This window comes from Streptomyces sp. S3(2020), from assembly GCF_013044505.1.
Taxonomy (GTDB): domain Bacteria; phylum Actinomycetota; class Actinomycetes; order Streptomycetales; family Streptomycetaceae; genus Streptomyces.
Genome location: NZ_JABERD010000022.1, coordinates 1 through 57,671, shown reverse-complemented (window position 1 = coordinate 57,671; position 57,671 = coordinate 1). Strand labels below are relative to the sequence as shown.

Below are 57,671 nucleotides of genomic sequence, written 5' to 3'. Positions count from 1 at the left end.
CAGTCCTGGACCTTGCCGCCGGTGATGCGCGAGATGATCAGGGCGACCAGGATGATCAGGCCGTTCAGCGCGCCGATCCACTGGGCGGGGACGCCGCCCAGGGTGAGGACGTTCTGGATCATGTAGAGCAGGAGGATGCCGGTGAAGGCCCCGAACATGGTGCCCTTGCCGCCGTTGAGGCTGATGCCGCCGATGACGGCCGCGGCGAAGACGGTGAAGATGTAGCCGTTGCCCTGTGCGGAGGCGACGGAGGCCAGCCGTCCGGACAGCAGCAGCCCGGCGAGGGCGGCGAGCAGGCTGCCGGTGACGATGACGATCCACAGCACCCGGTCGGTGCGGATGCCGCCGGCCCTGGCCGCGTCGACGTTGCCGCCGATGGCGTAGAGCGCGCGGCCGAAGCTGGTCCAGCCGAGGACGACGATGCCGATGGCGAAGAGGATCAGGCAGATCCAGATGGAGGCGGGCACCCCGAACCACTGGGCGGTGCCGAGGTAGAGCATCGACGGGGGGAGCTGGAAGAAGGTCTGGCCGCCGGAGACGCCCGTGAGGATGCCGCGCAGCACGATCAGCATGCCGAGGGTCACGATGAAGCCGTTCAGGCCGAACCGGATGATCAGCAGCGCGTTGACGACCCCGACGAGCACGCCCACGGCGAGGGTGACGGGGACCGCCCAGCCCCCGGGCAGCAGGCCGAGTCCGTGCCCCGCGCCGGCCGGGACGACCAGCCAGGCCGCGATGCCCGGCGCGAGGCCCATGGTGGACTCCAGGGACAGGTCCATCTTCTTGACGATCAGGATCATCGTCTGGGCCAGCACGAGCAGGGCCATCTCGGACATGGTCTGCAGGACGTTGATGAGGTTGTCCGTCTGCAGGAACACCGGGTTGACGATCTGGCCGACGATCGCGATGACCACGACGGCCGGGACGAGCGCGAGGTCGCGCAGCCGGGCCAGGGGTATCCGGCCGCCGAGCAGTGCGGTCCGCTTGCGTCCGGCCGTGGCGGCGTCCGGCGTCGGGGTGTCGGCGAGGGCGGTCTCAGGCATTCAGGTCCACTCCTTCCATCGCGGCCACGAGGTCGTGGTCGTGCCAGCCGCGGTTGATCTCGGTCGTGACGCGGCCCTGGAACATCACCAGGACCCGGTCGCACATGCGCAGGTCGTCGAGTTCGTCGGAGGCGATGAGCACTCCGGTGCCGGACCCGGCGGTCTCCTCGACCTTGCCGAGGAGGAACTCCTTGGACCGCACATCCACGCCCGCGGTCGGGTTGATGAGGACGAGCAGTCGGGGGTGGTCGGCGAGGGCGCGTGCCATGACCACCTTCTGCTGGTTGCCGCCGGACAGTCCGGAGACCGGCAGCTCCGGGCCCGGGGTCTTGATCGCCAGGTTCGCGATCATCTCCCGCGCGAGACGGTCACGGCGGCCGGCGCTGATGAACCCGTGCCGGCCGAGCCTGCCCGGCACCGACAGGGTGCCGTTGTCCGCGATGGACATGTCCGGTACGAAGCCCTCGTGGTGCCGGTCCTGCGGCACGAAACCGGCACCGGCCGCCAGTGCGGCGGGCACACTGCCCGGCCGGGGCCGCCGCCCGGCGATCTCCACGCCCCCGGTCGCGGCGGCCCGCAGTCCTACGACGGTCTCGGCGATCTCCGTACGTCCGCTGCCGGCGGCCCCGGCCAGGCCGACGATCTCCCCGGCGCGCACCCGGAAGGTGACGTCGGCATAGGTCTCACCGGCCAGACCGGTCACGCTCAGCGCGGGCGCGCCGGAGGTGTCGACGCTGCTCGCGCGTTCCCCGGCGCGGTCGGCCGCCGCCTCGCCGGTCATCGCGGCGACCAGTTCGGTGCGCGGGAGGTCGGCGACCGGGGCGGTCAGGATGTGCCGGGCGTCCCGGAAGACCGTCACCGTGTCGCAGATCTCGTAGACCTCCTGGAGGTGGTGGCTGATGAACAGGAAGGTGACGCCCTGCCGTTGCAGGTCCCGGATCCGGTCGAAGAGGCGGCTGATGGCCGCCGCGTCGAGCTGTGCGGTGGGCTCGTCGAGGACGATGAAGCGTGCCCCGAAGGACAGCGCCCGCGCGATCTCCACGAACTGCCGCTGCTCGACGGAGAGTTCGGCGGCGGGTGTCTGCGGGTCCACGTCGACCGACCAGGTCGTGAGCAGTTCCGTCGCCCGGCGGCGCAGGGCCGACCAGCCGATCAGCCCCGCGCGGCCGCGGCCGTGGCGGTTGAGGAAGAGGTTCTCCGCCACGGTCAGCGTGGGGATGATCGTCGACTTCTGGTAGACGCACGCCACGCGTTCGCGCCAGGCGTCGCGGTCCGCTACCCGCGGTGCGGGCATGCCGCCGAACGTCACCGTTCCGGCGTCCGGTGTCTGCAGCCCGGTGAGGACGGACACCAGGGTCGACTTGCCCGCCCCGTTGCGCCCGACGAGCGCGTGCGTCTCGCCCGGCCGGACGGTGAGCCGCGCGTCGTCGAGGGCCACCGTCGGGCCGTACCGTTTCGTGATGCCCGTCGCCTCGACGACGGGCGGGTCCGCCGGGACCCGTCCGCACGCCGCCGGGGTGGGCACGGGGGTGACTGCTCGCTCCCCGTCGCTCATCTCAACCACCTTGTGTTCGTGAGCCGTTGCATGGGTGGCGGCCGTCAGCCGAGGTTGTTGCCCCACAGGGACTTGTCGTCGCTCTTCAGGCTGGCCACGCCGCCGTAGGTGCCGCCGTCGGCGGTGACGAGCGGGGCGGAGAGCTGGTCCTCCAGCAGTCCGTCGCGGACCTGGATGATGGTGCTGTCGTGGTCGGTCTTGCCGGGCTTGAACGTCTTGCCCGCGATGGCGGCCTTCAGGTAGTAGAGGGCGTACTTGGCGTAGAGGTCGGCCGGCTGCGAGACGGTGGCGTCGATCTTGCCCTCGGCGATCGACTTGAGTTCCTCGGGTATGCCGTCGTTGGAGACGACGAAGACGTGCTTCTTGTCGGACGGGTCGACCAGCAGACCCTTCTGCTTGAGGACCTGGAGGGTGCCGGCCAGGGCGAAGCTGGACTGCATGTAGACGCCCTTGATGTCCGGGTTGGCGGTCAGGTCCGTCTGGAGCTTCTGCGCGGCGACGGCACCGTCCCAGTTGGTGGCCTCGCCGAACACCTTGATGTCCGGGTAGTTCGCCTTCATGCACTCGTTGAACGCCTCGGTGCGGTCCCGGCCGTTGATGGAGTCGAGGCCGCCCTGGAGCATGACGACCTTGCCCTTGCCGCCCAACTTGGTGCCGAGGTACTGGCACGCCTTCTCGCCGTACGCCCGGTTGTCGGCCCGCACCACCATGAACACCTTGCCGCTGTCGGGGCGGGTGTCCACGGTGACGACCGGGATCTTCTTCGCCTCCAGCTGCGCCAGGGTGGGCGCGATCGCGGCGGTGTCCTGCGGGGCCATCGCGACACCCTTGACGCCCTGGCTGATGAACGTCTGCACGTTGGCCGTCAGCTTGGCGACGTCGTTCTGCGAGTTGGTCGTCTTGAGGGACAGCCCGAGCTGCTTGGCGTAGTCCGGCGTGTACTTGATGTACGAGTTCCAGAAGTCGGTGTCGGAACGCGGGTAGTCGACGCCCACCAGGGGCTTGCCGTCGGACGTGGTGGCGGAGTCGCCGCCGCTGCCGCAGGCGCTGAGCAGCGCCAGGGCCGACAGGACGGAGACGGTGGTGGAGAGAGCGGATCTGAGCCTCATTGCTACTTCCTCGCGCTGGTCCGATGGACGACGATCCCTTGTAGAGATGGGATGTTTGTATAGGGGCGGGTTCGGTTCTGTCCAGGGGTCGGAAGCCGATACATGCTATGTCTTGGTAGGTGCACATCCTCAAATAAGGGATAGAAAGCACATAACGGCCGCCAGTTGGTGGACATTCATCCCTGCGCGAAGGTTGACACTGGCTGGTCATGTGCACGAACTTCGTGCGTAACATCCGGCACTTGCGGCCCAAGAGCAGTGCGCCCGAGCCCCCACCGAATCCGGGAGTAGCCCATGTCGTCAGAGAGACTGTCCCGTCGTACGTTGCTGGGCGCGGCGGGTGCGGCCGTGGCCGCGACCGCGCTGCCCGTAGTGCCCGCGTTCTCGGGCCTGTTGGGGGAGGCGATGGCCGCCGACGCGCAGACCAACCTGAGCAATCTGGTGGACCTGCGGTTCGGCATGTTCAACCACTTCAACCTGGGGACGTTCACGAACGAGGAGTGGGCCGCGCCGAACCAGAGCCCGACCCTGTTCGCCCCGACGGCGGTGGACTGCGCGCAGTGGGCGGCGGCTGCCAAGGCCGCGGGGATGAGCTACGGGGTCCTGACGACCAAGCACCACGACGGGTTCGCACTGTGGCCCAGCGCCTACGGCACCCAGAACGTCGCCAACAGCTCCTACCCGCATGACGTGGTCCGCCAGTACGTGGACGCGTTCCGCGCGCAAGGACTGAAGATCGGCCTGTACTTCTCGATCTGGGATCGTACCTACGACGTGCAGGCGTACGACACCCGCCACGGGGTGGCCGCCGACCAGACGATCGTGCCCGGCGACCTCACGTTCATCCTGAACCAGATCACCGAGCTGCTGACGAACTACGGGACGATCGACATGTTCGTCACCGACGGCTACGCCTGGCAGATGGGCCAGCAGGCGGTGTCGTACCAGCGCATCCGGGAGCATGTGAAGTCCCTCCAGCCCGACACCGTCATGATCGACCACGGTGGGCTCTCCGTGCCGTTCCTCGGCGACGCGATCTACTTCGAGGAGCCGCTGGGCATCACGGCGCCGACGGGGAACACGTACGCGGCGCTCCAGGGGCAGACGATCAGCAACGGCTGGTTCTGGCACCCCTCCACGCCCACCACCGACCCGTTGAGCAAGGCGTCGATCCTGTCGCATCTGGCGGACCTGGAGCCGAAGTACACCTCGTTCATCCTGAACTGCCCGCCCAACCGCAACGGCGTGCTGGACACCAACATCGTGACCCGGCTGGCCGAGGTCGGCGCAGCCTGGAGCCCGAACACCTCGCGGGCGCCGCTGCCGACGCAGATGCTCCGCGCCGAGCATCCCGTGACGCCGGTCAGCGCGTACGCGACCGGGTTCCACACCGGTGAGGGCCCGATGAACGCGATCGACGGCCTCAGCGACAAGGGCTACGAGACGTGCTGGTCGACCTGGAGCACCACGCCGACCAGCGGCACGCTGGCGCTGCCGCAGTCGATCACCGTCGACCTGGGCGGGGTGTGGAGCAACGTCTCCACCCTGGAATACCTGCCCAAGCAGTGGAGCCGCAGCGAGTCCACCGACGGTGACATCACCTCGTACACGATCTCCACCAGCACCGACGGGGTCACCTTCACCCAGGTCGCGAGCGGGACGTGGGCGGGCACCCGGGCCACCAAGGTGGCGGAGTGGACGGCGCGCAACGTGGGCTACGTCCGCCTCCAGGTCAACGCGGCCACCGGGAACTACGCCAACGTCGGCGGACTGCACATCGGAGGCCGCACCGCCAAGCCCGCCCTGGTCTCCACGGTCCTGCCCGGCAACAGCACCGTCTACCGCATAGTGAACCGGGGCAGCGGCGAGGTGGCCGACGTGTACAACTTCGGCACCGCCAACGGCACCAACATCCAGCAGTGGCCCTGGCTGAACAACACCGCCCAGAAGTGGACCTTCACCTCCACCGGCGACGGCTACTACAAGATCAAGAACGTCAACAGCGGCAAGCTGATGGAAGTGGCCGGTCTCTCCCGGGCGGACAGCGGCGACGTCAGCATCTGGTCCGACGCCAACGTGCCCCAGCAGCACTGGGCCGTCACCCCGACCGGCGACGGCTACTACTACCTCACCAACCGGCTCAGCGGACTCGCCCTCAACGTCGCCGGCGGCTCCACCGCCGACGGAGCCAACGTCGACCAGTACACCTACACCCGCGCCGTCCAGCAGCAGTGGCAGATCATCGCCCTCTGACCGCCCTGGGCGGTGCCCCGGATGCGCCGAACGTGGCATCCGGGGCACCGTCCGGTCGACACCGTCAGAACGCAGAATCGAGAATCCCGAGCACGTCCGCTTCCGTGGGCTGGAGCGGCGCGTTGCGGGTGACGGCGTCCGCGAGAGCGCCCCGCGCGATGGAGCCCAACATCCCTCGGTCCACGCCCAGTTCACGCAGCGGCTGCTTGACATTGAGTTCGCCGGAGATCTCCCGCACTGCGGCGATGGCGGCTCCCGTCCAGTCGCCGTCCGCCGGTTCGGGGAGCCGGAGAGCGCGGGCCGTCTGCTCGTAGGCCTCCCGCGCGGCCGGGGCACTGAACTCCAGGACCTCGTCCAGTACGGCGGCCAGGGCGACGCCGTGCGGTGTGCCGGTGTGGGCCGTGAGCGCGTGGCCGATGCCGTGGACGAGTCCGAGACCGGAGACGGTGAGGGCCTGACCGGCCAGATGCGCGCCGAGCATCAGCTGAGACCTGGCCTCCAGATCGGCTCCGTCACGGTGGGCGGCGGGCAGCCAGCGGCCGACCATGGCGACGGCCTGGGTCGCGAAGGCCACGGACACCGGGTTGGCGCCCCGGGAGGCCAGCGACTCGATGCCGTGCACCAGGGCGTCGATACCGGTGGCCGCGGTGATCCGGGGCGGCAGCCCGAGCGTCAGCTCCGGGTCCAGGAGGGCGATACGGGGCTTGACCGACGGATGCCCCAGATAGACCTTGCGGCAGGCGGCGGTGTCCTCGATGACCCCGAAACCGTTGGTCTCGGCACCCGTGCCCGAGGTGGTGGGGACGGCGATCAACGGCAGACCGTCGAGGGCCTCCCACAGACTGTCCGCGTCAGCGGCCGCCGCGTCCGCGTTGCCGACCAGCAGCGAGATGCCCTTGGCGGCGTCGAGCACGGAGCCACCACCGAGCGCGACGACGACGGCGCGTCCGAAGGCCCGGGCCCGGGCCGCGCCCTCGTCGACGTTGCCGGTGGAGGGGTTGGCGCCGACACCGTCGTACACCCCGTACTCCAGGCCCGCGGCGTCGAGGACCTTCAGTACCTGGTCGACGACCCCGGCCGCGCGCAGCCCGCGGTCCGTGACCAGGAAGGCCCGGCTCATGCCGAGCGACGCGATCAGCTCGGGCAGGTGCGCGATGCGGCCGGGTCCGAACTCGATGCGGCAGGTGGGGTCGATGGTCAGTTGGCCGGTGGTGAACTCGCCCATGGTGTACGGCTCCTGGATCGCGGCGGGTCGTGCGGGGGTGGCGGGCCGGGACGGCCGGATCAGACGGCGGTGAGGGCCGCGCCGTCCGGCGCCTCGGCGGGATGCGGCAGCCGGAACTCCCGTCCGGCCAGGGCCTCGTACAGCCGTACGGGGCTCATCTCGCCCGCCAGATCGCCGTGTTGTGCCTTGGAGCGGCGGTAGATCTGCTCGACGAGCGCGGACAGTTCCGTGGACACGCCCAGGTCACGGCCCAGGTCGACGGCCAGCCCCAGGTCCTTGCAGGCCAGGGCCATGGCGAAGGAGTCGTCGTAGTCGCCGTCGGCGAGCACGCAGAGGATGTCGTTCTCCAGGAAGTGGGAGGCCGCCGGACTGGCGAGCAGCGCACCGCGCATGACCCCGAGGTCCACGCCCGCCTTGACACCCATGGCGAGCACCTCGGAGGTGGCGACGAGGTGGCTGAACCACAGCAGGTTGATCATCAGCTTCACGGTGTAGCCGGTGCCGAGCGGGCCGACGTGCAGCACCTTGTCGGGGTCGCCCATGACCTCGAACACGGGCAGACACATCCGGAAGTCGTCCGCCGCCCCGCCGACGAATATCTGCAGCGCGCCCGCCTCGGCGCCGCGTGCCATACCGCTGACCGGTGCGTCCAGCCGGCGCACACCGCGCCGGTCCAGCACCTCGGCGGCGATCCGGTCGGCGGCGGCCGGTGTGGAGGTGGACATGTCGATCCACAGGGAGCCCTCGGGGAGCGCCTCGGCGGCCCCGCCGCGCAGGAGCACGTCCTCGACGACGCGCGGATTGGGCAGCATCGTGATCAGCAGTTCGGCGTCGGTGGCGCACTGCGCGGGGGTGTCGGCCCAGCGGGCGCCGAGCGCCAGGTGCTCGGCGGCGGCCTCGGGGCGGGTGTCGTACACGGTGACCAGGTGTCCCGCGTGGATCAGGTGGCGGGCCATGTGGCGTCCCATGTTGCCCAGGCCGATGAATCCGATCCTCATCGTTGTCCTCGCTACGGCTCTGTAGAAGTAAGGCGGGGGTGAAGTGGTGGCCGTTCAGGCCAGGTTGATCCAGGTGGTCTTGAGCGCCGTGTAGGCGTCGAGCGCGTGCAGCGACTTGTCGCGTCCGGCGCCGGTGGCCTTGAAGCCGCCGAAGGGGGTGATGACGTCACTGGCGTCGAAGGTGTTGATCCAGACCGTGCCGGCCCGCAGTCGGCGTGCGGTGCGGTGGGCGACCGACACGTCCTGTGTCCACACCGAGGCGACGAGGCCGAATTCGCTCTCGTTGGCGAGGCGTACGCCCTCGTCGACGTCCCCGTCGTACGAGATCACGGCGAGGACCGGTCCGAAGATCTCCTCCTGGCCGACGACGGACGTGTTCCGCACGCCGTCGAGCACTGTCGGCTCCACGAAACTGCCGCCGGACCCGGCGAGAGCGCGGCCGCCGCCGAACAGCACCGTCGCGCCGTCGTCCTTGCCCCGCTCGATGTAGCCGAGGATCCTGCCGAGTTGCCGCCTGTCGACGACGGGACCCAGCACCGTGGCCGGGTCGAGCGGATCGCCGACACGGAAGGTGTCGGCGGTGATCCGGCGTACCGTGTCCAGGAGTCGGTCCTTGACCGACGCGTGGACGACGACGCGTGAACCGGCGTTGCAGGTCTGGCCCGCGTTGTAGAAGACGCCCCAGGCCACGGCGGACGCGGCGGCCTCGATGTCGGCGTCGGCCAGCACCAGTTGGGGCGACTTGCCGCCCGCCTCGACGGCGACCTGCTTGCCGTTGGACTCGCCCGCGTACACCTGGAAAAGCCGGGCGACCTCCGCCGAGCCCGTGAAGGCGATCTTGTCGACCTCGGAATGACGGCCCAGGGCCTGCCCCGCGACCTCGCCACGCCCGGGTACGACGTTGAGCACACCGTCGGGCAGTCCGGCCTCGGTGGCGAGCGCGGCCAGGCGCAGGGTGGCCAGCGAGGTCTGCTCGGCGGGCTTGAGCACCACGCTGTTGCCGGTGGCCAGGGCGGGTCCCAGCTTCCAACTGGCGATCAGCAGCGCGTAGTTCCAGGGCACGACCGCGGCGACGACACCCAGCGGCTCCCGGGTGATCAGGGCGAGGGCGTCGCCCGGTGTGGGGGCGACCTCGCCGTAGGTCTTGTCGATGGCCTCGGCGTACCAGGCGATGGTCTCGGCGGTCTTGGCCACGTCGACGCGCACCGATTCGGTGATGGGCTTGCCCATCTCCAGGGTGTCCAGGAGGGCCAGTTCCTCGGCGTTCGCGAGGATGAGGTCGGCCCAGCGCAGCAGGACGCGCTTGCGTTCCCTGGGGGCGAGGTCACGCCAGCGCCCGTCCTCGAAGGCGGTGCGCGCGGAACGTACCGCCCGGTCGACGTCCTCGGCGCTCGCGGCCTGTACGTCGGCGAGTACGGCGCCGTCGCGCGGGGAGACGGTCGGGAAGGTGTCGCCCGAGGTGGCGTCGGTGAAGGACCCGTCGAGGAACAGCCGGGTCTCGAAGGTGAGTTTGCCCGCGGCGGCCAGCCACTCGTCGTGGGACCGGTGCAGCAACTCGTCAATGGAGTAGGTCACTTGATCCTCCAGCGGTCGATCGCGTCCTCGTCCAGCTCGATCCCGAGTCCGGGCTTGTCCGGCACCTCCAGCTCGCCCTCCGGGTTGACGCGGATCGGCTCGGCGAGCATGAAGTCGCGGCGTTCGGGGGTCCATCCGGGCGGGTCGTAGGGGAACTCGAAGTAGGGGCCGCCGCCGACGCCCGCGGACACGTGCAGGTTGGCGAGCACCCCGATGCCGTTGGTCCAGCTGTGCGGGGTGAACTGACGGTGCTTGAGGTGGGCGAGTTCGGCCAGCGTGCGGGCGCGCTGCATACCGACCGCGAGGACCACGTCCATCTGGTAGATGTCGAGGGCGTCCTCTTCGAGGTAGCGCAGGAGTTCGGTGGGGGAGTGGTGCATCTCGCCCGCGGCGATGCGGACGCCGGGGTTCTCGGCGCGCAGCCGCTTGAATCCGTACAGGTCCGCGTAGGGCAGCGGCTCCTCGACCCAGAACACGTCGAGTTCGGCGAGGCGCGCGATGATCTTGCGGGTCCTGGCCAGGTCGGAGGCGTTCGCCGTGTCACCGGCCATCCGCCAGGACTGGTTCAGGTCCACCATGATCTCGAAGTCGTCGCCCAGTTCCTCGCGCACGGCGCGCACGGCGGCGATGCCCTCGTCGACGTGGCCCCGGTCGATCCGGATCTTCAACGCGCGAAAGCCCGCCTCGCGCACCATGAGTGCCGTCTCGACCCGCTCCCGCGGAGACTTGAGTTCGCCGGAGGACGCGTACGCGGGCAGCTTCTTCGCCGTGTTGCCGAACAGCTCGGACACGGGCCGGCCGTGCACCTTGCCGACGATGTCCCACAGCGCCGCTTCCAGCGGCCAGTAGTGGGCGCCGTGGAAGTTCGCCGTCTCGATCGCCCTGACGTGCCGGGTGATGTCCAGCGGGTCCTCGCCGACGAACAGGTGCTTGTACGTCTCGAAGCCGTCCATCAGGTCGCCGGAGCCGATGCCGGTGATGCCCTCGTCGGTGTGGACGCGGACGATGGTGGCGTCGAAGTGGCGCCGCGGCTCGGGGTCCCAGGCCGCGTGGAAGGGCGGGTCCAGCTCCAGCCGCAGGCGGTCCAGCGTGATGTCGGTGATCTTCATCGGGCGACCGCCTCCGCACTCGGTGTGTAGAACGGATTGGCCGGGCCTTCCTTCGCGGCGGCCAACACGTCGTCGATGGTCGGGGTCCCGCCGACCGCGGCCCGCACCGCGCCGTACGCGGCGGCGCGCTGGTTGCGGAAGGAGAGGTCCAGGTCGTCGACCTCGGGGTTCACCCACACCGCCGCGACGATGAGCAGGTCGTCGGCCTCCGCGGCCGGGATCAGGCCCTCGTCGACCGCGTCCACGATCCCCTGGGCCAGGCCCGCCTGCGCCGACCCCCAGGTCGCCCGCTGGTGCAACTCGCCCTCGGCGGCGGCCTTGTTGACGAACAGGGTCAGCGGTTTGACCGGGAGCGACGGCCGGACGACCGTCATGAACGGGACGTGCCCGGTGCTCGGCGTGGCCAGCGCCGTCGTCCACGCCGTTTCGACCGGGCCGCCCTTGCGGCCGATCACGATGTTGGTGTGCGCGGCATTGGCGCCGTCACCGACGAAGGACTCGCCGATCAGAGCGGCCGGGGCAAAACGGGAGGGCATCGGAGCTCCTGAACCTCTGGAAGCGGGGATCCATCGAGAGAGCGGGACGAACCTCGCATTCGGCGCAGTTCATCCGGCCCGATGCGGCGAATCTAGGTCTGTCGCCACGCCGTCGCAAGGCGATGACGTGAATCGAAACGTCGGTTGCTCTGCTGACAACTCCCACGCTGACCTGGGGTTCCTTCGTTGGGGACGGGCCTAGGATGACGCCTGTGACGGACACCCCCAACCCTTCCGCCGCTCCGCGCGGCCACGGTCTGCGGCGTGACATCGATCTGCTGGAGGCCCTCGCCTCGGACGAGGCGCAGAACGCCGGCGGACTGGGCGTCGTACGCCTCGCGCAGCTCGTCGGACGGGAGAAGACCCAGATCTCGCGGGCGCTGAAGGCCCTGGCCGCCGAGGGCATCGTCGAACGCGATCCGGACACGCTGGAGTACCGGCTGGGCTGGCGCCTCTTCTCCCTGGTGGCCCGCACCTCGGAGAACCGCCTCGTGCGCATGGCCGAGCCGGTCATGCACGCCCTGTCGGCGGAACTGGAGGAGACCAGCCACCTGTGCGTGCTCAGCGACCGTGAGGTACTGACGCTGCTGTCGGTGTCCGGACACTCCTTCCGTGTGCACGGCTGGGAGGGACGAGGCGTGCCCGCCTGGCAGACCTCGGCCGGCCGGGTACTGCTGTCCGACGCCACACCCGACGAGCTGTACGTCCGCTTCGGCACCACCGGCGAGATGCCGGTCCCCGAACTCTGGGCGCTGATCCAGACGGCAGGGAAGGCCGGCTACGCGCGCGTGACCGAGGAGTTCGAACCCGACCTGGTCGGTGTGTCGGCGCCGATCCGCGACTTCCGCGGCCGGGTGGTCGCCGCGATCAACATCTCGGCGCCGAAGGAGCGGCTCGGCGAGCGCCTCGACCGGGCGGGCCGCACCACAGCCGTCGCCGCGGCACGGGTCTCGGCGCTCCTCGGCTGGGAGCCACGGCGCACGGCCTGGCCCAGAACACGCCTCACCTGACGACCGGGGCAGTCGCCGACACCTCCGCGCATGATCGCCGAGTTGCCCTGACAGCAACCACCATTGCGATCCGCCGGAGTGCTCTTGTCGACGGTGTGAGCCGCTCGTAAATTCACCGCGCATCGGACGAGTCCCCGTCCGGAACGGAGAAAAGAGCAGCCCATGACCTTCGTCGGCATCGACACGCTCGCCAAGGCCCCGCTCGCCGACGGTGATGTGTTCGTGGGTGGCCGCTGGCAGGCGGCCACGGACCGCCGGACGTACCCGGTGCACGACCCGGCCACCGGCGAACTGGTCCGCGAGGTGTCCGCGGCCGGCCCGCGCGACGCGCTCGCCGCGATCGAGGCCGCCCGGGCGGCGGCCGAGGAGTGGCGTGCGACGCCGACCCGGCGCCGCTCGGAGATCCTGCACGGCGCCTTCACCCTGATGCGGGAGCACACCGACACCCTTGCCCGCCTCATCGTCCTGGAGAACGGCAAGGCCTACCGGGACGCGGCGGCCGAGGTCGGCTACGCCGCCGAGTTCTTCCGCTGGTTCGCCGAGGAGGCCGTACGCGTCGGCTCCTCCTTCGGCGACGCCCCGGCCGGCGGCTATCGCCATGTCGTACGCAAGCACCCGGTCGGCGTCACCGCCTTCGTCACGCCGTGGAACTTCCCGGCCGCCATGGCCGCGCGGAAGATCGCGCCGGCACTCGCCGCCGGGTGCCCCGTCCTTCTCAAGCCCGCGCCGGAAACCCCGCTCACCGCCCTCGCGGTCGCCGCGCTGCTCACCAGGGCGGGCCTGCCGGACGGACTGCTGAACGTCCTGCCGACCGACCGCGCCCCGGAGGTCGTCGGCGTCTGGCTCGGCGACGAGCGGGTCCGCAAGTTCTCCTTCACCGGCTCCACCGCCACCGGCAGGATCCTGCTCGCCCAGGCCGCCGCCAACGTCGTCAACGTGACCATGGAACTCGGCGGCAACGCCCCCTTCGTCGTGTGCGAGGACGCCGACGTCGACGCCGCCGTGCACGGCGCGATGGACGCCAAGATGCGCGGCGGCGGCGAGGTGTGCATCGCCGCCAACCGCTTCTACGTCCACACCTCCGTCGCCGCGGAGTTCACCGCGAAACTGGGCGCCGCGATGGCCGCCGTACGTACCGGCCCGGGCCTGGAGGAGGGCGTCACCCTCGGGCCGATGATCAACCGGGCCGCCGTCGACAAGATCCGCTCCCTCGTCGACGACGCCGTGGCACGCGGTGCGAGCATCGCGGCTCGCGGCACGGTGCCCGACGGACCGGGGTACTACCACCCCGCGACCGTCCTCACCGGCGTACCCGACGACGCCCGCATCCTGCACGAGGAGGTCTTCGGCCCGGTGGCGCCGCTGACCACCTTCACCGACGAGGACGAGATGCTGACCCGCGCCAACGCGACCAGCCACGGCCTCGCCTCGTACGTCTACTCCCGCGACGTGGCCCGTGCCCTGCGCATCGCCGAACGGCTGGAGGCGGGCATGGTCGGCCTCAACCGCGGCCTGCTGTCCGACCCGGCCGCGCCGTTCGGCGGCGTCAAGCAGTCCGGCCTCGGCCGGGAGGGCGGTCGCGAAGGCATCGAGGCCTTCCTGGAGACGCAGTACATCGCCCTGGACTGGCCGACGGCGCTCTGAGCACGACCCGTCCCCGTCCCCATCACCCCGTCCCCTCCTCTCCCCTTGAGCTCTTTCCCCGCTCTGTTCCGACGCGGGCCGGGGCACCGCCCCGCCCTGTCCGGACACCGAAAGACAAGGACCGCACATGGCAACGACGCCTGCGACCCAGGATCCGACCGGCACTTCACCCACCGCCGACGCGGCCCGCGAGCGTGATCGCCGCCGACTGCACACCAAACTGAAGCTGGCCACTCAGATAGGCCAGGGCATCGACGGCTACATCATCGGCGGCATCGGCATGGCCATGGCCGCGCTCACCACCGACCTGCACCTCTCCACCCTCATGGAGGGACTCGTCGGCGCCTCACCGTTGATCGGCATCTTCTTCGGAGGCCCGATCTTCGGACGCCTCGCCGACCGCTACGGGCGGCGCCCGGTCTTCCTCCTCGACATGCTGATCTTCCTGATCGGCTCGGTGCTCCAGTTCTTCGTCGCGGACGGCCTGCAACTCTTCCTCATCCGCCTGGTGATGGGCGTGGCCATCGGCGGCGAGTACGCGATCGGCGCCCCGCTGCTGTCCGAGTACGCGCCCCGCAAGGGCCGTGGCCGTCTGCTGGCCAGCCTGGAGATCAGCTGGTACGTCGGCTACGCGGTCGCCACCGTGGTCGGCGCCCTGTTCGCGGACGTCGACGGCGGCTGGCGCTGGTCGCTGGCCAGCAGTGCCGTGATCGCCGTGGTCTGTGTGGCCCTGCGCGGCGGGGTTCCGGAGTCGGCGCGCTGGCTGCTGAGCCGTGGCCGCCGGGAGGAGGCGGAGGCGCTGATCGCCAAGTACGGCATCGAGGTCGACATCGACGCCGAGCTGGACGAGCGCCGGGAGAGCCACCGTGAGGGCTTCCGTGCCCTGTTCAGCCGTAAGCATCTGCGCAGCACTGTGTTCGCCAGTGTCTTCTGGGCCGCGCTGGTGCTGCCGTACTTCGCGATCGGCACCTTCTGGACCCAGGTGTTCGAGGCGCTGAACATGGGCGACAACGCGGTCGCGGCCCTCCTCGTCTACTCCTTCACCGCGGTGGCGGGCGTGACCGTGGGCTGCCTGGTCGTGGACCGCATCGGACGCCGCAAACTGCTGATCCCGCCCTTCTGGATCACGGCGGGCTGTCTCGCCCTGGTCGCGGCGTGGCCGTCCTCCACGCCCGTCATCGTGGGCGGCTTCCTGTTCTTCATCTTCCTGAACGCGGCCTCCAGCGCCCTGACCGCGATCTACCCGCTGGAGGTCTTCCCCACCTCCCTGCGCACCACCGGCGTCGGCTTCGCGACGGCGATGAGCCGGATCGGAGCGGCGATCGGCACCTTCCTGCTGCCGATGGGCCTGGACCGTTTCGGCGCGGAGTTCGTGCTCCTGATCGGTGCCGGTGTGCTAGCCCTGGGCGGCCTGGTGTCGCAGTGGCTCGCACCGGAGACGACGGACATGGACCTGGCGAGGGCGGCGCGCGCCTCACGAGGGTGATCCTGTGAGGCTTCCCCGCGCCTCGGCGGAGAGGCGCGAGAGCGCTCAGCTTTGCGGGGAGCCTGGATATGCCAAGGTGCCGACGGGACTGAAAGGGGTGCCGCGGCACCGTTTGGCGCGTGGATTGCGGCACCTACTGCTCTGAAATGCGGGTGTCAATCGCCGCTAACGTGAGCCGAGTTCACGTTTGAAGTCGTTGTGGAATCCTTGTCTCGAGAACCAGGAATCCGGGTTGTCAGTTTCCCTGATACGTCGTCAATCTCCGTGGTGATAACGGAACGAGCAAGATGCCAATACTGCTTGTTCGGGTTCGATGGCACGTGTAAAGGTGTGCCTGTTGGCCTGCAATCAAACTCCTGTCCCTCTACTGTGCGTGCCGGCGAGCCGGTCGGCCGCCGCGTTCCGAAAGAGCGGTCGAGGGATCCGCAGCTCGCGGCCACCTCGGCGAGCCTGCGGGAGTTGCATGCCGCTTGGTGTGGACCAATTACTGCGTTGTCGTGAGAGGAATTCGAACGTGGATGACGCGGCCCTGTCACCCCCCACTCTCGTGCACTTGTTCGGTGTCGCAGATGAGCAACTCGCAGCCGAACTGAAGAAGTGCTCGACAAAGAGGCCCGGCCACTATCCCGTTGGTGAACTGTTGGATCGGCACTGGGAAGCGGTGTTCGCCTATGCGTGCCTGTGTGCCAGTGGCACACGGGCGGCAGGAATACTCACCTCGGCAGCCTTTACGAGGCTGTTCGGGGAATCGTTGCGGCAGGCCGGTCCCACTGAGGCCTGGAGGCCGCAACTTCTCGTCGCGGTACGCCGGATCGCCGCCGAATGGGATGGCGATCACAGGCGGAAGATGCTCCACCCAGACTTGCTCTCGCATAGCGACGGCCGCAGTCGTGCCGCGGCGCGGCTGCTTCCCCTGGACCAACGGCGTTTGCTGGCACGGGCGTTCCGGCAGCTACCAGAACCTGGCCGCTGTCTGCTGTGGCACACGGAGGTCGATGCCGAGCCGCTGGAGATACCTGCCGAACTGCTCGGCATGGACATGGAAGAGGCGCGTGTCGAGCTTGACCGGGCTCGGGAGCAGCTGCGGGGCGGCTGTGTCACGGCACACCGTGAGTCCGCTTCCGCGGAGGAGTGCCGACGCTACAACCGAATGCTCGACGTCACCTTCCGGCGCGGCGGAGTCGACATCGATCCCGATCTGCGGTCTCACTTGGCACGCTGTGCGTACTGCCGCCTCGCAGCCCACGAACTGGAGCGGTTCAACGGTTCCCTCGGGCTTCCTCTGGCCGAAGCGGTACTCGGGTGGGGCGCACGCGAGTATCTGGAGGGCCGGCCGAGACGGCGCGGGGACGTCGTCGAGCAGGAGCCGGCCGCAACGGCCGTCACATACCCCGCCGAGCGGGCTCCGGACCCGGCGCCGACCGACGACCGGAACACGACCTCGCGGGCAGTGACACGTCAGGCCCAACGGGACCGTCGACGGCGCCGGAATCTGGCCCTGGGGGTGTTGATGGTGAGTGCTCTCACGCTGAGCACCGTCGTCCTGTGGTCGGTCCTGTCCGACACCGACCGGACGGTCGAGAGCGGTACGGAGCCCTCTGACGAGTCCGCGATCGACTCAAGCCCGGGACCGGGAGAGCAACCGTCCGGGATCGGTGGTGGCGATTCTTCGGGCGCCCTCGTGGGCAGGTTGCGCAACATGGAGAGCGGGCTCTGTGTCGGCATCAAGGGCAAGGAGCCGGTGGCGGGCACCGAGGTCGGGTTGACCGACTGCTCTTCCGAGGCGAGCCAGCAATGGTCGTACGAGTTCGACGGGTTGATGCGCAACCTGGCCGATCCCGACCTCTGCCTCGACTCCAGCCTCAAGTACTCGATCCGACTGGCACCCTGCACGGGCGTCACCGATCGCAAGGCCAAGGCGGTGCGCTACGACTTCACCCTTGAAGGCACAGTGCTGCCCCGCTGGAACTCGAAACTGGCTCTCGCGCCCGTCGCCGCCGAGGGCAAGTCGGATCTGGTCCTCAAGACGAGGGACGGTGGTGACACGCAGCGCTGGACCCTCGACGCGTCTCAGCCCTCCCTGGAGCTGAGATCTCTCAGCTGGGGCGCTGACGGCGAAGCCCGAGCTTCCCTGAGTCCGTCCAAGACGCCGTCACCGACAACGTCTCCGGAACCCACGGTCTCCGTGACCCCGACCTCTCCGGCGCCAAGCAACTCCGCATCGGCCCCTGCGGCAACCGTCTGCTCGTCGTACTACGAATGCGACAGCGACGGAGGGTACGGCGACGGAGACGGACGCGGAGGCCATCACGGAGGCGGCCGCCGGTGACCGGCCCCCGCACTCCTCTCGGGTGTCCCGGGTAGGTCCCCCCAACCCACCAGGATTCCGAGCGCCTGAGCCCTGTTCCGCACGTCCAGCTTCCGGTAGACGCTCGTGCAGTGGCGCTCGACGGTCGACACACTGAGATGCAGAGTCGCGGCGATGTCCCGGTTCCGCATGCCGGTCGCAGCGAGGCGGAACACGTCCAGTTCGCGGGTGGTCAGGCGATCCGGGTCGGATGCCTGGGACGTCGACGTGGTGGCCGGGACGTCGACCGTTCGGTACCGCTGTCCGTGCGCCGCCAGGGTGAGGAGTCCCTCGCTCTCGCCGGCCATGCCGATGCGCGACCGCAGCCGTGTGGCCTCCTCGAACAGCCGGGCGGAGTCGAGATCGCGCGCGATCTGAAGCGCCTCGTCGAGCGCGCCGTGCACGACGGCCGAGCCCTTGCCGTCCAAGACGTCCGGTTCGTGGCCGACGAACAGACGGGCCCGCTGGAGGAGGCACCGGGCGATCCACCAGCGGGCACCGAGCCTGCGACTCACCTGCTCAGCCTTCACGTTGGCGTCGTAGGCAGCCGGGAAATCCCCGAGATGCCGCAGCGGTTCGGCGACGAGCCAGCCGACCGGGGCGATAGGGAGGTACGAGGAGAACACGGCGAACTCGTCGTTGTAGGCGCTCAGGGCGTCGCACACGCTTCGGCACAGTGCCGTGTCGCCGGCCAAGGAGGCGGCCTGGGCACGTACCGCCATCTCGTGGGACCACGTGGGGCCCTGCCCGGGCGGCCCGGCTCGACGGAAGGCCGCGCAGAGGGCGCTCATCCCGCGCATCGCGTCCGGGTCACCCGCCGACGCCGCCAGCACCGCTTCGGTACTCGCCCACAATGTCGCGAGCGGCGTGGCCAGGTCCTCGGGAGCGCGGACGGACGACGGGTCGATGTCCAGAGGGCGGCCGGTGTGGGCGGTCCAGGTCATCACCATGGCCGCGGGCATGATGCGCTCCTGCTCGGAGAGGGCCGGGGGCAGCGCGCGCAGCGCCCGCACCAACGCGTCCTGCTTGCCGGACAGCAGGGCACGGGTGGCCCGCAACAGTTCCAGCTCGCCACCGGCCCGGACGTCGGGGACCGACTCGAGCAGGGCCGCGAACTTGGCTTCCAGAGCCGCCAGCTCGTCGGCGTCACCGCGGGCGAGGCAGAGGGCGGTCGAGGCGGGGATCATCCGCCTGAGCGCCGGTGCCGAGTCGGCATCCGGTGCCTCGCCCGCGAGCAGCAGCGCTCGGTCCCATCCCTGCGGACGGCTGTGGATCATCGCGCCGGTCGCCAGGACATGCGCCGCCACGGGGCGGGATACCTCCTGGTGTTCCAGTACCGTGCGGGCCGCATCGTCGGCGAGCGCGAGGGCGGACGGGAAGTCGTCGAAATGGGATGTTTCCGCCGTCAGGGCTCGCAGGCGAGCCGCTGTCGCCGGACTCTCCGTGGAACAGGCGTTCATCGCCGCGCGGAGCAGGGGGACCAGGTCCGTGAAGGACCGGTCCGCCAGTTCCGGAACCCGGGTGGCGGCGGCGAGGTCCGCCACGGCCTCGGCGAACAGGTCGTCGTTGGCCATGGCCCGCGCCGTGCCCACGGCTTCGGAGAGGGTCCGGGTGGCTGTCAGGTGATCCCCGGTGCGGTCCGCGCACCGGCCGAGCACCCTGAGCAGCCAGTACCGTTCGATGTGGCCGGGCCCGCACAGAAGGCCGTACGCGGCGAAGTCGACCGCCTCCTGAGGGCGCCTCTCGGACTCGCACCACAGCGCGGCCCGCAGAGACCAGGAGACCGCGGTTGCCGAGAGATCCCGGACGCCGATGAAGTGGGAGGCGATTTCCGGTGGTGTCCAGTCCGCCAGGTCGTTCGGATCCGCCTCGGTCAGGGCCTGGACCAGAGAGGCACGTACCCGCACCAGGCGCTCTGGGCTGGGCAGCGCCAGGGCCACTTCAGCGAACATGGAGTGACTGAACCGCGCCGAAGGCCGGTCCGGACCGCCCCGGACAGTGACGATCCCGGCTGCGACCGCTCGGTCGAGCACCTCGGACACGGTCTCCGCCGAGTGCACCACGGCCCGGGCCAGCAATGACCGTGAGATGTCGCGCCCGGCGGCGGCGAGTGTGGCGAGAACACCTCCGTGCTCGCATGCGATGACCATCCGGCGCGCCAGGCCGTCCGTCGGCGGATGCCCGGTGGCAGGGGCCCGTGTCGAGTTCTGCGCCAGTGCTTCGCGCGCGGCCAGTTCACGGGCCAGCCGGGGATTGCCCCGAGCCACTCGGACGATCTCACGTTCGGTGTCCGGCGACAGCGCCGTGGGCGCGGTCCGCCGGACGAGCGTCTGGATGTCGGAGTCCCCGAGGGGGCTCAACTCGACCACAGAGGTCTGCGGGTGGCCGCGCCACCGGTACCACGCGGGCGTCCCGGTGTCCTCGGTGGGCATCTCCACGGAGATGCCCACCAGTACGGGGGAGCGCTCGGCGGCGTCCAGCAGCCGGTCCACGAGGCACGCGGACACGGCCTCGGCCCGGTGGGCGTCATCGAGGAACAGGGCGATGGGCCCTGCCGCGGCCTCCATCTCCAAGGCGGTGGCGACTCGTTCGACGAGCTGACGGTCGGCCACCGTGTGCTGCGCCGCCATCCATGCGGCGAGCTCGCCCGCGGGACCCGCGGGCCTTTCCGCGGCCAACTGCGAGGCCACGCTCCGCCATCCTTGGAGCCAGGTGGGGAAGGCACCGTCGACGGGGGCTATCCAGGCGCAGGCCGCTATGCCACGGGCGCGGTCTCTGAGGTTCGCGACGAACGTCGAACGCCCGGCTCCCGGAGCACCCGTGATCAGCAGCCCGGTCCCACGACCTGCCCGCAGGAGGGCGAAAGCCTTGTCGACGATTGCGGATTCGTCGCGAGGGTCCGGGACGCTTCGCATGCCGTATCTCTGCCTGTCGTGCCGGTGAGGGAACGGGTGCTGAGGGGGGCCACCCGCTCAGCGTTGTCGCTGTGATGGCGCAACCAGACCGATTCGGTCCACCGCTGTCTGTTCCCGGCGGCCGGATTACGGCACTGGCCGCGTCGCAAACATATCCGATCAGCTCCGCTGTCCGGTCAGGTCCCGGGCGATACATCCGCTGATGTGACACGGGACACCGTTGTCGCGCCCGCGGCTCACGCGCCTGCCGGGCGCTGCCGGTCATGAGGGGAATCCCTTACGACCGGCTCACGAGGTGTGGGACGCGGTTCGCTCCACGACGGAGCCGTAGCGATGTCTTTACCCACGAACGCCCGAACAGTTGAGGGTTTGCCGTGACGCGGGACCCGGGACGCCGGTGTCATGCTTTCGGCGCCCGTGCTGCACGGCCGGGCGGTTGGCCGTCCGGAGTGGGGGCCGTACCGTCCGTCGCCCAGCAACTCCCGTACTCCACGCGACGGTTGTTTGCACGGTCCGGTAACCGTTGGAGGAGACATGCCGACTCAGCCGCCTCGCGACCAGTTCGGGCCGAGACGTGCGGCCGCTCGGCTCAACTCGATCCGGATGCCTGCCGGGGGGCTGCCGACGCAGCGGGAGGGACTGCGGCGGGTGCTCAGCACAGAGTTCCTTCCCGTGTACTTCGACGCGTTCGAGGACGGGAACGACTGGGAGTTCAGAGCGTTGCGCACATCGCAGTGGGTGGCACGCCAGTGGGCCCGCCGCGAGTCCGATCTCGCTCCCCTCCTCGACTCGCTGTACGAGGCGACGGACGACGTCCTCAGCGAAGTGCTGAAGGGCGCCCGGCTCGGCAGCGCGGCGGTCGACGACTGCGCCCGGCGTGCGGCGGTCCTGGGGTCGATGATCATTGCCGCGGTCGTGTTCGAGTACGAGCGGGCCCGGGACAGCGCGACGGCTGCTGGGCCGCAACCGCGTGCGGAGCACGAGGTGATGAAGACGCTGCTCGGCAGCGGTCGTTCGGACGGGTCGTTGGTGCATGTCGTCGCCGAGGCGCACGTGCTGGTCGCGGTACGTCTGTCCGGGGTCGGGGCGGCGAGCGCGGAGGAGGCCTTCTACCGGCACGGCGGCCTGAGGACTCTGTGCCTGCTGGGCCGAGGCGGCGGCTATGTGATCATTCCGGGATGCGAGCCGTCGGCCGCTTCGGCGATCGCGGAGCGGGTGCATGCCGAACTCGGTGGCGGGTGGCTGGTGGTGGAGCAGGGGGACGTGTCCGAGATGACGGCGTGCCGGGAGCGGGCCGACGTCCTCCTCGACCTCGCCGCCGCCCTCTACGACCCGGGCGTGTACCGGTTGCGCGACATGCTGGTCGAGTACACGGCGGTGACGACGCCGTCGGTCGCGACCCGCCTCCTCGGCATGATCGGACCGGTTCTGTCCCGGCCGGCGCTGCTCCAGACACTCACGGCGGTGATCGCCGCGCACGGCGACCGCGTGAAGGCGGGGCACCGCCTCAACCTCCGCCCCGGCGTCGTCGACCAGCGATGCCTCCGCATCGAGGTACTCACGGGTCAGGAACTGGTGAACGGTTCCCTCGGGCTCACCGCGCTGAGCAGCGCTCTGGCGGCTCACGCGCTGTGCGGCCTTGGGGCCGGTGAGTGCTGAGCGCCCGGATGTCGGGTGGCGGACGCGATTCCGTGTGCGGCGCAGGCGAGGGGAAGCGCGGCAGCCTGATCGCTGTCCCGTCCGTCGCCGGTGTTCCTGCCGTCAGCCCCGGAGGGTGAGGCCGGTCAGGGCTTCGCGCAGATGGTCCAAAGACGCGGAGATCCACGGCAGGGACGCCGGGTCCTCGCTGTGCAGGGCCGTCCAGCGCTCCTCGGTCGACTCGCCGTACAGCAGGCTGGTGGCGACGCGCGCACGCAGACCGCTGACCTCGTCGCCGAAGGCCTCGCCGGCCAGTACGCCCACGCCGTGCCGCGCCAGAAGGGCGGAGGCCAACTGCGCGCCAGAGGTGATGCCCTGGCGGCTCAGCTCGGCGCGCACCGGCTCGAAGTCGGGGTAGAGATAGAAGCCGGCCTGGGGGACACGGCAGACAGCGCCGGCCTGGACGAACTCGCCGTGCACGGCGTGGGCCACTGCCGAATGGAGACGGCGCGCGGCGCTGACATGGTCCGTCACCTCCACGGGGTCGCCGAGCACATACGCGGCCGCCACCTGCATCGGGGCGGCCAGACTCGACCACACCTCGCTGGCGATCCCGGTCAGGTCGCGCATCAGCGCGGCGCCCCAGGGGTTGTCCGGCACCCGAGCGAAGCCGATCCGCCAGCCGCCCAGGGCCATCGACTTGCTCAGGCCGCTGGTGACCACGGTGTGCTCGGGCAGGTACGAGGTCGCGCTCGGTGCGGCTCGGCCGTCGTGGCACAGCTCGGCGTAGATCTCGTCGGAAACGACCGTGAGGCCGTGCCGCTCCGCGATGGCGCAGACCTCGCGGAGGTGTTCCGCGCGGGCGACGGTGCCGGTGGGGTTGTCCGGCACCGTCAGCAGGAGCACCCCGGGAGTCGCCCCTTCGGACCGGGCGCGGACGAGGGCCTGTTCGAGGAGCGCGGGGTCGGGAATGCCGCCGGACTCGGCCGGGATGGGCACGTCGATGACGTGCTTGTTCACGATCGCCGCCTGGGCGGCGTAGCTCACCCAGGCCGGGCAGGGCAGCACCAGATCGCCGGGCAGCGCCGCCAGCAGCGCGAACAGCAGCGCCTTGCTGCCGGGGGCGAACAGCACCTGGCCGGCGTCGGTCGGCAGGCCCCTGCGGCCGAACCAGCCCGCCGCGGCCTCGCGCACCTCGTACGAGCCCACGACGGAGCCGTAGCTGTTGTGCCCCGCCGCCCTCGCCAGGACGTCGGCGACGTGGTCGGGAACCGGCAGTCCGGCCTCGCCGAAGCCGAGGTGCAGCACCTTCTCGCCCGCCGCTCTGCGTGCCTGGACGGTCTCGTTGATGGCCAGGGTCGCCGAGTGCATGGTCACCGGGATCCACTCTCCTCTAGAGCTGTCGGCAGCTGTAGCAACAATAATTGCATAGCATGTTATGCGTGCAATAGTAATTGCATCACTGTGCGGTGGGTCGCCACGAACCTCCCTGGCGGTGGCGGGTCAGCCCACCGCCCGGCCGGCGTCCATGAGGATCCCGATCAGCCAGCGCAGGCCCGGATCGTTGACGTGGTGCGGATGCCAGTGCGCGGCCTCGGTGAAGGTGACCGGAGGCAGTGGCACCTCGGCGACGACCAGGTTCAGCTCCGGATCGCAGCGCCGGGCGAGCCGCTCCGGCACGAAGGCGAGCAGATCCGTGCCACTGACCACGAAGGGCAGCGGAAGATGGCTGTGGCACACGACGTCCACAGTGCAGTCGAGGCCGAGCTCCGCCATGACCCGGCTGCGGGGTTCCTCGGGCTGCTGCCTGATGTTCGCCACGGCGTGCGGCAGTTCCTCGAGGTCCTCACGCGTGAGCCTGCCGTCGCGCAGCCGAGGATTGGAGCGGTCGGCGAGGCAGACGAAGTGGTCGGAGAACAGGGCCCGGTGACGCCCCGGCACTCCCGCGTCCAGCGGAGCGACCATCAGGTCCCGTTCGCGGACACGGTGGCTGGTGTCGGTGAACTGGTGGGGCAGCGGCTCGAAGTCGACCCGGACGCCCGGAGCCACCTCCTCCAGCCGCTGGAGGATCCGCTGGACCAGGACGGTCAGCGCGTAGTCGGAGGCCACGATGGAGAAGGTGCGGCTGCTGTCCGCCGGATCGAAGTCGATCGCGGTCGCGGCGAACCGCCCGGCCCGTTCCAGAGCGGCACTGACCTGTGGGAGCAGGAGCCGGGCGAACGGGGTGAGTTCGTAGGTCCTGCCCACCCGGTGGAGCAGTTCGTCGCCGTAGTGTCTGCGCAACTTGGCGAGGATGTCGCTCATCGCCGGCTGGCTCGTGTTGAGCCTGAGTCCGGCCCGGGTCAGGTTGCGTTCCTCCAGCATGGCCTGCAGCGGAACCAGCAGGTTCAGGTCGGGGCCACCCGAGCGGGTCACACGCGTCCCCTCCGATCCGGATCAACAGTGCTGGTCGGCGCGGGGGTCGTACCGAGTGTTGCGCGTCCCGGAAGGTGATGATTGCATGCGGCCTGCCCCTCCGTAGAATGCCGTGTTGCCCGGAAGCGGGCCGTACATGCTGTTCCGTCCTGTGCTGGGCCGTTCGGCCCGGCTTCGGGACCAGCCGGAAAGTGATCGTGTCCCACCGTGGCCAACCTCGACCTGAACCTGTTGGCAGCGCTCCAGGCGTTGCTGGAAGAGAGCAACGTGACCCGGGCGGCTGCCCGGATGGGCATGGGACAGCCGGCGATGAGCGCGGCCCTCGGCCGACTGCGCAGGCACTACCAGGACGAACTCCTGGTGCGGGTGGGGCGCGAGTACCGGTTGACCCCCTTCGCCCGTACTCTGCTGCCGGGCCTGCGCGGCACCGTCGGCATGCTCGAACAGGCGCTCTCGCAGTCCGGGGAGTTCGTCCCCGAGCGGAGCGGCCGGGTGTTTCACATCGCTCTGTCCGACTACGCGCTCACGGTTCTGCAGCGACCGCTGCTGTGCCGCGTGCGCGAGCTGGCGCCACGGGTACGGGTGGAGTTCGGGCCGATGCCTCCCCATGCCGCCTCGGACCAGGCACTGCTGGACACGGACCTGCTGGTCGGCCCGCGCGGCTTCGGTTTCCCCGGTGCGTCGGCGGAGCTGTTCCGCGACCGGTTGGTGTGTGTCACGGACCCGGCGAACCCGGAGTTGGCGGGGCGTGCCCCGACCCTCGGTGATCTGGCCGAACTGCCGCACGCCGTGGCGGTCGTCGGTCATTCGGACCAGGGCACACCCGCCGACCGTCTCCTGGACCAGCTGGGCATCCGGCGCCGGGCGCAGGTGACCGTTTCGGGCTGGCTGCCGGTGCTCTTCACCCTGCCCGGCACACGGATGGTCGCGGTGGTGCCGGAGCGGCTGGCCCGCCGTGTGGCGGCCACCGCCGGGGTGGCGGTTCACGAGCCGCCCTTTCCTGCGACGGAACTCATCGAGGCCATGTGGTGGCACCCCGAACGCGAGGGGGACGGGGGGCACGCGTGGCTGACCGGAGTGCTCCGCGATGTCGGTGAAGGCCTCGCGGAGCAGGACTCCGGGTGAGCCCGCCGCCCGGGTGCGGCGGGTTCAGTAGCTGTGGGTCTCCGTGAAGGTGCGGTACGGCTCGGGCAGCAGCGGGAAGTACTCCATCCGCGTCTCGGTGGAGTACATCCACGAGTGACCTGGTTCGCCGTCCGGCTCCGTGCCCTCCGGAAAGAGGCGGGCGGCGGAACTCTGTACGTTCACCTTGTTGTCGACGAAACTCACGTCGTACGGGTGTGAGGTCAGCCCGATGACGACGTAGTGCCACATCTTCCAGCGGCCCTCCTCTTCGTCGTAGAGGAAGTCGCAGGCGCGCACGGCGGTTCCGGCACCGGCGGTGAAGGTGCCGTCCGGCTGGTCCTTGGCGCTGAACCCGGGGCAGATCCACAGTCCCTTGGCGGACTTGAGATCGTCGGCGATCTCGATGATCGGCTGGGTGTTGGCGTTGTAGAACAGGACGCCGGGGCGGGGGCGTCCCTCGTTGTCCAGGCACAGGTACGAGTGATAGCCGACTATGCAGCGGCGTACGGACTCCGGGCCCTCCCAGCGGCCGAACGGCAGCTCGACCCGTACGTCCGCCGCCTTTGTGGCGAAGAGGTTCTCGTACGCGTATGCGAACTGGTCGTGGGACATCATGTACTCGTACTTGTTCATGACGTTCTCGACCTCACGGGCGGCGAACGCCTTCAGGGCCGCCGACTCCTGTCGATCGGGTGTTCCGACGCGTTCGGTGTCGAGGATCTCGGTCATGGCACGTTCCTGTTCTGTCGGTGTCCTGCGGGTCTTCCGGGTTTTCCGGGAGACGGAGGTGTGGTCGGCCAGGGTGCCGAGGCAGTGGCGGAGGGTCGCTCGCAGCGTGTTCGTCTGCTCCTGGGACAGCGATGTGAGCAGTTCGGTCTCCACCGCGGTGGCCCGCTCGTCGCAGAGGGCGAGCAGGTCGGTCCCGGCGGCCGTCAGATACATGCGCAGCACGCGCCGGTTGTCGGGGTGCCGGGACCGGGTGATCAGACCGCGCCGTTCGAGCGACTGCACGAGCGAGTGCGCGGACTGCGCGGTCACGAACGAACGCCGGGCCAGCTGCGCGGAGGAGAGCCCGGGGTCCGCCCGCAGGACACTGAGCACGGTGTACTGAGGGACGGTGATGTCCCGCTCCCGCAGCAGTCTGTCCAGCCTTTGCCGTACGCCGAGTTCGATTCGTTTGATGAGGTAGAGCAGACCAAGGGGACGAGGAGCGGGCACCGGTCAGTCCTTTCCCGGCACCGCGGAGCCCGCCTCCGGCCAGCCGTCCGGACCGCCGCGTTCCGCGCGGTCGATGTCGTCCAGGGCGGCGAGCACGGCCTCGTGGTACGCCGCCGGAACGTCCCGGCGGATGCTGTGGCCCGCGCCTGGGAGACGCAGGAAACGGCTGGGGGCGTTCAGCAGCCGCAGGCAGTCCGCCTCCTCCACCGCCGTGACGACCGATCCGAGGGCCGGTTCGCCGGCCAGCACGGTGATGGGACAGGCCACTTCGGCGAAGACTTCCCGCCAGGGCCGCAGGAACCAGTCGAGGCCGTACTCGGTGAAGCGGACATCGAACCTCTGCCGGTCCTCGGCCACGATCCGTACCTCGTCGTCACTGGCCAGCGGCATCGCCTTGCGGACGTCATCGATGACCTCGGCCGGCGAGAGCGCGGCCGCGCGTGCCAGGTGCTCGCGCATCTCCTCGACGAATGAGGCGGGCTCGGTGCCGGCGCGCAGGGGCGGGTCCTCCAGGACCAGCCCGGCCGCCAGGTCCGGACGCTGTTCGGCGAGGTTGATCGAGAGCGCCGCCCCGAGTGAGGCGCCGAGGAAGGCGGCCCGCCCGATCTCCAGGGTGTCCAGGACCGCGGCGACGTCGAGCGACACCTCTGCCCTGTTGCGTCGGCCGTCGGGGAATCCGGAGTCGCCGTGCCCGCGGATGTCGACGGCGATGACGTCACGGCCGGCGAGTGCGGGCAGCAGCGGGGACCATGTGCGACGGGACGACGACGCGCCGTGCAGCAGCACCACAGGCACGTCGGACGCGCCGGCCCGCCTCTGCCGCGGTTCCCAGATGCTGAAGACGGTGTGGCCGATGCGCCCGGTCTGCTCGATGTGCGGGGCGTGGGGGGTGGCGTTCATGCGGGTTCCTTCGTGACGGCCGTCTCGGGGTGACCGGAGTACGGGTCGTACATGTGGCATGCGAGGACCCGGTCTCCGACCGGGGTGTCGGCCGGGCGGCGGCTGAGGCAGACGTCGGCGACGTTCGGACAGCGCGGCGCGAACGGGCAGCCTTGTGACGGGGGCGGGGCCGCGTTGGCACTGTTCTCCCGCACCGTCGCGGCTCGGGCGGCCCGCCGGGCGCGCTGCGCGGCCGGATCGGTGCCGGGCACGGCGAGCGTCAGGGCCTTGGTGTAGGGATGCAGAGGGTGTTCGTGGATGTCCTGGGCCGGCCCGCGTTCCATGACCCGGCCGCGGTACAGGACGACGACCCGCTGGGCGAGGTAGGCGACGAGCGGCAGGTTGTGGGCGATGAACAGCAGCGCCACGCCGGTGTCGGCGCGCAGCCGTTGCAGCAGGGTGAGCACCTGGGCCTGGGTCACGACGTCCAGGGCGCTGATCGCCTCGTCGCACACCACGAGGTCGGGCCTGGTGGAGAAGGCGCGGGCGATGCCGACACGCTGACGCTGGCCCCCGGAGAACACGTGGGGGTAGCGGTCCACCGCGTCGGAGGGCAGGGAGACCTGCTTGAGCATGCCGGTGACCCGAGCCGTCAGCTCCGGCTCACCGGGGGTGCCGAGTGCCTGAAGCGGTTCGGCGACACTGCGGCCCACGGTGCGTGCGGGGTTGAGGGAACTGTAGGGATCCTGGAAGACGGCCTGCAGGGAGCCCGCGAAGCGGGCGCGGTCCTCGGCCCGCAGCCGGGTGATGTCCTCGTCCCGGAACGTGACATGTCCGCCGGTGGCCGGTGTCAGCCCCAGTACGGCACGGCCGATGGTGGTCTTGCCGGAACCGGACTCGCCGATGAGGCCGACAGTCTCGCCTTCAGCCACGTCGAAGGTCACGTTGTCGACGGCTCGCACGGGCGTCCGACGCAGGCCGCGTCGGGTGAAGGTCACCTCGAGCGCGTCGAGGCTCAGCAGACTGGTCACTGGTGGGCCCTTTCCGGCAGGGGCAGTTGGGCTACGCGGACGCAACGCACCTGGCGCTCGTCCGGCTGGTCGAGGAGCGGAGGAGTGCGCGGCACGCAGGCCTCCGTGGCGTACGGACAGCGGTCGGCGAAGCGGCATCCCGCAGGCCACTCACCGGGCGACGGAACGGTTCCCGGGACCGTGACCAGGGGCGTACCGGGGACCGCGTGCTCGGGAGAAGCGGCGCGCAGCGCGCGTGTGTAGGGGTGGGCCGGGGAGGTGAGTACCTGTTCCACCGCACCCCGCTCGACGATCTGGCCGGCGTACATCACCACCGCCCGGTCGCACAGGTCGGCCACCACGCCCAGGTCGTGGGTGACGAGAACGACGGCCATGCCGAGCCGGTCGCGCAGGGACCGCAGCAGGTCGAGGATCTCGGCCTGGACGGTGACGTCGAGGGCGGTCGTCGGTTCGTCGGCGATCAGCAGATCCGGCTCGCCGGCGAGGGCGAGCGCGATGCACACGCGCTGGGCCATGCCGCCCGACAGTTCGTGCGGACGGTGTCTGAGCACCGCGGCGGGTTCGTGGATGCCGACCAGGCGCAGCAGTTCCGCCGCGCGGACCCGGGCATCGGCCTTCGACAGCCCTCTGTGCAGCCGCAGGGGCTCGGACAACAGGGCGCCCACGGTGAGACAGGGGTCGAGGGCCGCCATGGGTTCCTGGGAGATGTAGCCGATCCTGCTGCCCCGTAGTCGTTCCAGCTTCTGCTCGTCCATCCCGACCAGATCCCGGCCGTCGAGCACGACGCTGCCCGCGGTGATCCGGCACGGGGGCGGGGTGAGCCGCAGCAGGGCGAGTGCCGTCATCGTCTTGCCGCAGCCGGACTCACCGACCAGGGCCACGATCTCGCCGCGACGCACGGTCAGGTCGACGGCGTCCACGACGGTCACGAGATCACCCTCGGGCGCGCCCTGAGCGGGGAACGACACGGTCAGACCGCGGGTGCGCAGCACTACGGTGCTGTCTTCGGGCACATCTGCCGGGGCCGCTTCGACCGCCCCGGCACTGTCCCGGACGAGGGCCTCGTCCCTGCCCGAACGGTTTCGCCCACGGCGAGTGCCGCGAGGGGCCAGAAGACTTCCCCGTTGGGCGCGCGGCAGTGCGTCGACCAGCGTCGAGCCGATGAAGTTGAGGGCGAGGAGAGTGCATACGACCGCCAGGCCGGACGGCACCATCATCCACGGGGCGTCCTGAAGATGCCGGGTCGCGTCGTTGATCATCTGGCCCCAGCTGGGCGACTCGGGGGAGTAGCCGATGCCCAGGAAGGACAGTGAGGTCAGAAAGAGGAAGGCGCCGCCGTACAGCAGGAAGGCCTCGACGATCAGTGTGGCGAGCACGCTCGGCAGGATGTGCCGGGCCAGGATCCGCCGGCGGGGCAGCGAGGCGATCCGGGCGGCGTCCACGTAGAGCAGGTCACGGGTGGCCTGGGTGCCGGCTCGCACCAGGCGCACGAGACCGCCGCTGAGCAGCACGCCAAGGGTGAGGGTCAGGGCCCACAGACTGTTGCCCGAGACGATGGCGACGGCGAGGATCACGACCAGGGCGGGTACCGAGAAGAGGATGTTCGTGACGAAGGTGATCAGCAGGTCGGGCAGCCCGGAGAGGTAGCCGGCCAGCAGCCCGAAGACCACGCCGAGCACACAGGCCACGGTGATCGGCAGCAGCGCGGCGGCCAGCAGGGTGCCTCCGCCGTGCAGCAGCCGGGAGAGCAGGTCGCGGCCGAGCTCGTCGGTGCCGAGGAGGTGCGCGCCGGAGGGACCCTGGGCGGCGGCGGACAGGTCCTGTGCCAGTGGGTCGTAGGGCGCCAGGACGGACGCGAGGCAGCTGGCTGCGACGACGAGGACCATCCAGGTGACGGCGGCCAGCACCAGAGGACGGCGGGCGGCCTTGGTGAGCGCGGCCCTGGTCGGGCCGGGTGTGCGGCGGCTCATGCGGCACGCACCCTGGGGTTGATGGCACCCACCGCGAGATCGGCGGCCAGGTTCACCATGGTCACGAGGACGCTGAAGTACACGACGGCGCCCTGGACCACGGTGAGGTCATGGTTGTTGACGGCCTGGAGCATCACCGTGCCCAGTCCGGGCAGGTTGAACACCGCCTCGATGATCACGACACCGCCCAGCAGGAACAGGAAGGTCAGCCCGGCCACCGTCACCACCGGCACGGCGGCGTTGCGGAGCACGTGCCGCACCAGGATGCGTCGGCGTGGCACGCCCGCGGCCTGCAGCGTTCGTACGAACGGCTGTCCGAGTACGTCGATGACGGCGGCCCGGGACTGGAAGGCGATCCGTGCCACGGAGGGAACGCCGAGCGCCAGCACCGGGAGTACCAGGTGACCGAGCCACTGGCCCGGGGACTGTGAGAGCTCGACGTAGTCACCGGTCGGGAACAGGCGCACCCGCACGGCGAGCAGCAGGACCAGTACCGCGGCCAGCCAGTAGCCGGGGATCGCCATGATCACCGTGCAGACGGCGTAGACGGCCCGGTCCGCGGTCCCGCCTCGTCGCACCGCTGAGAGCAGGCCCAGGCCGCTGCCCACGACCACCGAGAGGAGGGTGGCCAGCACAGCCAGCGAAACAGTGACCGGGACGGCCTGGGCCAGGGCCTGGGAGACCGGCTGCCCGGTGAGGAAGGAATCGCCGAAGTCGCCCTGCACGGCTTGCCCCAGCCAGGACGTGTACTGGGTGAACAGGGGCTGGTCCAGTCCGAGCTCGTGGTTCAGAGCGGCACGCTGCGCGCCGCCGGCCTGGTCCCCGAGGATCAAAGCCGCCGGATCACCCGGCACCAGCTGGACGAGGAAGAAGCTGACGGTGGCGACGACGAGGACGGTCGGGAGAGCGATCCCGAGACGTTTGGCGATGAATGTCCACATGGTGGCGGCTCCATGGTCCGACGGCGCTGGAAGGAGAGGGAAGGCATGCCGTGGGGACGGGGGGAGGGGCTCAGGGCTGAGTCGTCCGTCCCCACGGCATACCGCTCAGTCGGCCGGTTGGATGTTGTAGAGAGCTACGGCCTGCGTGCTGCCGTTGGTGAGCCGGACCTTTTTCGCGTCGTAGGCGGTGCGCGTGTTGATCAGACCGGGGATGATGTACCACGCCTGCCCGGCGGCGTAATCGAGGAGCTCGCCGTAGATCTTGTTCCTGGCGGCCTCACCGGTTGCCCCGCCCGCCTCGGCCAGCAGTTCGGTGATCTTCGGGTCGTCCACGTGCTGGAAGTTGAAGAACGCGCCAGGGGTCATCGACAGGGTGATGTCGGTGAACGTCCGGCCCGTGACGGACAGGTTGGTGTTGCCCGCGGCCCACTTGCCGCTCATCGCCTGCTGAAGCAGGTCGCTGGTGTGGTCCTCGATCGTCACGTTCACCCCGACCTTGCGCAGGTAACCGGCGATGGCCTGCACGAGCCCGTCCGCCGCCGGCGTGCTGAGCACCTTCAGATCGAAGCCGGAGCCGTAGCCCGCCTCCTTGAGGAGTTGCCTGGCCTTGTCCGGGTCGTAGGTGTACATGCCCGCGAGCTTCTCGCTCCAGCCGGCGCTGGAGGAGTTGGCCGGCACCGAGGGGTTCGCCTCGGCATCGCCGTCCAGCACGGTCTCGATCAGGGCCTCCCGGTCGATCGCGTAGTTGAGGGCCCGGCGCACCCTGACGTCGCCCAGCGCCTTGTTGATCTTCCCTTCGACATCCAGGAGGGCGATGCCCTGACCGAGGGCGGCGGCGCCCTTCTGGATGGTCAGGCCGGAGGTGCTCGTGCCGGGACTGATCGCGAGCACGTCGAGGGAGCCGCTCCGCACCGCGTTGACCTGGGCGGTACGGTCGGTGACGATCTTCATCGTGACTTGTGAGAAGGGGTACGTCTTGGGCGACCAGTAGTTCGTGTTCTGCTTGAGCACGTACTTCTGGCCGGCCACGGTCCGGCTGGTGTCCAGCTGATACGGACCGGTTCCGTTAGAGGCGAGCCGCAGCGAGCCGGGGTTCGCGAGCGACTTGGGGCTGACCATGTAGCCGGCGGACCCCGTGGCGAAGGCCACCGGCAGGTCGGGGTTGGGCGAGGCCAGGGTGATGCGCACCGTGGAACTGTTCACGGCGGTCACCGACTTGACCTGAGCGAGCACGGACTTGGAGCCGTTGCTGGCGTTCTTCTTGCCGTACTCCAGGTTCGTCACGACCGCGGCGGCGTCGAACACGGTCCCGTCGGTGAACTTCACCCCGGTGCGCAGGCGGATCTCCAGCGTCTTCGCGTCGGTGAACTTCCACGAGGTGGCCAGCCACGGGACCGCGTCGCCCGACTTGTCGACGTGGGTCAGCGTGTCGTACATCGCCTGCTGGAGCATCGCCGGGCCCTGGGCCCAGGGGTCGAGGGTTCCCGGCGGGGCCGAGTACTGAAGGTTGAGGGTGCCGGCGTCCGTGCTGTTCCCCGACTCGTTCGCCGGCGAACCGGCACATGCTGTGGCGGTGCCCAGCACCAGTGCCGACAGCGCCAGAGCCCCGGTCGCGCGAATGCGCCTGTCTCTCGTCCCGTGTGCCCCGCTGAGCCTCTGCACGACTGTCACCGCGACCTCCTTGTGGCGGGATCTCGCCTCCGCCCGCTCTGAACGTGATGCGAGTGAAGCACTTCCGTTAACGCCGCTGAAATAAGGGCTGACCATGCGAGTTATCAACCGTTCTGATACTCCGGACAGCCCGCGCGACAACGTCGTGACCAGGCATGTTCGGCTCTGTCCGCGAAGTCATGGGCGTCGTATCGTCGCGGCCGATGGCACGCATACGGCAGTGGCCCGTCCCGTTGGTCGGATGCCGCCGAGGTGCGGCGGTCGGTCTCGGGCTCCGTGGACATGAAGGAGGGGAGACTGGCCTCGGCCTTGTCTGGCAGGATCAGCGCGGAGAAGCACGAAGTGGCCTCACCAGTCGCGAAGGGGCGATGCCGCGATGCCCGTCATCGATGTCTGGGCCCAGCACCCCACCCTGCGTTTCATCCAGCACGAGATGTTCGCCTCGCTGCGCCGCTGGACCGGCGCCGAGGCGCTCACCGAGGAGCCGCCCGTCGACCTCACGCTGGCGGCGATGGACGCGGGCGGGGTCGACAGCGCGCTGCTCAGCGCCTGGTGCGGCCCCGAGGGCGCGCTGATCTCCAACGACGAGGTCGCGGCTTTCGTCGCCCGTGCCCCCGAGCGGCTGTACGGCGTGGCATCGGTCGATCTGCGCCGACCCGTCGCCGCCGTACGGGAGTTGCGGCGCTGTGTGCACGAACTCGGGTTCAAGGCCTTGCGTGTCGTGCCCTGGCTGTGGGGCTGGCCGCCCAACGACCGCCACTACTACCCCCTGTACGCCGAGTGCGTCGAACTGGGCATCCCGTTCTGCACCCAGGTCGGGCACACCGGTCCGCTGCGCACCTCGGAGACCGGACGGCCCATTCCCTACCTCGACGACGTGGCCCTGGACTTCCCGGAACTCACCGTCGTCGCCGGGCACATCGGGTATCCGTGGACGGAGGAGATGATCGCGGTGGCCCGCAAGCACGAGAACGTGTACATCGACACCTCGGCGTACACGTGCCGACGCTTTCCGCCGGAACTCGTCCGCTATCTTCGCGACGGCCGGCACAAGGTGCTCTTCGGCACCAACTACCCCATGATCACGGCCGATCGGGCGCTGGCCGACCTGGACGGGCTCGAACTCGACGACGTCTCCCGGGACCTGTTCCTGCACGGGCACGCCCAGCGGATCTTCGGACTGGGGAAGACCCACGCGGGCTGATCCGCGACGCCCGCGCACACGCTCGTGCCGCTGACGTCATGGGACGAATCCGATTCCCGCCTGTGGAGAGAAGGCTGTGTATTCCCTTTCCCGCCGGGGGAGTTAGGCCCGATCGCTGAGGAAGCCATGAGTCCGAATCGGTTCCGTTCGGGTGCTTACATGGGATGGCTACTGATGGGTACAGTGCCGACTTGACGCCACCCCACGCTCTCTCGCGGGGTGTGCGGACCCCTCTCATCCCGTTCGGCGGAGCCGACTTCGTCGCGACCGGTGCATGCCCGCCCCTACTTGGCATGGACCGTTCATTGGCGTCGGCGCCTGCACGACCCCACACAAGAGGCAACGATGCGAAGACTGCTCTCCGGTCTGGCGACCGGAGCTCTCCTGCTCACCGGCGTGGTCGGCATGACCATGGCCACGGCGACCCCTGCCGCGGCGGTGGACTCCGGCACCTTCAACGTGCTGTCCTACAACGTCGCCGGGCTCCCGGAGATCCTCTCCAGCGCGTCCACCGACCGCAAGACGTCCACGACGGCGATCGGGCAGCGGATCGCGCCGTACGACATCGTCCAGGTCCAGGAGGACTTCAACTACCACGCCTACCTCTACGCCGGCGACACCAACCACGCCTACCGCACCCCCACCAGCGGCGGCGCCGGCATCGGCAGCGGCCTCAACACCCTCTCCAAGATCTCCTACGACGAGGACGACTTCGAACGGGTCGGCTGGGACTCCTGCCAGTGGGACTCCGGTGACTGCCTGACCCCCAAGGGCTTCACCTTCATGCGGGAGCGCCTCGCGGAGGGCGTCTACGTCGACTTCTACAACCTGCACACCAACGCCGGCACCAGCGACGGCGACCTGGAGTCGCGGGCCGACAACCTCAACCAGCTGACCGAGTTCATCCAATCCCACTCCGCGGGCAACGCCGTCGTGGTCATGGGCGACACCAACACCCGCTACACGCGCTCCGGCGACACCATCGCCGAGTTCGCCACCACCAACAACCTCACCGACACCTGGGTCCAGCTCATCCGAGGCGGCGTGGCCCCCGCCAAGGGCAGCGACGCGCTCGTCTGCGACCAGACCGGCGCCACCGTGCCCAACACCTGCGAGGTCGTCGACAAGATCCTCTACCGCGGCAGCAAGTTCGTCACCCTCAACGCAACCAACTACAACAACGAGCATGCCAAGTTCCTTGAGGACGGCACCGGACTCATGCTCTCCGACCACGACCCCATCACCGCGTCCTTCAGCTGGAGCACCAACCCCGCCTTCGAGTTCAGCGACCAGTTCGGCGGCCCGCACGGCGACTACTTCACCGACATCGCCGCCGTGCCCTCGGGTGCGCAGGCGACCGCGATCTCGCTGCGCGCCGGATCCCGGGTCGACCAGGTCGGAGTGACCCTGAGCAACGGGACCACGCTGACCCACGGCGGCACGGGCGGCACGTACCGCTCGTTGACCCTGGGCAGCACCGAGTACGTGACCAGTGCCTACCTGTGCCGGGCCAAGCACGACGGCCATACCCGCGTCTTCTACGCCAAGTTCACCACCAACCTCGGCAACACCCTGGCCGGTGGCGCCACCACGTCCGACTGCACCACCGTCACCGCGCCCACGGGCTGGCAGATCTCCGGATTCCACGGCCGCACCGGCGACGAGGTCGACAAGATCGGCTTCATCTACACCCCCAACGACTTCATGTTGGTCAACCGGGCCACCGGCAAGTGCCTCGACGTGAACGGCTGGTCCACCGCGGACGGGGCGAACATCCAGCTCTGGACCTGCCACGGCGGTGCCAACCAGAGGTGGCGGATCGAGGAACTCCCCGACGGCACCAGCCGGATCATCAACACCCACAGCGACAAGGCGATCGACGTCACCGGCTGCGGCACCGCCGACGGCACCAACATCCAGCAGTGGACGTTGGTGAACAACGCCTGCGAGCGCTGGTCCCTCACCAGTACTGACAGCGGCTGGGTCCGACTGCTCAACCCCAACAGCGGCAAGGTCGCCGATGTCGCCAACTGCGGCAGCGCCGACGGCACCGACGTCCGCCTGTGGACGTGGTTGAACAACTACTGCCAGCAGTGGCAGACCCAGGCCTGACCGGACTCCGGTACGGAGCGCCGCGGCCCGGGACCCACGGGCCGTGACCGGGCGGTCGGCTCTCGGGCCGACCGCCTGACGCGCGGCGAACGGAACGGGGTGTCGTAGAGGCAGCGTCAGAAAGGCCGCCCGTCGCGGCCGCCGCCCGTCCCCAGGACGTAGGTGTGCAGGCTGGGGGCGAGTGCGGCGAGGCGGTCGCGGTCGGCGCTGTACAGCACGTAGTAGCCGTCACGGCGGGTGGTGACGAGACCGGCCCTCGCCAGCACGCGCAGGTGCTTGGAGAGCGCCGCCGGGGTCAGGTGCAGCAGCGGGGCGAGTTCCTCCGTGCTGCGGGGACGCTGGGCGAGCAGCCGCAGCAGCCGCAGCCGGGTCTCCTCGGCCACCGCGCGCAGGGTGGCGATCAGCTCCGGGGGAGCCATCGACACATGGGCCGCACGCTGGAGATGGCTCACCGGGAAGACCACGCCGAGCGGCCAGGGCGGGTCGCAGTTGACGCGTACGTGGGGCCATACGTAGACGCTGGGGACGAGGGTGAGGCGGTCCTCGGCCGAGAGCGTGACCTCGTGGTCGTGCGGGCGGTCGAGCCAGAACCGGCGGTCCACGGGATCGGATCCGACCTCCGGGGCGAGCCGGCGCAGCGGCCCGAACAGACCACGGACGGCGAGTTCCTCACCGATCTCCGTCATCGTGTCGGCCAGCTGGGAGGAGAGCCGTTCCCATTCCTCGGCGAACGCCGCCTCCCAGTAGTCGCCGAGCAGGGAGACGAACCGCTCCAGCAGTGCTCCGGGGTCCTCGGCCAGCGTCCTGCGCACGGCGTCGTCCGCCTCCGGTCCGCTCGCGGAGTCGGGCGGCACACCGCCCTGGCCCCGGGCCACATCACCGACCAGCGCCACCGCGAACTCCTCGCGCACCTGGTCGTGGGGGAGTGCCCGCAGCCGTTCGATCTCCTGGGCGAAGGACGCCTGCGGGCCGTGCGCCGAGGGGAAGCAGAACGCGGGGAAGTACTCGCGGAAGGTGAAGGAGAGGGTGGTGATCTCCCGCCGCAGTCCCACCGGGAGCCGGCGCATCCGACGTACCCAGGCATGCTGCAGGGGATGGTGCTTGGGCTCGGCCAGGACATGGAGACTGAGCACGGTTTCCAGCAGCGGGGAGTAGGTGAAGCCGATACGGTCGTCAGCTCCTGGGGGGACGCGGAAGGTGATCGTCACAGTTGGGTCCTGACGCTCCACAGCTCGGGGAAGAAGAGGTGCTCGCAGATCCGGCGCAACCACTCGACGCCGCTGGTGCCGCCGGTGCCGGGCTTGCAGCCCATGACGCGTTCGACGGCGATCAGGTGACGGTACCGCCACTGCCGGTACAGATCGGCCAGGTTGATCAGTGCCTCGCCGAGGAGGAAGAGGTCGTTGCCGGGGCTCTGGTCGGCGTACACCTCCAGCCAGGCCTGTTCGACGGTGGAGTGGGGCTCGTAGGGGCGGGTGAGGTCGCGGTCGAGGTGTTCGGCGGCCACCGGGTGACCGCGGCGGTGCAGGAGCGCGATCGTCTCGTCGTAGAGACTCGGCGCGGCCAGTGCGGCGCTGAGGGCGGTGTGGGTGTGCGGGCTGCCGCGGTGCGGGCCGAGCATGCCGGGCTGCTTGTTGCCGAGGAGGAGTTCCAGGTGCCGGTAGCCGGCGGACTGGAATCCGGAGGCCTCACCGAGGTGGTCCCGGAAGCCCAGGAACTGGGCCGGGCTCAGCGTGCTGACCACGTCCCAGCCCTTCACCAGGAGTTCCTGCACCCGGGTGACGCGCTGGAAGGTGAGCAGGGCGGCGGGGATCTCGTCGTCGGCGATCCGCCGCTTGGCCTCGGTCAGCTCGTGCGTCATCAGTTTGAACATCAGCTCCATCAGCTGGCCCGACATCAGGAAGAGCATTTCGTCGTGCGTTCCGCTCGGCGGTTTCTGAAGGCTGAGCAGTACGTCGATCTCGCCGTAGGCGACATAGGGGGAGCGCTCGCCGTCGAAGTCGAGGATCGGCCGGCCGCCGGTGGCCACCGCCCGCTCGCGCCGCTGCTCCTCGCTCAGGGTGCCGACCCGGCTCGGCCCGCCCCCGGTGACCGGGCAGCCGGCCGGAGGTTCGGGGCTTTCCGGGACCGCCTGCTGTGCGGACGTCATGATGTGTCTCCGATCTGTTCGAGGATGGCCGCGCCGAGCGCGGAGCGTGGATCGCCGCACCGGTGGACGACGTCGAAGTGGTGGGTGCCGGCCTCCTCGATCAGGAGGCCCGTGTTTCCGGCGTTCTGCCAGGCGCCCGCGAACTCGGCGCTCTGCCGGACGAACTCGCCCGTGTCGTGCTCCGCGTAGGCGGTGACCAGCGGGGGCAGGCCCGCGCGCAGCCGGTGCAGCGGGCTGTTGCGGGTGGCGGAGACGGCGTCCAGCCGCAGCGGCTCGCCGACATAGCTGAGCGCGACGGGCCGGAGATCGTAGACGCCGCTGACGGCGGTGAGCCCGCGGACGCGGTGTGCCGTCCGTCCGGTCGCGACCATCGCCGCCAGATGCGCGCCCGCCGACAGGCCGCACAGATGGACCCGGTCCGCGTCCACCCCCAGGTCCCGTGCCCGCGCGTGGAGGAACTCGACGGCCTGCTCGCACGAGGCGACGATCTCGTCCAGACCGGCGGCCGGGGCGAGCGGATAGCCCACAGCGGCGTAGGCGACACCGCGCGGTACGAACGACGGGGCGAGGAACGCCGAGTCGTGCCGGGAGCCCTCGATCCAGTAGCCCCCGTGCAGGAACACCAGCAGCGGCGCCCCTTTCCCGCCCCGCCCCGGACGGCCCGCCGGGAAGAAGTCGACGACCTGCCGCCCCGCCGGGCCGTAGCGCAGCTCCCGAGGACGGCCGAGCAGCGCACGCGCCGCCTCGCTGCGCACCGTCCACTCGCGCAGCGCCCCGGACATGTCGTGGGCCGTCGAACTGGGCGAGTACGCGCGGTCCAGCGCGGCCCGGTCCATGCCCCGGTAGAGCACACCCCCGCTCACGACGACCGCCCCGGCCCGCCACGCAGACCACCGGCCCGTCGAGGCACGACTTCGGCATCCATGACATCTCTGTCGGCATCCATGACATCGCTGAGGGACATGACCCCACGCTAGGAACGCGCCCGACCAGCACCAACTGATTCACCTGATACGACCACGGTGCCGCCGGTGGAGCCCGCCCCCGTCCGTGGCCGCCGATTTCCGATGCGGGCGATCAGTTGCCGGACGCGCCGGGCGGACAGGACGCTCAGGCACATACGGCATACCGGGTACCGGCTGGATTCCGCACCCCGGACCGCCCCCTGGACCCGACCGAAGGACACCACCGTGAACCACTACGCCCCGACCGACCGGGCCCACGCGGAGGCACTCGACGCCGCCGACCCGCTCGCCCCCGTGCGCGACCGCTTCCTGTTGCCGCCCGGCGTCGTCTACCTGGACGGCAACTCCCTCGGCGCACTCCCGGCAGCCGTCCCCGACGCCGTGGCCGACGTCGTCCGCCGCCAGTGGGGAACGGACCTGATCCGCTCCTGGGACGCCAACGGCTGGTGGGACGCCCCGGTCCGGGTCGGTGCGGTGGTCGGCCGACTGATCGGCGCCGCGTCCGGCCAGGTCGTCGTGGGCGACTCCACCTCGGTCAACCTGTTCAAGGCCATGGTCTGCGCCGTACGGTTGCGGCCCGGTCGCGGTGTTCTCGTCATCGACCCGGACAGCTTCCCCACCGACCTCTACATCGCCGACTCCGTGGCCAGGCTGCTCGGCGTCACCGTGCGCCGGGCCCGCCCGCGTGACCTCGACGCCGTACTCGACGACGACGTGGCCGCCGTCGTCCTCAACCACGTCGACTACCGCACCGGCGAACTCCTCGACGCACCCGCGCTCACCGCCGCCGCGCATCGCGTCGGTGCCCTGAGCGTCTGGGACCTCTGCCACAGCGCCGGTGTCCTGCCCGTCGAACTCGACGCCTGGGACGTCGACCTGGCCGTCGGCTGCGGGTACAAGTACCTCAGCGGCGGCCCCGGCGCCCCCGCCTACCTGTACGTGAACCAGCGCCACCGCGCACACCTCGACCAGCCGCTCACCGGCTGGCACGGGCACGCCCGCCCCTTCGCCATGGACGACCCGTACGAACCGGCGGCCGGCATCGACAGGGCTCGCGTGGGCACCCCCGCGATTCTCAGCCTGCTCGCCCTCGAAGCCGCCCTCGGCGCCTACGCGGGCGTGACCATGACGGAGGTGAGGGCCAAGAGCCTGTCCCTCACCGGTCTGGCCATCACCCTGGCCGATGCGTTCCTGGCCGTCCACGGCGTCGACGTGGTGACTCCGCGTTCCGAGGAGCGACGTGGCGGCCATGTCGCGCTGCGCCACCCGAGGGCCGCCGACCTCACCGAGGCGCTCGACAAGCACGGCATCATCGGGGACTTCCGCAGGCCGGACATCATCCGGCTCGGTTTCAACCCCCTCTACGTCCGGCACACCGACGTACACGACGCCGTACGGACGCTCCGGGACATCCTCACGGCTGAGTGATCCGTGCTCCCTTCAGCACCGCAGCCGCCGCCTCGATGATCCTGTCGTTGGCCTCGGTCTCCGCGACGGTGACCCGGAAACCCTCGCCCGCGAAGGGCCGGACCATGAGCCCCCGGGCCTCGAATTCGGCGGCTGCCGCCGTGGTGTCGGGGCCGAGCGGGAACCACAGGAAGTTGGCCTCGCTCTCCGGGAGCTTCCACCCCTGCTTCCGCAGCGCCTCCGCCACCCTGGTGCGCTCCCGCACGAGATAGTCCACGCGCACGGCGAGTTCGTCCTCGGCCCGCAGTGAGGCGACCGCCGCCGCCTGCGCGAGCGAGGTGACTCCGAAGGGCAGCGCCACCTTGCGCATCGCCGTGGCCAGGGGCGCCGGGGCGATGGCGTAGCCCACCCGCAGACCGGCCAGGCCGTAGGCCTTGGAGAAGGTGTGGGCCACCGCCACGTTGGAGTGGCGACGGAAGTAGTCGATGCCCTGAGGGCTGTCCGCACGCCGGTTGAACTGGACGTACGCCTCGTCGATGACGACGGTGACGTCCTCGGGGACGCGGCTGAGGAACCGGTCCAGTTCCGCCTGGCCGACGGTCGTACCCGTGGGGTTGTTCGGGTTGCACACGAGGACCAGCCTGGTGCGCTCGGTGATGGCCGCCAGCATGGCGTCGAGATCGTGCCGGTGGTCCGCTGTGAGCGGTACGGGGACGGGGACCGCGCCCGCCGCCAGCGTCAGCATCGGGTAGGCCTCGAAGGAGCGCCAGGCGAAGACGACCTCGTCGCCCTCACCGGCGGTCGCCCTGATGAGCTGCGAGACGATCTCGACCGAGCCGCTGCCCAGCACCAGGTTGGCCGCGTCGACGGCGAAGCGGGAGCGCAGCTCCGCCGTCAGCTCGCTCGCCGCCGTCTCGGGATAGCGGTTCATCAGCTGTGCCGCGGAGTGGAGGGCCTCCACCACCGAGGGCAGCGGTGGGTAGGGGTTCTCGTTCGAGGAGAGCTTGTGGGTGGACGCGCCCATGGGCGAGGGCAACGCCGCCTTGCCGGGCCTGTAGTCGGGGATGCCTGAGAGGTCACGCAGACGAAGGTTCGACACCTGATCGTTCCTTGGGGTGGAGGGACGGGGGACAGCACCTATTGACTATAACCATTTATGTTGTTGTATTGAGTGTGGTCAAGCAGTCGGAGTTTCGGAGGCAGTCATGGGTCCGCAGACGGACCAGTCGCGGCGGATGAGGGTGACCGGTCTGCGCTGGGAGGCGGAGGGCGTCTGCTCCCTCGAACTGCGCCCGGCGGAAGGCGGCCCGCTGCCCGTCTGGGAGGCCGGCGCGCACATCGGCATCCGGCTCGGCAACGGCATGGAGCGCACGTACTCGCTCTGCTCGGACCCCGCGGACACCTCGAAGTGGCGGGTCGCGGTGCTCCGTCAGCGGTCGAGCCGTGGCGGCTCCCGGTGGATCCACGAGCGCCTCAGACCCGGCGACGTACTGACCGTCGACGCCCCCGCCAACAACTTCCCCTTCGCGCCCGGCCGCGACCTGACCCTGTTCGTCGCCGGTGGCATCGGGATCACTCCGCTGCTGCCGATGATCAGGGAGTGCCGGGCCGCGGGCAGACCCTGGCGGCTGCTCTATCTGGGCCGCTCGCTCGACCGCATGGCCTTCCTCGGCGATCCGCTCCTGACCGGGCCCGTGGACATCGTGGCCGAGGACCGCGACGGCCGGGCCGACCCGGCGCGGTGGCTGGGCCGGGTGACCGAGGCGACCCGGGTCTACGCCTGCGGGCCCGAGGGACTCCTCTCGGCACTCGACGAGTCCAGCCTCGGATGGCCGCCGGGCACCCTGCGCGTGGAGCGGTTCCAGGCCCGCGCCGCCACCGGACCGGTGTCGGCGGAGGCGTTCGAGGTGGAGTGCCGGCGCTCCGGCGTCACAGTGGCCGTGGACCCGGAGACCAGCGTCCTCGCCGCACTGGAGACCGCCGGGGTGGCCGTCGCCAGCTCGTGCCGGGAGGGGATCTGCGGCAGCTGCGAGACACCCGTGATCGACGGCGAACCGGACCACCGCGACTCGGTCCTGAGCCGCGAGGAGCGCGCGGCGAACGAAACCGTCCTCATATGCGTGTCACGCGCCCGCACACCACGGCTCGTACTCGACCTCTGACCGGCCGCGCCACAGACCCCAGGTGCGCCACGAACACCACGAACCCCCGACGAGCGGAGCGATCACATGGACACCGGGACGGCATACGGGCTGCGCCTGCGTGAGCCCAACCTCGACCTCGCGCAGGTCGGCGCGGGCACCCCGTACGGCGAGGTGCTGCGCCGCTACTGGCAGCCCGTCGCCAGGTCCGAGGAGGCGACGACCACCCCCAGGGCCGTACGGATCCTCGGCGAGGACCTGATCCTCTTCCGCACCCGCCGGGGCGCCGTCGGCCTGCTGCACCCGCGCTGCGCGCACCGGGGTGCCTCCCTCTTCTACGGAGGCGTCGAGGACGACGGCATCCGCTGCTGCTACCACGGCTGGGTCTTCGACCCGCGAGGACACTGTCTGGAGCAGCCGTGCGAGCCGGAACTCGGGCCGCATCGGGCCCGTATCCGCCAGCCCTGGTACCCGGTCGCCGAACAGTACGGTCTGGTGTGGGCCTACCTCGGTGATCCGGCGCGCAAGCCGGTGCTGCCGCGCTACGACACCCTGGAGAACCTCGCCGACGGCGAACAGCTGATCGTGGACGACTCCGGTGTCGGCGGGGGCGGGCCGGCGCTCCTGGACTTCAACTGGCTCCAGCACTGGGAGAACGTGCTGGACCCGTTCCATGTGCCGATCCTCCACGCCCGGTTCAGCGGGTTCCAGTTCACCCCGGAGATGGCCCTGATGCCCGAGGTCACCTTCGAGTACACCGAGCGCGGAGTGCGTTCCGTGCAGGTCCGCGAGCTGGCCGACGGGCGGCGGCTGCGGCGGGTCACCGAGGTCATGTTCCCCAACCTTCGGGTCGTCGCCAGCCCGCGCCTCACCGCCGGGCAGACCAGCATCATCGGCTGGGTGGTTCCCCTGGACGACACCAGCTTCAAGATCTTCACCGTGGCGCGCGACACCGACCCCGACTTCCTGCGCAAGCTCCGGTCCACGCACCAGGGACGGCCGTGGTCCGAGCTGACCGACGCCGAGCACCAGGCGATGCCCGGCGACTACGAGGCGCAGAAGAGCCAGGGCGCCATCTCGCTCCACCACGAGGATCATCTGACCACCACCGATCAGGGCGTCGCGATGCTCCGGCGCATGATGGCCCGCCAGATACGGGCCGTGGCGCAGGGCCAGGACCCGGCAGGGGTCGTCTTCGACGAGGAGGCCTCCCCGATCCGCGTCGAGGGCGGCAACTACATCGAGGGCGGCGACGGCGGTGACCACGCCGACGAGCGGCGGACGTCGGCGGAAGCGGCGGGTGCGTGAGCGGCTACACGCCACAGGCCCCGGGCCGGGACCGGCCCCTGCTGGTGCTGGGCGTCAGCGGAGTGATCACCCTGGAGGACCCTCCCCGTGTACCGGCCGCCAGGGTCCGGCTGAGGGCCTGGGCGAAGTGGGGCCGTGATCTCGTCGTCGCGGACGACGCCCCGGACCGGCTGGCCACGCTGTCCGACGGGTTCCAGATCGTCTGGGCGTCCGAATGGGGCCATGTGGCTCACGAGGCACTCCGCGACGTCCTGCGGCTTCCGCGTGAGCCGTGGCCGTTCCTGCCGGTCCAGTTCGACAAGCTGCCCGCGATCCTGTCCTACGCCGGTGAGCGGCCCTGGGCCTGGGTCGACGAGCCCGCGGCCGATCTGACCCGCGCGGTACCGCGCCCGGCCGCCGGGGTTGTCGTACGAGTGGACCCCGCTGTCGGGATCAGCCAGGTCGACCCGGACGAACTCAGCAGGAGGGTCGCTGCCCTGGAGTGAGCGGGCGCCCGAGCGTACGGTGCCGCAGTACCGCCGAGCGCACCTGGTCCTGATCGCCGTCGCGGATCGCCTCGACGAGGGCCCGGTGCATGTCGAGGCGGTCCGCCGAACCGGCGTCGAACCCCGGTACCTCCAGGGACGCCTGCCCGGGGCCGCCGTCGGCGAGTTCGCCCTCGATGTAGTCGACCAGGTTCAGGTAGAAGGCGCGCAGCACCGGGTTGGGCGAGATCTCGGCGATACGGCGGTGCAGTCGCCAGTTCGCGCGGAGTCCGTCGACGGGCTTGTGCCAGACCTTGCTGACCTGCTCCATCAGCTCATCGAGGTCCTGGAGATCCGCGTCGGTGCGGTGCGCGGCGGCGTCGCTGACGACGGACTCGTCCAGCGCGTCCAGGACGGCGACCATCTGGTTGACCGTGGCGCCCTGCTCGCGCAGTTGCATCACGCTGTGGGCCAGGCGCAGCAGGGGAGAGCGTTCGGTGACGAACAGGCCGCCTCCGGGTCCGGGCCGCGCCTCGATCACGCCACGGCCGCGCAGGACACGCAGGGCCTCGCCGAGCGTGGCCGGGGCGATGTCGAACTGCTCGCAGAGTTCGTGCTTCGTGCCGAAGCGGAAACCGGCGGGCAGTTGCCGCTCGGTGATGGTCCGCTCCACCTGTTCCACGACCGCGTCGACGACGGACCCCGTGCTGCGAGCGCGCCCGAAGGTCACGGAACCGTCCTGCGGCACCGGACGGGCGGCCTTCGCTGCTCCTGCCATGACACTCCCTCACCGTGCCCGGCGGCGGGGGCCGTCGGACTGCTTCGGTCGATCCTACGTAGCGCATCGGTCTTGACGTGAATCGACGTTTCGATATTATCAACTATAACGAATTAAATCATTTGGCTTCGAGAAGTGAGAGAGCCGAGAAGTGGGAAGAACCGTGAACCCTGTGAACACGCCGACCGGCGGCGACCTGCTGGCCGAGTCCCTGGCGGCCCAAGGGGTCTCCCGTGTCTTCGGCATCCCCGGTGTGCAGCTCGACGCGGCGGCGGACGCGCTGTACCAGCGCGCCGACCGGATCGACTTCCTCTGCGCACGCAACGAACAGGCCACCACCTACATGGCCGACGGCTACGCCCGCAGCACCGGCGAGGTCGGCGTCGCCATGGTCGTACCGGGGCCCGGCGTCCTCAACGCGCTCTCCGGCCTGGCCACCGCCTACTCCGCCAACTCGCCCGTCCTGCTGCTCGCCGGGCAGATCGACTCCCGGGCCATCGGCAAGGGCCTCGGCGCCCTGCACGAGATCCCCGACCAGACGGGCATCCTGGAGCGGCTGACGAAGTGGACCGGTACGGCCCGCTCGGCGGAGCAGATCCCCGGCCTGGTGGCGGAGGCCTTCCGACAACTGCGCGGCGGGCGGCCACGACCGGTGGCCCTCGAACTGCCGCCGGACGTACTGGCCGCGACCGCGCAGGCCGCGATCCCCGGCCGCGTCGCCGCGGGACCCGTACAGCCCGACCCGAAGACACTGGCGGAGGCCGCCCGGCTGCTGCGGGGAGCGCGTCGCCCGCTGATCTACGTCGGCGGCGGTGTTCTCGCCGCCGACGCGTCCCCGGCGCTCCTCGCGCTCGCGGAGACCCTGGAGGCGCCCGTCCTGGTCAGCGAGAACGGGCGGGGCGCCATCGACGCCCGGCACCGGCTGGCCTTCGACGCCCTGGCGCTGCGTGCCTTCCGGCCCGACGCCGATGTCGTGCTCGCCGTGGGCACCCGCTTCGTCTCCACGTTCGGCACCCGGATCGACACCGCCGGCGCCAAGGTGATCCTCCTCAACGCCGAGCACGACGACCTCCACGGTCCCCGGGAGGCCGACCTACGCCTGCATGCCGACGCGGCCCTCGGACTGAGCGGCCTGGTGGAGGAGGTCGGCAAGCCCTCCCGGCCGAAGCGCGACAGCGAGTTCGCCGCCGTCCGGGCCTGGCTCCAGGAGCAGTTCGCGGACATCGGCCCGCAGCGCGAGTACCTCGACGCGATCCGGCAGGCCCTCCCCGGCGACGGAGTGCTGGTGAGCGAGTTCACCCAGGTCGGGTACGCGGCGAGCGCCTGCTACCCGGCCCACCGGCCCCGCACCTACATAGGCCCCGGCTACCAGGGCACCCTCGGCTACGGTTTCGCGACCGCGCTCGGCGTCAAGGCCGCCGATCCGCACCGGCCCGTCGTGTCGATCAACGGCGACGGCGGATTCTCCTGGACGTTGCAGGAACTGTCGACCGCCCGCAAGTACGACCTGGGGCTGGTGACCGTCGTCTTCCACGACGGCTTCTACGGCAACGTGCGGCGCATCCAGAAGAACCGGTACGGCGCCCGCTACTTCGCCACCGACCTCACCAACCCCGACTACCCGCAGCTCGCCGCCGCCTTCGGCATCGCCTCCGCGCGTGCCTGGACGCCCAAGGAACTCCAGGGCGTCCTCGCCGAGGCGGTGAGCGCCAACGAACCCGTTCTGATCGACGTGCCGGTCGGTGAGTTCCCCTCACCCTGGCACCTCATCCACGAGGGAATCCCGAGGCCCGCACCGCTGGCCCCGGACGCCCACCTCGTCAGGGAGGAGTCCTCATGACCAGTCCGTTCGGACACTACATAGACGGTTCCTGGACCCGGCCCGCCCCGGCGGCGCCCGTGATCGACGTACTCAACCCCGCGACACTCCGGACGGCCGGTTCCGTGGCCGCCGGAGACCGTGACGACGTGGACCGCGCGGTCCGGGCCGCGCGCGCGGCCTTCCCGGAGTGGGCGGCCACTCCGCTGAGCCGGCGCATCCAGGCGGTCGCGGATCTGGCGGTGGCCCTTGAGGCGAACCGCGAACGGCTGGCGCTCACCCTGGCCACCGAGATGGGGGCGCCCCTCACCTTCGCCCGACAGGCGCAGGTCGGTGTGGCCATCGCCGACCTGGAAGCCCTGATCGACGCCGCGAAGCAGTTGCCCGGGCCCCGGCCCGTGTCCAACTCGCTTGTCGTCAGCGAACCGGTGGGCGTCGTCGCCGCCATCACCCCCTGGAACTTCCCGCTGCACCAGATTGTGCTCAAGGCCGGTGCCGCGCTTCTCGCGGGCTGCACGGTGGTGCTGAAACCGAGCGAGGTCGCCCCGCTCAACGCGGCCGTGCTCACCGAACTCGTCGACGAACTGGGGCTCCCCGCAGGGGTGTTCAACGTCGTGTTCGGCGACGGCGCCTCCGTCGGCGAGCCGCTCTGCGCCCATCCCGACGTCGACATGGTGACCTTCACGGGTTCCCGGGCGGTGGGCGAACGGGTCGCGAGGAGCGCGGCGGCCACGATCAAGAAGGTGGCCCTCGAACTCGGCGGGAAGTCCGCGGCCGTCGTCCTCGACGACGCCGACGTGCCGGCCACCGCCGAACAGGTGGTCCGGTCCTGCTTCGCCAACACCGGCCAGACCTGCGCCGCGCTGACCCGGCTGCTGGTGCCGAGGGCGGATCTGGAGGAGTGGCACAAGGCCGTCGTCGCGGCGACAGCCAGGTGGCAGCCCTCCGACCCCCTCATCTACGACACCGTTATGGGCCCGCTGGCCTCGACCGTTCAGTTGAAGCGGGTCCGCGAGCACATCGAACGGGCACTGGCGGACGGCGCCACGCTGCTGACCGGCGGCCCGGACGCCCTGCCCGAACTCGGCCCCGGCGCCTACATCGCGCCCACCGTGCTCGGCGGCGTCACCCCAGGGATGAGGATCTTCCGCGAGGAGGTCTTCGGTCCGGTGCTGGCCGTCACCGGCTACGACAGCGAGGACCAGGCCGTGGAACTCGCCAACGACAGCGACTACGGCCTGTCCGGCGGCGTCTGGTCGGCGGACCCCCAGCGAGCCCTGGGCGTCGCGAAGCGGCTGCGTACGGGCACGGTCGGGATCAACGGAGCGGGCCTCGACGTCGGCGCCCCCTTCGGCGGCTACCGGCAGTCCGGCATCGGCCGCGAATGCGGTGCCGCCGGCCTGGCGGAGTTCCTGGAGTCCAAGACCGTCATGGGCGCACGGGACCTGTAGGCGATCGAGACCGTTTCGCAACACACACCAAGCATGCAATTGATTATATTCATTGCAGTGGCCGCAAGGGGCATAGGCGGCATTACTTCCCCAAGTGGACGCGGCGGGTGAGGCACCTGGGTGCCGGGGCGGCGTCACGCGAGCAAAGGACATACGAATGCGGCACAGAGGTTTCACCACCACGGCGTGCGCGGGTCTGCTGCTGACCGCCTGCACCGCCCAGACGACATCCGGCACCGGCGACACCGGCTACGTCACCGACGGCACGGCCACCATCGCCGTCGACGCGGACCCGGGAGCACTCAACCCGCTGACCAACGCCACCAACGCTGGCACCGCCATCGGCTCCCTCGCCTACGACCACCTGGTCTCCCGCACCGTCGGCGACAAGGACTACTCCGGCGAACTGGCCGAGTCCTGGAAGGTGACGCCGACGACGGCGACCTTCACCCTCCGCAAGAACGTCACCTGCGCCGACGGCTCCGCCGTCACCCCGAGCGTCGTGGCGAAGACCTTCGCCTGGGTGCTCGACGCCAAGAACGCCTCCCCGTGGCTCGACGCCTACATACCGGCGGGCTCCAAGGTGGTCGCGGACGACGAGGCGAACACCCTCACCATCACCGCTCCCCGGGCGGGCAGCTTCCTGCTCCAGAACCTGAGCTACATGCCGATCCTGTGCGGTGCGGGAGCGGACGCCCCGGCCGAGCTGACGGCGAAGACCTCCGGGTCCGGCATGTACGCCCTCACCTCGTCGGTCTCCGGCCAGAGCTACACCTTCGCCCTCCGCGAGGACTACACCTGGGGCGCGGACGGGGCCTCGGCCGAGGACAAGGGCGTACCGGCCAAGGTCGTCGTCAAGGTCGTGCCCAGCGAGGCGACCCGGGCCAACCTGCTCACCACCGGCGGCCTGACGCTGGCCACCGTGGGCGGCGCCGACCGCGACCGCCTCGACAAGGCGGGACTCACCAGCACGACCGTCAAGGCCGACCCCGCCCTGCTCCTCTACAACCAGGCCGCCGGACGCGTCGCCGCCGACCAGACCGTACGTACGGCCCTGGCCCAGGCGCTCGACCTGGACGCCCTCGGCTCCGTGGCCACCGGCGGCCGGGGCAGCAAGCTGAAGTCGATCGTCACCGGCGAGCCGGCGGTCTGCTCCTACGACGCCATCACCGGCAACCTGCCCAGCGGCACGCTCCAGCAGGCCGGGGCCGCGCTCGACAAGGCGGGCTGGAAGGCCGGGAGCGGCGGGATCAGGGCCAAGGACGGCAAGCAGCTGAGCCTCAAGGTGCTGTATCCCAGCAACCGGGGCTCCGACCTGGTCTCCGCCGTGGAACTCCTCCAGTCCCAGTGGACCAAGCTCGGGGTGAAGGTCGAACTCACCGGCTCCGACACCTACGCCACCACGCTCTTCACCGGCGGCGACTGGGACGTCGTATGGGCTCCCTTCAACACCGAGGACCCCAGCGTCTGGAAGATCCTGGTGGACGGCCAGGCGCCGCCCAAGGGCCGCAACTTCGCCGCCGTCGACAACGCCGACTACCGCCAGGCGGTGGCCAAGGCGCAGAAGATCTCCGGCAGCGCGTCCTGCGCCACCTGGGGCCAGGCCGAGGCCGCTCTGATCAAGGCCGCCGATGTGACGCCCATCGAGGCCAACTCCAAGACCGTCTACGGCTCCCACGTGAAGTTCCGGGTCGGCCAGCTCGGCGTCGTCAAGGGCTCGAGCATCCGCCTGACCAAGTAGCGGGACGCCCGAGCCTTCGCGAACAGCACGGAAGGAAGACAGCACATGTCCGTCATGCAGCACTGGCATCGGGAGCCGGCCCCCGCCCGGGACGCCGTCGCGGTGTCCGGCGATCCCGAGGACGTCACGTCCGCGCGGCGGCGGCCCGGCGCTGTGTGGGGACGCTTCCTCCTCCGGCGCACCGTGCGCACGGTGTTCTCGCTGTTCGTCATCGTCTCGGTGGCCTTCGTCGTCGTACGCCTGTCGGCCGGTGATCCCGTACGGCAGGCGCTCGGCCCCACGGCCCCGCCCTCCCTGGTGGAGACCCGCCGGGCGCAGCTCGGCCTCGACCTCCCGCTGTGGCGGCAGTACACCGACTACCTCTCGGGCCTCCTCCACGGCGACCTCGGGACCTCGATCATCACCGGACAGCCGGTCATCGACGTCGTGTCGAGCCGACTGCCCAAGTCCCTCCTGCTGGCCGCGCTGGCCGTCGCCGTCGCGCTCCTGGTGGCCGTGCCGTTCGGGCTGGCCACGGCCGTCCTCACCCGTGACGGCCGGCGCCGAGGGCTCGAACTGGGCTTCAACGGCGCCACCGGCCTCGCCACCGCCGTACCCGAGTTCCTGCTGGGCGCCGCCCTCGTCATCACCCTCGGCATCTGGTGGCCGGTCCTCCCGGTCGCCGGAGCCGACACCGCGGCCTCCTACGTGCTCCCCGTCATCGCCCTCGCGGCGCCCTCGGCCGCCCTGATCGCCCGCGTCGCCCGGGTCGAGGGGCTCAAGGTCCTCGGCCGCGACTACATGCGCGCGGCGCGTGCCAAGCGCCTGCCCACCGCCACGCTCCATCTGCGGCACGCGCTGCCCAACATGCTGACGGCGGTCCTGACCCTGGCCGGCACCACGGCCGCGGGCATGGTGGCCGCCACCGCCCTGGTCGAACAGGTCTTCAACTGGCCCGGCCTCGGCTACGCCCTCATCCAGGCCATCAGCGGCCGTGACTACAACATCGTCGGCGGCATCGCCCTCGTCTACGCGGCTCTGATCATCGTCATCAACCTCTGCGTCGACGTCCTGCTCGCGCTCCTCGACCGGCGCACGACCCTCCTGGAGCGATGATCATGCTCAAGCAACGGCTCCGGGCACTGGTGTCCTCGCCCACCCGGACCCTCGCCACCTGTCTCGTCCTCCTGCTCGTGACCCTGGCCCTCCTCGGCCCGCTGCTCTGGGGCGGCGAGGCCCGCACCCCCGATCCCGTCCACCTGAACGAGGCCCCGTCGGCGGCGCATCCGCTCGGTACGGACAACCTCGGCCGGGACGTCCTGGCCCGGGTGCTCACCGCGACCCGGCCCTCGCTGGTCATGGCGCTGACCGCGACCCTGATCGCGGTCGTGCTGGGCGCACTCGTCGGTGCCCTGCCCGTCCTCCTCGGCCGACGTGTCCAGCGGGTGTTCGCCGCCGTCCTGACCACCTGGATGGCCTTCCCGGTCCTGCTCATCGCCCTGTTCACGACGATCCTGCTGGGCGCGGGCGCGGGCACCGCCGTCCTCGCCATGGGGCTGACCATGACGCCCGTCTTCGGCCGCCTCATGCAGACGCTCACCGCTGGCATCGAGACCAGCGACTACCTGGTCGCCGCCCGCATGCTCGGCATCTCCCGGCGGCGCCGGTTCCTGCGCTACGTCCTGCCGAACATCGCCGAACCGGTCCTCGTCTACGTCACCCTCAACGTCGGCGGCGCCCTCCTGGCCCTCTCCAGCCTCAGCTTCCTCGGCCTCGGCGTCCAGGCACCCGACTTCGACTGGGGACGCATGCTCGGCGACGCGCTGCCCGCCGTGTACACCAGCCCCTGGACCACGATCGCCCCCGGCGCCGCCATCGTCGTCGCCGGAGTCGCCTTCGGCCTGGCGGGCGAGGCGATGGCCGGCGCCGCCCGCAGCCAGGACACCCCGGTACGGGCGGCCCGCACCCCCGCACCCGGCACCGCACCGACGACCACGCCACCCGCCGTCCCGGACACCTCGGACGCGCTGCTGACGGTGGAGAACCTCCGCGTCGACTACCCGACCGGCTCGGGCTGGACCACTCCGGTCCGCGACGTCTCCCTCCGCGTCCGTCCCGGGGAGATCGTCGGAGTGGTGGGCGAGTCCGGCTCGGGCAAGTCCGTCACCGCCATGGCCATCGCCCGCCTGATCAGCTCCCCGGGCGCCGTCCGGGCCGGGCGCCTCGACTTCGACGGCATCGACCTGGCGGCGCTCTCCGACAAGGAACTCCGCACCCGGCTCGGCACCCGTGTCGCGGTTGTCTTCCAGGATCCGGGCACGTTCCTCAACCCGGCGCTGCGCATCGGTGTCCAGCTGACCGAGGGGCTCCTCAACCAGGGGCGTACGAACGCCACGACGGCCCGGGAGAAGGCCGTCCACCTGCTGCGGCAACTGCGCATCACCGGTGCCGCGAGCCGCCTCGCCCAGTACCCCAACGAACTGTCGGGCGGAATGCGCCAGCGGGTCCTCATCGCCACCGCGCAGATGGCGGAGGCGGACCTGATCATCGCCGACGAACCGACCACGGCCCTGGACATGACCGTGCAGCACCACGTGCTGGAGACCCTGAGCAAGCGGTGCCGGGAGGACGGGAGCGCGGCGCTGGTCGTCTCCCACGACATCGGCGTGCTCACCTCGCTGTGCAGCCGCATCGTCGTCATGTACGCCGGCCGGGTCGTCGAGGAACTGTCCGTCGACACGCTGCTCAAGGGCCCGGCCCACCCGTACAGCCAGGCCCTGCTGGCCTCGCTGCCCACCCTCGACTCGCCCGTCGATCAGCCGCTGGAGACCATCCCCGGCCATCCGCCGCACCCGGACGAGGACATCACGGGATGCGCCTACGCCGCCCGTTGCCCACGTGCCCGGGACACCTGCCGTAACGACCTGCCCCGCCTCGAAAAGGTCTCCGCCGAGGGCGCCGTCGCCTGCTGGTTCCCGTCGGCACCCGCCCCCGCCACCACGAGGAGCACGTCGTGAGCACCCTCGACATCGAAACCGCCACGGTCGCCTTCGGCCGGAACCGGGACGCCGTCACCGCCGTGGACGACGTCTCCCTCTCCGTGCCCTCGGGCACGGTGCTCGGACTGGTGGGCGAATCGGGCTCCGGCAAGTCGACGCTGGCCCGCGCGGTGGCGGGACTCCAGCCCCTCACCGGGGGACGGATCCTGGTCGACGGCATCGACATCCGCGACCGCGCCCACCGGCACGGCCGGAAGGTGCAGATGGTCTTCCAGGACCCGTACACCTCGCTCAACCCGCGCATGAACGTCGGTGCGAGCCTCGCCGAGGTCGTGCGCGCCAACGGTTCCGCCGGCCCCGCCGGTGTCGACCACGCGGTCGCCGCGCTGCTGGACAACGTACGGCTGTCCACCGCGACCGCGGCGAAGTACCCGGGGCAGCTCTCGGGCGGGATGCGCCAGCGGGTGGCCGTGGCCCGGGCGCTCGCCGCCCGCCCCCGGATCCTGATCGCCGACGAGATCACCTCCGCCCTCGACGCCTCCGTGCAGTCCGCCGTGCTCAACCTCGTCCGCGACATCCACCGGGAACTCGGGCTCACCATCCTCTTCATCTCGCACAACCTCGCCGTGGTCCGCTACCTCGCCGACGCCACCGCCGTGATGTACCGAGGCCGCATCGTCGAACAGGGACCCAGCCACGACGTGATCACCGCACCGCGCCACGACTACACGCGCCGACTCATCGGCTCACTGCCCACCCCGGGCGAGTTCGGTGACCCGAGCCGGTCACCCGTCACCCACCCCGGCCCGTGATGGAGCCCCAAGGAGCACAAGGCCCATGCCTCACCCACTCGGCATCAAGCCCTCGAAGGTCATCGCCGTCCACCTCAACTACCCCAGCCGGGCGGCGGAACGGGGACGCACGGTCTCCTATCCTTCGTACTTCCTCAAGCCCGCCTCGTCGCTGTCAGGCGCTGGAGAACCGCTGCCCCGTCCCGACGGATGCGAACTCATGGGCTTCGAAGGGGAGATAGCCCTGGTCATCGGGCGGCACACGCGTGACGTGGCCGTCGAGGACGCCTGGGCTCACGTCGACTTCGTCACCGCCGCCAACGACGCGGGCGTCTACGACCTGCGGTACGCCGACCGCGGCTCGAACCTCCGCTCCAAGGGCGGGGACGGCTTCACCCCCGTCGGCCCCCGGCTGCTGGACGCCCGTACCGTCGACCCGGCCCGGCTCAGGCTGCGGACCTGGGTCAACGGCGAGCTGGTCCAGGACGACACCACCGACACCCTGCTCTTCCCCTTCGCCGACCTCGTCGCCGACCTCTCCCGGCTGATGACCCTGGAACCGGGTGACGTCATCCTCACCGGCACCCCGGCGGGCGCCTCCGTCGTCGTCCCCGGCGACACCGTCGAGGTCGAGGTCGGCGCGGACGGCGCGAGCACCGGCCGGCTGTCCAACACGGTCACCGAAGGCCCGGCGCTGGCCCGCCTCGGCGCCATGCCCCGCTTCTCGGCCGAGGAGGCGGAGGCCGCCTGGGGACCCTCGTACACACCGCCGCCCTTGCTCGACCCGGACCTCGACAAGGGACTGCGCTCCGTCGCGGTGGCCACGCTCAGCGCCCAGCTGCGCAAGCGGGGCCTGCCGCACATGTCGGTCGACGGGGTCCGTCCCACCCGCCCGGACCTGCCGATGGTCGGGGTGGCCCACACGCTGCGCTACCTGCCGCTGCGCGAGGACCTGTTCTCCCGCTACGGAAACGGCATGAACGCGCAGAAGCGCGCCATCGAGCAACTGCGCCCCGGCCACGTCCTGGTGATGGACGCCCGCCGGGACGACAGCGCGGGCACCCTCGGCGACATCCTCGCGCTGCGGGCCCTGAAACGGGGCGCGGCGGGCGTCGTCACGGATGGCGGGCTCCGTGACTCCGCCACCGTCACCGCGCTCGACCTGCCCGTGTACCACGCGGGCGCGCACCCCTCGGTGCTGGGCCGCCGCCACGTCCCCTGGGACACCGGACTCCCGGTCGCCTGCGGCGGCGCCCTCGTGCACCCGGGGGACTTCCTCGTCGGCGACGCGGACGGCGTCGTCGTCGTTCCCCCGGACCTGGCCCACGACCTGGTCGCCGACTGCCGCGAGCAGGAGACCCAGGAGCGGTTCATCACCGAGCAAGTCCGTGCCGGGGCGGCCGTCGACGGCCTGTACCCGCTGTCGGACCAGTGGACCGACCGCTACCGGCGATGGCTCGGCAACCAGCCCACCCGGGCCGCCTACCAACTTACGGAGAACCCGCATGAAGTTCCGCAGTGACCCCGCGACGATCCGGGGATCGATCGCTCCCGTCGTCACCCCCTTCACCGACTCCGGCGACGTCGACCTCGACGGTCTGCTCGATCTCGTCCGCTTCCAGATCGAGTCGGGCTCGCACGGCATCTCGCTCGGCGGCTCCACGGGGGAGCCCAGCGCGCAGTCCACCGCCGAGCGGATCGGCGCCATCCACGAGGTCGCCCGGGAGATCGGGGACCGGGTTCCCTTCCTGCCCGGCACCGGCTCCCACAAGCTCGCCGAGACCCTGGAGATCACGGCAGCCGCCCAGGAGGCGGGCGCGGACGCGGCCCTGGTCATCACGCCGTACTACGCCCGCCCCACCCAGGAGGCGCTGTACGTCTGGTACGCGACCGTCTGCCGCGAGTTCCCCGACCTGCCGGTGATCGCCTACAACGTGCCGTCCCGCACGGCCGTCGACATCGCGCCCGAGACGGTCGGCCGGCTCTTCCGCGACTTCGACAACTTCGTCGGGATCAAGGAGACGACCAAGGACTTCGAGCACTTCTCCCGGGTCATCCACGAGTGCGGCCGGTCCCTGCTTGTCTGGTCCGGCATCGAACTCCTCTGTCTGCCGCTGCTCGCCCTCGGCGGCACGGGCTTCGTCAGCGCCGTGGCCAACATCGCGCCCCGGGCCGTGGCCCGCATGTACGAGGCCTGGGAGGCGGGCGACTTCGAGACCGCCCGCGACCTGCACTACCGCCTGCACCCCCTGGTCGACCTCCTCTTCGTCGAGACCAACCCCGCCCCCGCGAAGTGGGTGCTCCACCAGCAGGGCCGCATCGCCTCCGCCCACGTCCGCGCCCCGCTGATCCCGCCGACGGAGGCCGCGCTGCCCCGCATCCGGCACCTGCTGGAGCAGGGCGGAGACCTCACCAGGCAGCTGTGACCCGCGGCTTCCCCACCCTTCGCCCCCCCTCCCCCCCCCCACCCCCCCCCCCCCCCCCCCCCCCCCCCCCCCCCCCCCCGCCCACCCCCCCCCCCCCCCCCCCCCTCCCCCCCGCCCCCCCCCCCCCGCCCCCCGTGCCCCCCCCCCCCACCCCGCCGGCCCGACCTTCGCCACTCCCCCACCCCCCTCCACCCCCCCCCCCCCCCCCCCCCCCCCGGCCCGTCCCCGAGCCCCGCCCCCCCCC

43 protein-coding genes and 1 pseudogene (1 of these 44 running past the window's edge) are annotated in these 57,671 nt (G+C 70.5%); 22 read left to right on the top strand and 22 right to left on the bottom strand.

Translation table 11 applies throughout. The features are described 5' to 3' along the window. The 3 genes in view from HLK59_RS10430 to HLK59_RS10420 are tightly spaced (at most 44 nt apart) and all read right to left on the bottom strand, a layout consistent with a single transcriptional unit that may run on beyond the window. A protein-coding gene (locus tag HLK59_RS10430; protein ID WP_171141046.1) for an ABC transporter permease crosses the window boundary here: on the bottom strand, positions 1–1,043 show its 5' portion. It extends 1 nt beyond the left edge of the window; only the first 1,043 of its 1,044 coding nucleotides appear in the window; it begins with the start codon at positions 1,041–1,043; only part of the stop codon is in view: it crosses the left edge, with 2 bases visible at positions 1–2. Continuing rightward, a complete protein-coding gene (locus tag HLK59_RS10425) occupies positions 1,036–2,598 on the bottom strand; it encodes a sugar ABC transporter ATP-binding protein (protein WP_171141045.1) in 1,563 nt (520 codons plus the stop codon). The genes HLK59_RS10430 and HLK59_RS10425 overlap by 8 nt, the downstream gene beginning before the upstream one ends. A 44-nt stretch (positions 2,599–2,642) precedes the next feature. Then, on the bottom strand, positions 2,643–3,707 hold the full coding sequence (locus HLK59_RS10420; RefSeq protein ID WP_171141044.1) for a sugar ABC transporter substrate-binding protein: 1,065 nt from the start codon (positions 3,705–3,707) through the stop codon (positions 2,643–2,645). A 294-nt stretch (positions 3,708–4,001) separates the two neighbouring features. Here HLK59_RS10420 and HLK59_RS10415 point away from each other — a divergent pair, with 294 nt between their 5' ends. After that, a complete protein-coding gene (locus tag HLK59_RS10415) occupies positions 4,002–5,960 on the top strand; it encodes an alpha-L-fucosidase (protein ID WP_171141043.1) in 1,959 nt (652 codons plus the stop codon). A gap of 64 nt (positions 5,961–6,024) precedes the next feature. Here HLK59_RS10415 and HLK59_RS10410 read toward each other — a convergent pair whose 3' ends face one another. From HLK59_RS10410 to fae, 5 genes are read right to left on the bottom strand one after another with little or no spacing between them, the layout of a single operon-like run. Then, positions 6,025–7,185, bottom strand: coding sequence for an iron-containing alcohol dehydrogenase (locus tag HLK59_RS10410; protein WP_171141042.1), 1,161 nt, complete (start codon positions 7,183–7,185; stop codon positions 6,025–6,027). Between the two features lie 59 nt (positions 7,186–7,244). Further along, a complete protein-coding gene (locus HLK59_RS10405) occupies positions 7,245–8,183 on the bottom strand; it encodes an NAD(P)-dependent oxidoreductase (protein ID WP_171141041.1) in 939 nt (312 codons plus the stop codon). 54 nt (positions 8,184–8,237) lie between these two features. Next, positions 8,238–9,758, bottom strand: a complete 1,521-nt coding sequence (locus HLK59_RS10400) for an aldehyde dehydrogenase (protein WP_346779691.1) — start codon at positions 9,756–9,758, stop codon at positions 8,238–8,240. Continuing rightward, positions 9,755–10,867 (bottom strand): mandelate racemase/muconate lactonizing enzyme family protein, encoded by a 1,113-nt coding sequence (locus HLK59_RS10395; protein ID WP_171141040.1) that lies wholly within the window; start codon positions 10,865–10,867, stop codon positions 9,755–9,757. Before HLK59_RS10395 ends, HLK59_RS10400 begins: the two co-directional genes overlap by 4 nt. Then, positions 10,864–11,403 (bottom strand): formaldehyde-activating enzyme, encoded by a 540-nt coding sequence (gene fae / locus HLK59_RS10390; RefSeq protein WP_171141039.1) that lies wholly within the window; start codon positions 11,401–11,403, stop codon positions 10,864–10,866. The genes HLK59_RS10395 and fae overlap by 4 nt, the downstream gene beginning before the upstream one ends. A gap of 203 nt (positions 11,404–11,606) precedes the next feature. On the opposite strand from fae, the gene HLK59_RS10385 reads away from it, so the two are divergent. The 4 genes from HLK59_RS10385 (at position 11,607) to HLK59_RS10370 (ending at position 17,872) form a co-directional block, all read left to right on the top strand. After that, positions 11,607–12,413: an IclR family transcriptional regulator gene (locus HLK59_RS10385; RefSeq protein WP_171141038.1), complete on the top strand. Its 807-nt coding sequence runs from the start codon at positions 11,607–11,609 to the stop codon at positions 12,411–12,413. A 162-nt stretch (positions 12,414–12,575) separates the two neighbouring features. After that, the gene (locus HLK59_RS10380; RefSeq protein ID WP_171141037.1) at positions 12,576–14,057 is read left to right on the top strand and encodes an NAD-dependent succinate-semialdehyde dehydrogenase; all 1,482 of its coding nucleotides are present in this window, start codon (positions 12,576–12,578) and stop codon (positions 14,055–14,057) included. Positions 14,058–14,184: 127 nt separating this feature from the next. After that, the gene (locus HLK59_RS10375) at positions 14,185–15,543 is read left to right on the top strand and encodes an MFS transporter (protein WP_171141036.1); all 1,359 of its coding nucleotides are present in this window, start codon (positions 14,185–14,187) and stop codon (positions 15,541–15,543) included. 514 nt (positions 15,544–16,057) lie between these two features. Next, positions 16,058–17,872, top strand: coding sequence for a ricin-type beta-trefoil lectin domain protein (locus HLK59_RS10370; protein ID WP_346779690.1), 1,815 nt, complete (start codon positions 16,058–16,060; stop codon positions 17,870–17,872). Here the strand turns inward: HLK59_RS10370 and HLK59_RS10365 are convergent. Then, complete coding sequence (locus HLK59_RS10365) at positions 17,851–20,805, bottom strand: LuxR family transcriptional regulator (protein WP_171141034.1); 2,955 nt, start codon at positions 20,803–20,805, stop codon at positions 17,851–17,853. The genes HLK59_RS10370 and HLK59_RS10365 overlap by 22 nt on opposite strands. A 534-nt stretch (positions 20,806–21,339) precedes the next feature. Between HLK59_RS10365 and HLK59_RS10360 the strand changes: the two genes are divergently transcribed. Further along, positions 21,340–22,464 (top strand): hypothetical protein, encoded by a 1,125-nt coding sequence (locus HLK59_RS10360; RefSeq protein ID WP_171141033.1) that lies wholly within the window; start codon positions 21,340–21,342, stop codon positions 22,462–22,464. Between the two features lie 102 nt (positions 22,465–22,566). On the opposite strand, the gene HLK59_RS10355 is transcribed toward HLK59_RS10360, so the two are convergent. Both HLK59_RS10355 and HLK59_RS10350 read right to left on the bottom strand, forming a co-directional pair. Beyond that, positions 22,567–23,820: a pyridoxal phosphate-dependent aminotransferase gene (locus tag HLK59_RS10355; RefSeq protein ID WP_171141032.1), complete on the bottom strand. Its 1,254-nt coding sequence runs from the start codon at positions 23,818–23,820 to the stop codon at positions 22,567–22,569. A 126-nt stretch (positions 23,821–23,946) separates the two neighbouring features. Continuing rightward, positions 23,947–24,858: a LysR family transcriptional regulator gene (locus tag HLK59_RS10350; protein WP_171141031.1), complete on the bottom strand. Its 912-nt coding sequence runs from the start codon at positions 24,856–24,858 to the stop codon at positions 23,947–23,949. 207 nt (positions 24,859–25,065) lie between these two features. On the opposite strand from HLK59_RS10350, the gene HLK59_RS10345 reads away from it, so the two are divergent. Next, positions 25,066–25,983: a LysR family transcriptional regulator gene (locus HLK59_RS10345; protein ID WP_171141030.1), complete on the top strand. Its 918-nt coding sequence runs from the start codon at positions 25,066–25,068 to the stop codon at positions 25,981–25,983. A 24-nt stretch (positions 25,984–26,007) separates the two neighbouring features. Here the strand turns inward: HLK59_RS10345 and HLK59_RS10340 are convergent, their stop codons facing one another. The 6 genes from HLK59_RS10340 to HLK59_RS10315 form a co-directional block, all read right to left on the bottom strand. Next, positions 26,008–27,201 (bottom strand): MarR family winged helix-turn-helix transcriptional regulator, encoded by a 1,194-nt coding sequence (locus tag HLK59_RS10340; protein WP_171141029.1) that lies wholly within the window; start codon positions 27,199–27,201, stop codon positions 26,008–26,010. A 3-nt stretch (positions 27,202–27,204) separates the two neighbouring features. Then, positions 27,205–28,101 (bottom strand): alpha/beta hydrolase, encoded by an 897-nt coding sequence (locus tag HLK59_RS10335; RefSeq protein WP_171141028.1) that lies wholly within the window; start codon positions 28,099–28,101, stop codon positions 27,205–27,207. Further along, entirely contained in the window at positions 28,098–29,111 is a 1,014-nt protein-coding gene (locus HLK59_RS10330) for an ABC transporter ATP-binding protein (protein WP_171141027.1), read from the bottom strand. The genes HLK59_RS10335 and HLK59_RS10330 overlap by 4 nt, the downstream gene beginning before the upstream one ends. Then, complete coding sequence (locus HLK59_RS50910; RefSeq protein ID WP_171141026.1) at positions 29,108–31,081, bottom strand: dipeptide/oligopeptide/nickel ABC transporter permease/ATP-binding protein; 1,974 nt, start codon at positions 31,079–31,081, stop codon at positions 29,108–29,110. The genes HLK59_RS10330 and HLK59_RS50910 overlap by 4 nt, the downstream gene beginning before the upstream one ends. Continuing rightward, on the bottom strand, positions 31,078–32,022 hold the full coding sequence (locus HLK59_RS10320) for an ABC transporter permease (protein WP_171141025.1): 945 nt from the start codon (positions 32,020–32,022) through the stop codon (positions 31,078–31,080). The genes HLK59_RS50910 and HLK59_RS10320 overlap by 4 nt, the downstream gene beginning before the upstream one ends. 105 nt (positions 32,023–32,127) lie before the next feature. Continuing rightward, positions 32,128–33,693: an ABC transporter substrate-binding protein gene (locus HLK59_RS10315; protein ID WP_171141024.1), complete on the bottom strand. Its 1,566-nt coding sequence runs from the start codon at positions 33,691–33,693 to the stop codon at positions 32,128–32,130. Positions 33,694–34,069: 376 nt separating this feature from the next. Here HLK59_RS10315 and HLK59_RS10310 point away from each other — a divergent pair, with 376 nt between their 5' ends. The 3 genes and pseudogenes from HLK59_RS10310 to HLK59_RS50905 all read left to right on the top strand — a co-directional run bounded on the left by HLK59_RS10310 (position 34,070) and on the right by HLK59_RS50905 (position 37,009). After that, entirely contained in the window at positions 34,070–34,897 is an 828-nt protein-coding gene (locus HLK59_RS10310; RefSeq protein WP_171141023.1) for an amidohydrolase family protein, read from the top strand. A gap of 345 nt (positions 34,898–35,242) precedes the next feature. After that, positions 35,243–36,589 (top strand): annotated as a pseudogene (locus tag HLK59_RS10305) (jacalin-like lectin); the annotation flags it as partial. A 12-nt stretch (positions 36,590–36,601) separates the two neighbouring features. Then, positions 36,602–37,009 carry an RICIN domain-containing protein gene (locus tag HLK59_RS50905; protein ID WP_240982323.1) on the top strand — a complete coding sequence of 136 codons (408 nt, stop codon included), beginning with the start codon at positions 36,602–36,604 and terminating at the stop codon, positions 37,007–37,009. 116 nt (positions 37,010–37,125) lie between these two features. Here HLK59_RS50905 and HLK59_RS10300 read toward each other — a convergent pair whose 3' ends face one another. From HLK59_RS10300 to HLK59_RS10290, 3 genes are read right to left on the bottom strand one after another with little or no spacing between them, the layout of a single operon-like run. Then, on the bottom strand, positions 37,126–38,217 hold the full coding sequence (locus HLK59_RS10300) for a helix-turn-helix domain-containing protein (protein WP_171141021.1): 1,092 nt from the start codon (positions 38,215–38,217) through the stop codon (positions 37,126–37,128). Continuing rightward, positions 38,214–39,158, bottom strand: a complete 945-nt coding sequence (locus tag HLK59_RS10295; protein ID WP_171141020.1) for a tryptophan 2,3-dioxygenase family protein — start codon at positions 39,156–39,158, stop codon at positions 38,214–38,216. Before HLK59_RS10295 ends, HLK59_RS10300 begins: the two co-directional genes overlap by 4 nt. After that, on the bottom strand, positions 39,155–40,021 hold the full coding sequence (locus tag HLK59_RS10290; protein ID WP_206326985.1) for an alpha/beta hydrolase: 867 nt from the start codon (positions 40,019–40,021) through the stop codon (positions 39,155–39,157). The genes HLK59_RS10295 and HLK59_RS10290 overlap by 4 nt, the downstream gene beginning before the upstream one ends. A 327-nt stretch (positions 40,022–40,348) precedes the next feature. Between HLK59_RS10290 and kynU the strand changes: the two genes are divergently transcribed. Continuing rightward, positions 40,349–41,551: a kynureninase gene (kynU, locus tag HLK59_RS10285; protein ID WP_346779689.1), complete on the top strand. Its 1,203-nt coding sequence runs from the start codon at positions 40,349–40,351 to the stop codon at positions 41,549–41,551. On the opposite strand, the gene hisC is transcribed toward kynU, so the two are convergent. Next, entirely contained in the window at positions 41,538–42,629 is a 1,092-nt protein-coding gene (hisC, locus tag HLK59_RS10280; RefSeq protein ID WP_171141019.1) for a histidinol-phosphate transaminase, read from the bottom strand. The two genes, kynU and hisC, sit on opposite strands and share 14 nt — an antisense overlap. Before the next feature lie 106 nt (positions 42,630–42,735). On the opposite strand from hisC, the gene HLK59_RS10275 reads away from it, so the two are divergent. The 3 genes from HLK59_RS10275 (at position 42,736) to HLK59_RS10265 (ending at position 45,464) form a co-directional block, all read left to right on the top strand. Continuing rightward, positions 42,736–43,692, top strand: a complete 957-nt coding sequence (locus HLK59_RS10275) for a PDR/VanB family oxidoreductase (protein WP_171141018.1) — start codon at positions 42,736–42,738, stop codon at positions 43,690–43,692. Between the two features lie 66 nt (positions 43,693–43,758). Continuing rightward, entirely contained in the window at positions 43,759–44,979 is a 1,221-nt protein-coding gene (locus HLK59_RS10270; RefSeq protein WP_171141017.1) for a Rieske 2Fe-2S domain-containing protein, read from the top strand. Further along, on the top strand, positions 44,976–45,464 hold the full coding sequence (locus tag HLK59_RS10265; RefSeq protein ID WP_171141016.1) for a hypothetical protein: 489 nt from the start codon (positions 44,976–44,978) through the stop codon (positions 45,462–45,464). Before HLK59_RS10270 ends, HLK59_RS10265 begins: the two co-directional genes overlap by 4 nt. Here HLK59_RS10265 and HLK59_RS10260 read toward each other — a convergent pair. Continuing rightward, positions 45,436–46,221, bottom strand: a complete 786-nt coding sequence (locus HLK59_RS10260; RefSeq protein ID WP_171141015.1) for an FCD domain-containing protein — start codon at positions 46,219–46,221, stop codon at positions 45,436–45,438. The genes HLK59_RS10265 and HLK59_RS10260 overlap by 29 nt on opposite strands. A gap of 172 nt (positions 46,222–46,393) precedes the next feature. Between HLK59_RS10260 and HLK59_RS10255 the strand changes: the two genes are divergently transcribed. The 8 genes from HLK59_RS10255 to dapA all read left to right on the top strand — a co-directional run bounded on the left by HLK59_RS10255 (position 46,394) and on the right by dapA (position 57,427). Next, positions 46,394–48,061 carry a thiamine pyrophosphate-dependent enzyme gene (locus HLK59_RS10255; RefSeq protein WP_171141014.1) on the top strand — a complete coding sequence of 556 codons (1,668 nt, stop codon included), beginning with the start codon at positions 46,394–46,396 and terminating at the stop codon, positions 48,059–48,061. After that, complete coding sequence (locus HLK59_RS10250) at positions 48,058–49,491, top strand: aldehyde dehydrogenase family protein (RefSeq protein WP_171141013.1); 1,434 nt, start codon at positions 48,058–48,060, stop codon at positions 49,489–49,491. Before HLK59_RS10255 ends, HLK59_RS10250 begins: the two co-directional genes overlap by 4 nt. Before the next feature lie 157 nt (positions 49,492–49,648). Then, positions 49,649–51,232, top strand: coding sequence for an ABC transporter substrate-binding protein (locus tag HLK59_RS10245; protein ID WP_171141012.1), 1,584 nt, complete (start codon positions 49,649–49,651; stop codon positions 51,230–51,232). A 45-nt stretch (positions 51,233–51,277) separates the two neighbouring features. Further along, positions 51,278–52,327, top strand: a complete 1,050-nt coding sequence (locus HLK59_RS10240) for an ABC transporter permease (RefSeq protein WP_240982318.1) — start codon at positions 51,278–51,280, stop codon at positions 52,325–52,327. Positions 52,328–52,329: 2 nt separating this feature from the next. Beyond that, positions 52,330–54,228 (top strand): dipeptide/oligopeptide/nickel ABC transporter permease/ATP-binding protein, encoded by a 1,899-nt coding sequence (locus tag HLK59_RS10235; protein ID WP_171141011.1) that lies wholly within the window; start codon positions 52,330–52,332, stop codon positions 54,226–54,228. Further along, on the top strand, positions 54,225–55,022 hold the full coding sequence (locus HLK59_RS10230; protein WP_171141010.1) for an ATP-binding cassette domain-containing protein: 798 nt from the start codon (positions 54,225–54,227) through the stop codon (positions 55,020–55,022). The genes HLK59_RS10235 and HLK59_RS10230 overlap by 4 nt, the downstream gene beginning before the upstream one ends. A 25-nt stretch (positions 55,023–55,047) precedes the next feature. Next, positions 55,048–56,523 carry a fumarylacetoacetate hydrolase family protein gene (locus tag HLK59_RS10225; RefSeq protein ID WP_171141009.1) on the top strand — a complete coding sequence of 492 codons (1,476 nt, stop codon included), beginning with the start codon at positions 55,048–55,050 and terminating at the stop codon, positions 56,521–56,523. Then, positions 56,507–57,427 (top strand): 4-hydroxy-tetrahydrodipicolinate synthase, encoded by a 921-nt coding sequence (gene dapA, locus HLK59_RS10220; protein WP_171141008.1) that lies wholly within the window; start codon positions 56,507–56,509, stop codon positions 57,425–57,427. Before HLK59_RS10225 ends, dapA begins: the two co-directional genes overlap by 17 nt. Positions 57,428–57,671: the final 244 nt, after the last annotated feature.

Bases quoted from the DNA above. Each gene is read 5' to 3' on its own strand.
- HLK59_RS10335 (WP_171141028.1), bottom strand. From the start codon at position 28,101: ATGAACGCCACCCCCCACGCCCCGCACATCGAGCAGACCGGGCGCATC.
- HLK59_RS10385 (WP_171141038.1), top strand. From the start codon at position 11,607: ATGACGCCTGTGACGGACACCCCCAACCCTTCCGCCGCTCCGCGCGGC.
- HLK59_RS10375 (WP_171141036.1), top strand. From the start codon at position 14,185: ATGGCAACGACGCCTGCGACCCAGGATCCGACCGGCACTTCACCCACC.
- HLK59_RS10295 (WP_171141020.1), bottom strand. From the start codon at position 39,158: ATGACGTCCGCACAGCAGGCGGTCCCGGAAAGCCCCGAACCTCCGGCC.
- HLK59_RS10320 (WP_171141025.1), bottom strand. From the start codon at position 32,022: ATGTGGACATTCATCGCCAAACGTCTCGGGATCGCTCTCCCGACCGTC.
- HLK59_RS10240 (WP_240982318.1), top strand. From the start codon at position 51,278: ATGTCCGTCATGCAGCACTGGCATCGGGAGCCGGCCCCCGCCCGGGAC.
- HLK59_RS10410 (WP_171141042.1), bottom strand. From the start codon at position 7,185: ATGGGCGAGTTCACCACCGGCCAACTGACCATCGACCCCACCTGCCGC.
- HLK59_RS10380 (WP_171141037.1), top strand. From the start codon at position 12,576: ATGACCTTCGTCGGCATCGACACGCTCGCCAAGGCCCCGCTCGCCGAC.
- fae (WP_171141039.1), bottom strand. From the start codon at position 11,403: ATGCCCTCCCGTTTTGCCCCGGCCGCTCTGATCGGCGAGTCCTTCGTC.
- HLK59_RS10275 (WP_171141018.1), top strand. From the start codon at position 42,736: ATGGGTCCGCAGACGGACCAGTCGCGGCGGATGAGGGTGACCGGTCTG.
- HLK59_RS10225 (WP_171141009.1), top strand. From the start codon at position 55,048: ATGCCTCACCCACTCGGCATCAAGCCCTCGAAGGTCATCGCCGTCCAC.
- HLK59_RS10360 (WP_171141033.1), top strand. From the start codon at position 21,340: ATGCCGACTCAGCCGCCTCGCGACCAGTTCGGGCCGAGACGTGCGGCC.
- HLK59_RS10365 (WP_171141034.1), bottom strand. From the start codon at position 20,805: ATGCGAAGCGTCCCGGACCCTCGCGACGAATCCGCAATCGTCGACAAG.
- HLK59_RS10405 (WP_171141041.1), bottom strand. From the start codon at position 8,183: ATGAGGATCGGATTCATCGGCCTGGGCAACATGGGACGCCACATGGCC.
- HLK59_RS50905 (WP_240982323.1), top strand. From the start codon at position 36,602: ATGTTGGTCAACCGGGCCACCGGCAAGTGCCTCGACGTGAACGGCTGG.
- HLK59_RS10245 (WP_171141012.1), top strand. From the start codon at position 49,649: ATGCGGCACAGAGGTTTCACCACCACGGCGTGCGCGGGTCTGCTGCTG.
- HLK59_RS10260 (WP_171141015.1), bottom strand. From the start codon at position 46,221: ATGGCAGGAGCAGCGAAGGCCGCCCGTCCGGTGCCGCAGGACGGTTCC.
- HLK59_RS10270 (WP_171141017.1), top strand. From the start codon at position 43,759: ATGGACACCGGGACGGCATACGGGCTGCGCCTGCGTGAGCCCAACCTC.
- HLK59_RS10425 (WP_171141045.1), bottom strand. From the start codon at position 2,598: ATGAGCGACGGGGAGCGAGCAGTCACCCCCGTGCCCACCCCGGCGGCG.
- HLK59_RS10235 (WP_171141011.1), top strand. From the start codon at position 52,330: ATGCTCAAGCAACGGCTCCGGGCACTGGTGTCCTCGCCCACCCGGACC.
- dapA (WP_171141008.1), top strand. From the start codon at position 56,507: ATGAAGTTCCGCAGTGACCCCGCGACGATCCGGGGATCGATCGCTCCC.
- HLK59_RS10310 (WP_171141023.1), top strand. From the start codon at position 34,070: ATGCCCGTCATCGATGTCTGGGCCCAGCACCCCACCCTGCGTTTCATC.
- HLK59_RS10420 (WP_171141044.1), bottom strand. From the start codon at position 3,707: ATGAGGCTCAGATCCGCTCTCTCCACCACCGTCTCCGTCCTGTCGGCC.
- HLK59_RS10250 (WP_171141013.1), top strand. From the start codon at position 48,058: ATGACCAGTCCGTTCGGACACTACATAGACGGTTCCTGGACCCGGCCC.
- HLK59_RS50910 (WP_171141026.1), bottom strand. From the start codon at position 31,081: ATGAGCCGCCGCACACCCGGCCCGACCAGGGCCGCGCTCACCAAGGCC.
- HLK59_RS10415 (WP_171141043.1), top strand. From the start codon at position 4,002: ATGTCGTCAGAGAGACTGTCCCGTCGTACGTTGCTGGGCGCGGCGGGT.
- HLK59_RS10395 (WP_171141040.1), bottom strand. From the start codon at position 10,867: ATGAAGATCACCGACATCACGCTGGACCGCCTGCGGCTGGAGCTGGAC.